Genomic DNA, 57671 nt, shown 5'->3' on the forward strand with positions numbered 1-57671 from the left:
CATTATCGTCAGCATCCGGGCACAACTGCATGGCAGTTTGCAGTAGCGCCGCCCCCAGAGTGTTTGTGAAGTTGAGGTTCAGCCACTCCAACCAACTGTGATCCAGAGGTTGGTACAACAGCTCTACCCAGCCAGCAATTTTTGCCATCACTGGAGCCTGGGACAGCAACTCGCGCAGGCTATGTTGTAGGTCCTGCTCGACTTCTGCGCCGGTCTGCGCATCATACAGAGTCTGAAAAATACGTGCAGGTACATCAGTCAAAGCAATCCCCGCGCTGTTGTTTTGCAGTGCACGAAACGCCTGTTCTGGGGTACATTTTTTCAATACTGCTTCACAGCCGATACCTGCCAGGACGGTTTCTGCTAGCCAGCCTCCGAGGAAAGGATTAACGCTAATAGCTTCGTCGTGGCTTACCTCATATAGGAAGCGTGCAGTACGCATTCCAGCCACCAGTTCACGATTGTTGCTGATGCTTGCGATGTCAAAATTGGGTAGCCGACACTGGAATTTTACCGCATCTACCCAAAGCGAGAACCCAAACGCAGCGGGTTCTCCTTGATGTTCAAATTTGAAATCAATCTGCAAGTCTGCACGCTTATCGCTGAATTTAATATTGGCGCGTGAACCGGTGGCGAAGCGTACAACTTCGATCGGGCAGTGCTGCTGATGGCTGTAAAATTCCACCATTTGGAAAATATTTTCCCAAACATTGCTGGACGGTACTTCCTCCAGGATGCCGCACTGAGGCGGACGGATCTCGCTATGCCAGGTCAGAAACGAGTTTGAAGTTTCACTCAGTTTAAGGTCATCAGGCGGCGTACTGACCTCCACTTCCCAGGCTCGGAAGCACGGGATAGCCCGCGTACCGCTGCGGGTAGTTATATAGCTATCTGGCATAGGCTCGCGTTTGTCTGGCGGGCAGTAGTCGTCAATAGGAAATAGTTGCGTTCCGTCTTTCAGATCGAGTTTTGTCGGCACCACCCAGTGGCGTTCACGAATACTTTTAGTTGCAAAACGCTTGCTGATACGGCCCGGGGCAAAATCTTTCATACCCTGCAAAATCGGCATGCTGCATCGTTCCGACTCCTGACCAGCCTCACTCGGAAACTTAATCTGCACCTCAGGCAGGCAGAGATCGTTAAACAAAGCGGACGGAATAAAGTCCGGCATCGGTGTACTTTTATGGCAGTTATCAGCCAACTCAACACCAAGGCGTGACCAGTTGGATCTTAGTCTTCTAAGCACAGTAGGAAGGAACGCAGTCATAATCGCGCGCGGTGGTTGCCACAGCAATGACAGTAACTGGTTATTGTTCTTAATACCCAAAGCCTCAGTCAGCCATACGTTAAACCCATGCTGAGTTTTCTGGTTATTCAGCAAATCTTCAATCAGGTTAATCAGGGTTAACTGGGCTTCGGATGCCTTACCTTTATCCTGCGGAACTGATAAATCATCCCAAATACCACGATTCTTTTGACTAAGATACTCTTTGCGAGTGGAGAGCCAGTCCATAGTAGCGAAAGCCGCCTGCATTCGTAGTACGTAACTGTTGCCGACCGGTAGTTGTCGTGCCTTTAGCACTGGTTCGAACAGGCTTTCATAGCATTGAAATGCCATACGGTCACGACCATAGTCGGACAATACAACCACAGTCCATGGGCGCATGATGCGCTGTCGTCCAGCCCGCCCTTTACGCTGTAGGAACTGGGCATTATCACGTGGCGCTTTATGCTGGATAACGGCACCGACGTTCGGGTCGTTAAAGCCGACCTCCAGTGATGCTGTTGCGACAATCAGGTCTGCTGAGTGGTCCACACCTGCATCCTGTGAAGACGTTCGCTTAACGTTGCTACGATCAGAGGAGTCAAGCGTATGGCCGATGATTTTAGCCAGTGGCCACTGCTGGCCACTGATAAATTTCTCTTCATTAGGCACATCACCACGCAGCATCGCCAGCGGTTCTTTATTAGCATTGATATTTCCGTTTGAGTAACGCCCCTCAGCATCCAATAGTTGAAAGTAGAGGCGGTTAATAACATCCATATCATCGGTAAAGACAAAACTGCGTGTCCCATACATACCCTTGCTGACTGGCTCAACAATGTGATCAAGCATACGCCTAGTAAGCATGGCTGTCTGAATGGTGGTAGACAGCAGGCTGGAGCGTGATGCCGGGTCGCTACGTAGCGCCAGCATATACTCTGCACCTTCCGCCTCCATATCATCTTCGGCCGGACTGACCTCTAGCACGAGGCGTTCTTCCAACCCTGTCAGCGATGCCATAAAGCGCGTAGCTTGTTCCAGTGTTGCAGATAGCCCTACAAAGTGCGGCGTAGCGCCAGATAGATGTCTCCAGCGGCGAATCAACATACCGTTCTGTGCACCGCTAACACCGGAATAAGTGTGGACCTCATCGAGCAGCATCATTGACGGCGGGGTAATGTTATTGCCAATGCCAAACAGTGGAGCCAAAAACGGGTTACCCATATGCTTATTTAGCATTTCGGTACTGGTGAACAAAATATCAGGAAATTCAATCCTCATACGCTTACGAGTCAGAATTACTTCATCAGGTTCTATAGTCTCATCACAACTATCGCAATGCAGGCGCTCAATGCTGTTTTCAAGATCGACCGTGCGCCAGACCATTTTCCCGTGACAACTATCTGCCGGGCAGGAAATATATTGGCAGGCCATGCCATCACGATGACGACTCCAGGCTGTTATCATGTAGTCACGATAAATCGCATCTTTATCCAGCGGTACCATACCGAATAGCGCGGCTATTCGTACCTTACGTACACCATTCTTTGCCAGTTCACCGTTTAGTTTGCGAGTCTGGCGCAACGTTTCGATAAACTGATCCTTTAATAGTTCGTTACGCGGATATATAGCCAGAGCTTTAACTGAGTCTTTTCTTTTAGCGACTAACTCACTACCGATATAGGTCAGCGCAGGTAGATAAAAGGCAAGCGTTTTACCGGTCCCTGTCCCAGCGCAAACAATGGTGGCGGTCGACCTGTACTGACTCTGATGAACCCCGCGCAGCACATTTTTGCAGGCATTTTGCTGAAAGTGAGCCAAACTATACATTCCGCTCGAATGACTAAGCAGTGCTGACAGTAATTGGCGATGAGTTGGCGTAAAACCAGCGATCTCATCTAGTTGCAACAGAACATCATGGGCCTGACAGTTGCGGCGCGGGTATTTACGCTGGCGGCGCATGAAACGATAGTCTGATACAAGCGGTGGAGCCAAACGCCAGTTATCTCCTTGGCCATGCTTAGGAAACATCTGGCGTAGTTGGCTATAAAGTCTTACAGACTCGGCCATCCGGGTACGGAAAACAGAGACGCCATTCTGCTGGTAGCGTAGCAGCAATCCGCGAGCCACCATGGATTTCATTACATTAAAACTCGTCAGACCACTAACTACATTAGTGTGATTTTGCAGCACCGAAGTGATTATTTCGCTGACCTCGGTCTGAATGAAAAATCCCTGGGTGTTACCCCAGGTCAGCAGCACGGACTCCCGAGTTTCTAGCTCATCAAGCGTGGCTCGAATAATCTGTTCCATTTAACAACAGGTCCTTACAATCGTTTAATACGATAGCGTGTCGGGTCGTCTTCGTTAGCCAACCAGGTGAGCACATTAGGCGTAAGCAGATCGAGCGTGGCACCTTGTCCAGCAACTGCTCTGAGAAAAAGATTGACCTCTTCCGGCAGGTCTAGTTTGAGCAATTCCCGCTGTTCGCAGAGTTGCTCATGCAACTCGACCACCGCTTCAAATTCGTCAGTGGTTTTTGGCAGTCGACGGCTAGTGCTCGTGAACCGAACGACAAGGTCACTGTAGCGCTGTTGTTCTCTTTGCTGTCCTTCCTGATGTGCTAGGTTGCTGAAAAGCTTCTGGTCCACTTCCCACTGAGCTCTTAACATACGGATATAGTTTTGCCACGCAGTGCTGGTGTGCTCATCTAGTTTGCCGGCTAAGTGTTCAATTTCCATGGCAAGAAGAGCAGTCTCTTTGACTTGAGCAACATCGTGTTTATACGTCGCATACTGCTGGCGAAAAGCCGCCAGCAAAGCCTGAGGACAACCGAATGTTACGCGGTCAAACAGACCAACAATAGGTTCACCACTTGCACTATCACGGACCTGCCGCAGCAGCAGGTAGCTAGTGAGGATCTGCGCTAGTTTTTTAGTCGGGCCATCAATTTTTTGAGCAATTTTCAGTAGGCTATCGCGTATATCCTGAGCTTTTTCCAATTGCTGATGACGCTCAAGACGCGCTTTAAAAGAACTGCTTCGTTGCACAAAAACGCTGCTTTCTTCCTGTGCGCTGGAGTCGGAGGTCACAGGGATAACCTCGTCATTAATGACAACTTCACTCATGATAAGTCCTTCTCCAACAGCGTTAATTGTTCAGTCAGGTTTGCTAAGGTGAGTTCAATCTGTGCTTCTGCTTCCTCAATTAGGTCACCTCCCTTGTCACTGATACGCTGCCGCACATACTTATCTGTTGCGTCTTCAAACTTGCTCCATGCCTCCAGTAACTCTTGAAATGCCTCGTACTGCTTACCATTGATCCCGAGGAGTTCTTTCATCAGCAGTTGTGGGTTATCAGCAGGTAACGTCAATTTAGCTAATTGCCTGATCAAGCTTTTCAACTCCTGATCTTTCCAGCAATGCAACAACTTCAACAGTTCAGGTACAGTTTCACCCACCGGGCGGGCTACATCTGCGCTATTAGCCAGTTCAACGATTTCTTTCATCGTGTCGCAGTAGTTCACTGTAGCCAAACTGGTGCTGTTGTCATCGCTTAGACGTTCAGTGATACCAGTCTGGATTTTCAGCAACATGTTGCGGTAACTAGGCAGCCTATTTTTGACTTCATGGATTTTGCTCGGCTGTGCTCCAGAGTTAAGTGACTGTTCTTTGACTGCCTCCAGCAGCATTAATCCGTTAATGGCATATGGTTGGGCACCCAATTTTTTCGCCGCGGTAAGCGTGATCAAGCGCTCACGCAATTTTAGGTGTTCATCAATCACGATGTCTCGCGCTTGGGTTAAGTACCCATCAAGTAGCGGATGACTATTGTCTTCGGCCTGAGGATCCGTTAACAGTGCCTGTACCAGCGTGGTCGAGATTGGGGACGATAATCCAGCCAGCCCAAGGAATGCACCACTCAACTGCAGGTCTTTGACAATATGGGGAAGTTCATCGCGCTCTTCCTGCAACACCTTCCCTTTTACTTCCGGCTCAATGCGATCCATAAAACTGTGGAGGGCGGCGTAGTCGATCTCACTACCATCGAAGTCCCAACCCTTGTAGTGATTGAAGCGTGCCATCGCCAGACATGCGCTGTACAGTTCAGGTGTGGCTTCGAGCGTGACCAATGGATTACTTTGGTTACCCACCAGCACGCCTGGTAAGTGGATCCTTCCCTGAGTTCTTGTGTCAGCCTTAAGTGAGACCTGTATTAGTTCGCTCGACCAGTCAATTCTCGCAATCAATGCTTCAAGAAGCCATTTACGAATCTCACGCGCCTTGTCTTGCTCGAGCTTGTAACCTTGGTTCCATTTTTCCAGCACGGCTTTCCATTCCTGAATCGCAGGCGATTCACTAGATTCCAGCAGTGGTGGTGTTAGCACACCACCTGACTGTGGCTGTGGCGTTGGTACACCACCTGACTGTGGCCGTGGCGTTGGTACACTACCAGTCTGTGGCGACGACAGAGTGCCAAGAAGTTCAGTCGCCTGTGGCAGACCAAACTCCTCACTGATGGCGGGTGCCAGACCAGCCAGGTTGGCACTATTACCACCCCAGACAGCCAACAATGATTTGACCCGTTCGGGCTGGTTAATACCGGCAAGAAGTACCCGCTGCTGCAGTTCCTGACTGCAGATAATCCCTTCATATCCTGGCGGAGGGAACTGCCCGTCTAAATAGCTCTGACGATACGTTTTCAGCGGTTCCCGCAGGATAGCGTTCAAAATATTGCGCGGGACAAAAACTAACCCATGTTCTTTGGTATTACAGTGACGTTCTACCAATTGCCCAATAGATGTCGGGCTAAAGGGAAACAGCGGGTGGCCGGAGGTGCTGTAGCCGAAACTAGCCAACGCAGGCGCGGCAGTCTCGCTTTCCAGCACTTCCTGATCCTGCCATACCGGGATCTTCTGATCGCGTTGCGCGTACTGCTGCCGGTGATAATTTTCCAGCGCAACTGCACCGTGGCGGGCGGCGTTGAGATAGCGGCCGCAGAAGTCGACAATGCGTTTTTTCAGCGCGGCATCGCTTTCACTCGCGTGCTGCTGCGGGATCACCCATTCATAGCGGGCACGTGTACCCAGCGTATTACGGTGACGCTTAAAACTATCGTGCCCCTCGGTCACGGCAATAATAGAGTGCAGGGTACAAAGCACCTTTTGGCCCTCGTAATCCTCCTCTTCCAGCAGGCAGTCGATCAGCACGTCTTCTATTGCCGAGGTGGCGGCTAAATCCTCCACTAACAGGATCAGGCTTCGGCCCTCTAACAGCAATTGTTGGCGGATCATACGCATCAGCTCCTGGAAACTAGCCCGGTTAAAGCTGAACAGTTCGCCGAAAGTGTCTGCCAACGCGGTATTGATAACTTCGTTGACCACTCTAGCCGCCGCTTGCTGATTCTCAATATTGGTAAGCAACTGCTGCTGAACAAGATAGTTGCCCACTACAGGGGCAATCTGCGCTAATTGCAGTCCGTTGAAGGTGAAGTCCCTCGCTGACATCTCATAGCGCAAGTTGGCAATGCTGTCATCGTCAGCCCCATGGCAGAAGCGCAGCGCGATATTGTGCAAACAAGCACCAGGCGCGGTGAAATACGGAGTCATCGCGTGTTCAAAAAAAAGTGCTGGCAGTCGGGTTGGTGCTGCGTGTTTTTGGATCTCTCTCAGTTGCTTTATTCTGCTTTCGTCCAGTTGAATTTGGCCCATCTGCGCCTGCTGCAATTCTTCTCTAGCAACATTGCAAGCTGCGACCAGTGCCTGGCGCAGTTTGAGTGCAATATGTTCGGCCACATTTTGGGGGATTAACTGTTGCCCGACCCCATTTACCTGCTCTCGGATACTCTGGTACTGCTCACCACGGAGGTCTTCCAAAATGGTAGTCAGCACGCGCGGCAGCGACGCATTTTTCGGGATGCGGATGATGTGGTATTGAGCGTGATCCCCGCGGCGTTTGAGTTGCGCATGCACCCAGCGCACCAAATGGGACTTCCCCACGCCGGAGGCACCTATCAGCGGCAGTGGTCGATTGTGCTTAAGTAGAAAGTCCAGCAGATCACCTTCACCTACCTGTGTTGCCTGACCGCTGTGAAACTCTACTCGGTCGAGGCGCATGGGCTCATGCACAGCAAGAAGGTGGCTATCGGCCAGCGATTCGGCTTCGGTTAGGATGCAAGCGTTGACATTTTCTTCGCTGGGCCAGTAACTCTGTAGTTGTGGCATCAGTGAGTTCCCGCATTAGTTAAAGTCAGATGAGTCACGGTACGCAGCACGCTGCCGTTCCTGCCGGTTAACTGCATTGCGCCGCTGGCGTCAGACTCTGCTTTCATGTTGATTATTCCGGAAAGCTGGAGCCGCAAAAGTGCGCGAGATAGGGAAGTGGAAAGGCGGTTAGCGTTGAGCGGTTGCCAACCATACTGGCTGATGCGCTTCTCGATTTGCTGACGATAACTGCCTCCGTCCAACACCGGCAGAGCATGATTCAGGCGATGAAGCGCTTCACGGATAGACAATTGTTCATCGGGATGCATCAAGAACGGTAGTTCTTCACGTATAGCATTGGTGGGGTCGATAGTATAACTGTCACGGGTGATTTGCTGGGCATAACCCAGCCAACTTAGATAGCCGGAAACAATTGGAACTTCGTTAGTTTTATTGAGTCGGAAATCAGGTAGAAACTCATTTACCAGCACTTCCAGATTGCGGGTGCTAATATTGGCATTATTGTAAACATCCAGTGCCAGCAGCAGTGTCGCTAAAAGTGTGAGGTCAACTGCGCGTTCATTGCGTGAACTCAGGTCTCGGTTATTCTCTGCAGCCAGTAAGCAGCGACGGGCTGCTTGGCGCAGCGGCATATTTTGAGTGCTAAAATAGTCCACATTGAGGCGGATTTGAGTTTTATCGTCTACTTTTTCTTCCGTCAATAACCCCAAATCCAGCCACGCTTTTAATTCCTGCTCAGCTTTACCGCGTGCATTCTCTGAATCGCCTGTTTGCAACGTAGTCGGTGCACAGAGCGCCATCAGTTTATCACGCTGAAGCGTATTTTTTGAGCTCCCTTTTAACACCTGATAAAACGCGACCAGTACGGCATACTGGCTACCGCCGTGAGCATTATTGATAATTGACACGCTCTAGTTTCCTTTCAAGTTGTTCGATGGTGATCCAATTGTGATGATCGAGGTGAACATAGTGCGCCCCGCTGGGATGGTAGGGATCGGGCATATCATGCGGGATAATCGTCAGTTGCAGCAGTGCTGTGCTAAACGACGGCAGATAGCCACGGGCGCAAGATTCTTGAGTAGGAAGTACCAATTCAGCCAGTTCTCCCATCACATCGTTATCCAGTGCGTGCTCGTCACGTGCTGACAATTCATCGCTCAAAAGGAGTAGGCGTTCACCACGAGGAATGGCATTGAACACGCTATGCAACAACTCACTTTCCGCCCAGACGCGCTGTACAATCCCGGCTCTATGCAACTGTACCAGCAATGTCGCGACGCGTTGATACCAGTCATCACGAGCCCACTCGTCGTTGTTAACCGGCCGGTAGGTGATAAAGCAACTGGAGTAGGGTAGGCCGCTGAGCGACTGCCAGCGGCCTAACGCATGTTGTGCCACCGACGCTGGCGGGTTCAGCAATAGCGGAGGCGGAATCAGGTAGCCACTACTAAACGACTGATTATTGCGACATGAAGGGCAACCGCCACAGGCGTGACCAGGAATAAATTCAGCCAAAGAGTAGAGTTCTACCAGCGTCTCGCACAGCGGTTTGCACAGCGGTGCGTTCAGCCAGTTGATCAACGCATTATGGTTAGCCCTTGCCGCCTCCAGAGTCTCTTTACGGGAGGGGATAATGCGAGTTTTCCAAAGTTCTTCCCCTGTGTGGTTACCGATCAGTATGCGCACAACCAGTGAGTTCGAGTTCTGTAGGATGATTTGCTCTTTTGCAGCTTCGTATTGGTTAACATCTGCATAATCGTTTTTGTCAGGTGGGTTTTGCAGATCGGCATCCAATTCCAGTACTCCTGCACGCACCATCATCAGTACTGTGCGCAGGTTCCACAGCCTATTTTTTTTACTGCGAAAATTAAGACGGTCATGAATCCTATCAATATCAATACGATACAGGTTACCACCCAAAGGCTCGGCCCGTTCCCACAGCTTTTTCCAGCGTTTCAAACCCAACCCAAGGTTAATGAGACTTTGTGCGGACAACTGTTTTGCCTGGCTAACGTCCTGAGGTTCATAAATCAGCAGTGAGGTGCAGGCATAACCATCGCGCCCACCACGTCCAACTTCCTGGTAAAAGCGGTCCATATTTTCAGGGACGGTGGCGTGGATCACTGTACGTACGTCGTTTTTGTCCATACCCACACCGAATGCAGAGGTGGCAATCATTATATCCAGTTGATTTTCAACCCATTTTTTCAGCAAGCTCTGACGTTCGTTTTCCGGTGTATTGCCGGTAAATGTTGCCAAACGCTGATATCCCTGTGCTCTCAGATCTTGTGCCCACGCCTCTGCTTCTTCCGGCCGTGTCACATAGAGGATCAATGGACGCGGCGCATGGGCCAGCGACTGCAGCACCTTATCACGCTTGTCGCTGAGGTCCGCAGCCCGGTAGCACCAATAGGACGGCTCCGGACGAAGATGATTTGAATAAATCTCAATCAATTGTTGGTCGAAGGTGTCGCGCAGAATTTTACGACTGGCCTCGGTGATGGTGGCGCTCATTAACAGCGTGGAGCACGGTGGGTGACGCGCTGCACTGCTGATGCGTTTCAGACCACGAATCAACCCACCGAGTTGCTGAAAGTGCGGGCGAAAGTCATTTCCCCAACTGGCAACAATATGCGCCTCGTCGACGATTATATGGCGTAATCCCCCCTGCTTCGCTGCTTCAAACAAGGCGAACTGCAATGAACTACAGGCCGCTTCAGGAGAGGTAACGATCAACCGCTGCTCACCCCCTCGGATACGTAGGTACGTATCATATTTGTCCTGCGCAGTTAACCCACTGTACCAAGCGGTAACCGATTCTGCTCTGCCACCAGTTTCAGTCAGCAACTTGCTAAAGCGGTTGGCCAGTTCCATCACCAACGCCGTAGTCGGTGCAATCAATAGGCACAGTGCCCCCTGTGGGGGAGCCTTCATGGTCAGTGCCTGCGCTACCAGAGTTTTTCCTGTGCCTGTGGGCAAACTCACTAATAACGTACTGCCCGGCGGGGCGTATAGAGCCTGGCGTACCGCATCGCGCTGGCCCGGAGTCTGGTAGTAATCAAGTCTGAACAGCGGGCGTAGGATATGATCCATTGGTACTCGCATATCCTGACGGCATAGTCGCTGTTGGTCGCTGGAGAGAAAAGGAGTGCTACTAAGTCCCAACCACTGCGGACACCAGATAGGACCAGCCCTGAGCAAAAAAGTATGGTTCAACCGCCGACAGTGAATACCACTTGCTTCCCACTCCTCTTGGCCTGGCCAACCAAGGTGGCTTTCATCCGGGACGATTAGTTCATATTCTCGGTGGTGGGCATATTTTTCCCGACATAACCAATCACGGATCAGCGCCCGGCGGTCAAGTCTACCTTTGGTAGTTTCAGACAGTAAAAACTCTTTTATTGCCACTGAAAAACCTGGAATATCAACAATTTGATTTACATTCATTCGTGTGACAGAGCCTTGTGCAATATGTCTTCCGACGCAACAATTAACGCGCGTGTCGCTAGGCAGGTCATTTTCGACTGATCTATACCCTGGCGTAAAATCTGCCCGGTCTCCTCCTGGTCTGCTCGGTTCAATGCTGCGCTACTCAAATACTGTTCCAGACGACTCAAACTGAGAGCCTGTTGCGTAGCAAACTGTTCCATCGCAAGTCGCTGGGCAATGCTGTAGCTATCGTTACACCATGTGCGCCACTCTTTGGCGCTGAAACAGTGGGAAATCTGCGCCCAGCGCTGCTCATTCAGGTTAAGGTGACGTCCGCCGTGCTTTTTTGGCGAATAGGGCTCATTCAATATCGCCAACACATCGGCGTCAGTGATCTGCTTACCGGCCTGGTTCAGCCAGAGGGATATGGTTTCAGGCGGCATCAGATGGTCAGCCAGGCGTTGCTGCGCCGGGGTGTTGACGTTGGCCTCAATCAGAAAATCGTAGCGGAAAAATATTTTCTGCTCATCGCCCATGCCGGGAGTGATGCGCAGAACTGCACTGGCAATACCGCGCTCTTCAAATGCCAGCAACCGCAAAATGGCATCATGGAAAGGTTCGCCAAGGCGCGCTGGACGAACTGTTCCCCGAGTTGTATCTGAACGGTTGTAACTCAGTGGCCAAGTCATAGGCGAGGTTCCGCCGGATTTGTTGAGATCAAAGCCCAGCAGACAGTGTTTTAGTAACCGTTGCGAACTGACTAAGGTGCCGGTAGCACGGTCTCCGGGGTTGAAGCGATAGCGGAATGCCTCCGGGATTTCTTCATCGGGGATAAAATCGAAGCGCAACACGTTACGTATAAGATTTCGCGCACAGTGGCGGAATTCCACTTCATGCTCATCAACTTCCGCTACCGCATCGGCGTACTCTCTAGCCTCGATGATATCGCTATCGATTTGCAACAGGATTTCTTGCATTTCGATTCGCTGTTTCTCCACAGCCAAGCGACCATCTTTACCTGCCAGACGCGTGCTGAGTTGCAACATGCTCTCTTCACCCAGCGGGTAAAGATTTGCGCTAAGCCACTGTAACTCCTCATCAACCAAGTATTGCAGGCTGGCTATCGATTCCTCAAAAATGTCGAAAACCTCGTTAAGGATGTTAAGCCACTGGTTTTGCAGATCTTCGGCTTCACTCACCAGTGCCATGCTGAGAATAGGGGTCGCATTCTCATTCGCACAGTAACGATTCAATCGTCCAAGGCGCTGTTCCATACGGTTAGGAGACAGTAACAAGTCGTAATGCAGCGCAATTTTGCGTCCACCGTGAAGATTGACACCTTCTTCAGCCCGACGATCACACACCAGGATCTGGCATTCGCCTCTCCCAAAACGCACTTCTTGATCGGGGTTATGACGCTGGACTTTGCCAATAAACGGCATCATCAAGTCGGTAAATACTTGATCGGCTACCCATGGTTGGTCACAGAACACCACAATATAGGGACGTTCTTTAGCGTTACTTTCCAGAAGTGTTTTCAATACTTCAATTAAGCGCTGGCGCTTACTGTCACGCTCAATTTTGCAGCGGTCTATTAATTCAAGCAGGATATCCTCCTCGCCATCAAAAAGTGGATGCTGCAAAAGCGCGAGTTGTGATTCGCTGTAGAGGAAACCCTGCACAGAACTTAGCGGTTGCTGCTGTAAGCGACAGGTCGCGAGTCGGGCCAGCAGTTCTGGCGTAGCAATAGCGGCGTTAAAAAGTAACTGATAAATTGCGGCCAGCGTCGAATCCTGTGGGTGCATCATTACTGCCGATTCACGCCAAGCGATCATCATGTCGTTGCTGGCATTCACCGTAGTGTATTTTTTTAGCGACAGGCCAGACAAACCAGGCATCAAGACGCGGATACCAGGGTTGCTGCGGCGGTTTCGCAATAGTCGATGGTGTAGACGGTAACGGTTACCAATGTAGTGCCGAATTTTATTGATCAGCAAATCTCGCGTTTCAGTCCGCTCCTGTTGCATTTTGACTAAATGAGGAAGCAACTGCGTAGCCAATCCACTAAGTATCTCATCCTCAGGAAACAACCTGGTCAACGCTTCCAGGTTATCTTCCAGCGTCAGATCGTCGTTATCACAACTGAACGCATAGAACAGTGAGCCTATCTCTTCACGCTGCTGGATACGCAACTGAAATTTCTGCAAGCCAGCGTCAGTCAGCGGGTAATTTTTTGCATCCAACAAATGCAACATGGCGAGAAAATTTTTTTCATTGCCGGTCACGGGCGTCGCCGACAGTAAAAGCAGTTTTTCACTTTGCTGCGCCAGTTGGTTCACGCTGGCGTACTGTGACTCATGCTCTGCATCCCATGCCCAGGCACCGACTTGGTGAGCTTCATCAATCACCAGCATATCGGGGCGGAACTGTAGTGGAGTATCCGCACTGAAGGTAGCAGCATCAATAACATGGATAGACTTATTTAATAGTTCTTTCAGGTGAAAACGCTCTGAAAGCTCCTGCTGCCACTGCCGGTGTAGAGCCTTTGGCGCCACTATTACCACACAGTGGGTGAACTGATTCTCCATGACGTGTTGGCGTAAGATCAATCCCGCTTCGATGGTTTTCCCGAGACCGACTTCATCCGCAAGCAGATAGCGCTGGATAGGATCAGATAATACCCTACGTGCCACAGCCAACTGGTAAGGTTCAAGTTCAATACTTGACGACAGCGCAGAGGAGAGCCCGGCACAGGCGTTACGTTGTTTCAGCATGTGATGCTGAAAAGCTAGGCGGGCATCCTGCCATATTGGGGTATAGGTAATGCGCTCAGCTAATAGGGCGGCTGCATCACTGATGGGACAATCCCAGCGAACAAAGATGTCATTTAAGCTGACGTCCTCCTGTCGGTTATTAGGAAAATGCAGACGTACACCATCAGGGACAGCACCAATAACACGAGCGATCTGCCAATGAGCAAGTCCATAGTCATAGCGGTAAACCAGGCTTTCCGCATAGAGTTTTGCATTTTCAAGATGTTCTTTTTCGACAGTCAGTTCTATACCCGCATAACTTACTGGGGAGTCAAAATACTGAATATGCGCATAATCATGATCAACTCGAATTAGCCTACCAACACCATGAGGCGAGCTAACAAGAGCGCCTACCTCTAAGGGAATACATCTATCCATATATCTTTACCACCAGCGACCAAGACTGCATGTTTATGCGAAAAGAGTGAGTATCTCTCAGCTATTGATTAAGATGATAATGTTTTAGGGCGCATTTGGTCCTGATAACAATCAATAAAATTAATCATTTAATAACTTGTTAGTCAGCATCAAAAAATGGGGGGAATGCCTCCGATTTGTTTAGTGCCGTATAAAATGGCTTCATCAGGTTAACGAAGGCCAACAGAGCATCGACGACCTGTTAGATGCACCTCCGTTGCAGCGCATACTGGTACACCGACCTCCCCTCTTCACCACACTGTGATTAACTCAGTATATGTCGCCTGTATACTCATGCCGATACTGGTTACATACACATGTCGCATTTTGGAGCACATATGACCCCCAAAGAGCTCACTTGGGATCAGACCCTGCGCTTTCGCCTGCTAGAGATCGTGTTGCAATGGGAAGGACGACTGACCACCAATCACCTAATGACAGCCTTCAATATCGGCCGCCAGCAAGCATCACGGGATATCAATCACTACCTGACCTACTACTCACCAGAAGGGTTGATCTATGACCGAAGCCTGAAGGGATACAAGCCCACCGAGCAATTTATGCCGCGATTTAGTGAAGGAAAAGTAGATGAGTACCTGATGCTGTTACATCGTGAAAAACAGCACCAACGCCAACATGAAGCAGGGCTGTTGACCCTGCCGCTGATGGATTTGCGCTACGGCCATATCGAGATCTTGGATGTACCCAACCGTCATATCGACCCCAAGATTGTGCGGGGTCTGGTGCAAGCAGCTCGCGGTCAGTTGCGGGTCGATGTCGATTACGTATCCCTCAGCTCAGAAGAGCAGAGCGGCCGCAATATCGTGCCCCACACCCTGGTCTATGACGGGATCCGCTGGCACGTGCGCGCTTACTGCGAGAAGAAAAGGGTGTATCTGGATTTTGTGATGAGCCGGTTTCGTGGGGAACCTGAGCTACTTGATCCCTCTCCTCACGGCCGAGATCAGGATCTTGAGTGGAACACTCAAGTCACTGCGGTGGTCATACCCAATCCAACCCTCAGCGCAGGACAACAGGCCATCATTGCCAGTGACTATGCCATGCCAGATGGCAAACTGCTGCTCAACCAGCGCATCCCTTTGATGCATTACGCGCTGGAGCGCATGCAAGTGAGCTATAACGGCGATCATGAACAGCATCCGCTGCTCTACCCGCTGGTGCTGGCAAACCGGGACGAGTTGGTAGCCAAGGGCTGCATATTCAAGCTCCGAAGCCCGGATTTGCGCGAGAGTTAAGGGCTTTATGATGTCCAAATAAAAACGTGAATGAATGAGGGAGCCTTGGCTCCCTCCTGCAACAAGGACTTAAAAATAGCCCGCCTCCTGCTTTTTGATGTGACGACCGCAGAAATACTCCGCCTGTGCAGCGTTATCACCGTATAGCCGGTGGCCACTCATTAGCCATTCAAATACAGTTAAGGCAGTGTCCTCTTGGTCGATGCAGTGGTACGCCACACGCCCCAAACCTGGCTCCATAGGAAGCCGTTCTACTTCTTTGCAGAAACGAAAGCGCCGCAAGATACACTCACGCCAGTATTCTGCCACTCGATAGGCAAACCACTCAGGCCTTGTCGCTTGCTTACAGTCACTGAATAAGAAGACCATGCGCACCAACGTCATGTCGTGAGAGCGACTCACACGGCAGACAACACACTCCAAGTCATTAAATAAAACTTGAGTTTTGGAGTCACACACCAACCAAGTGGACATCCACTCTGTCGCAGTGCAAACATCATTAAAATGCCGGGCACCGAAATAGATTTCCAAACTAAAAGCATAACGCGTCGATACTGGGTCAGTTGCCTCCCACCACAATAGCTGCAGAATATCCTTCGTCAGGACTGGCTTTAGATCATAATGCGCTAAACCGCCGCATACAGTAGGCATATGGATATACTGCTCAAACTCTGGCTGTACCTTTTCTCCTACTACTTCACTCTTGTTAATTTCCGTCATCTTACTCTCCTTAGTGTGAAAAAGGTTGACTACTACCAAAATTACGCTGACCGGGAACCTTTGTTCTGGTCTTAGCTAGATACGCTGCTCGCAATAAAAACTCGCGATACGCTGGGGAATGTACCGTCGCAGCACGTCGGTCAAATACGTACGCAGGGTTCTTCGGAAAATGCACTAAAGACGCATAGTCCGGGTAGGCAAGCCCAAGGGCACTACACCAAGCACGCTGTATTCTAAGGGACATGTTGTCGGTAACAGCGTTGCGGTAGGCCCCCAAGTACGCATAGACGTCTTTATTAAAGAGCAGCACCACGTGGTAATGTGGGCTCGCACTAGAGTCCTGCTCACGCACCCAAATATACGCAGGGAAGGCTGTCGGTCCTCGTCTGCCTTTACGGTAGTGGTCCGCCACTAATTGGCTTTTAAGTGCACCAAAGAAACGTGTAATTACCGCTGAGTCCTGCCGAGGAAAACACAGTGGTATATCAGGCTCCTCCGGCCAATTAGCTTGTGGTAAACGCAAGTCCACACGCACGGCAAACACACGGGGATATATATCCAAGCAGTTTGCAATGACCTGTGACAACTTGGTTAAGTAATAGGGTAAAATACTCCCATAACGCTGCTCAGCTGCAGCAAGCAGGTTATGGAGTTCCCCTTGGCTAAGCTGGTAGCCCAACGATGAATTCATTTCGCCTCCTTTCGGCAGGCATGGTTAGTCCCATGCCGATTTAATGCATGTAGATTTTGTGGGTGGTCAGGAGTGGCCGTGCAAGTCCACTCATCCATTAAGTGGATGATGTAATTTATTACAGTAGGACATCAGTGCAGAGGGTATGTAGCCCTAGCGGACATACCCATTGAGTCTGACCTGAATAATGATGCGTAGACTGTACAGCCACTTAGTGTGGCTAATGTTCCCGTGTAGGGCGGCTGGTATAGAAGAACGTATTGATGGGTATGTAACACAGAGTGTTATGTTGATAAGTATATTACATATACCGAATAGAGAGAGGTTCAAAACTCTCAGCATCTTCAGCACTTTTAACTTAAATGCTACGTAAATACCTTCTTTCATAGACGATAACATACTCTTGAGTTATTACATCGACACGAAGCTACTCAAGGACCTTTGTTCAATCCAAGCGACTACATCACTTAACCGCCACGCCACAGCTCTTGGCCCCAAAGAAATTTGAGGAGGGAATGCACCTTGCTTTATCAAGCGATAAATTGTGGCTTTGGATAACGTTGTCATTTCGGTAACGTCTTTCAGTTTAATGAGTCTCATGGCTTGCTCTCCCGCTATTGGTTCATAGCTGGAGCGACACCGTAATAGTTTACGTATGGAGCAGAGTTACAGCGCCAAGTAGCCTGCTTGATGGCCTTGCGCTAACCCCTTCTAGTGCAATCTATTCATACTAGGGCACTAGAAGGCTATGATAGCGATAATGGCTGGAATTAAGAGAGATTGTCACTACCTGAAAACCCGTGAAAACCATCACAAAAACCAACATTAAAGTACACATTGAACACTACATTGTAGTATTCATATTGTTTTTATACTTTGAGGTAATGGCATGGCTGTAAATGGTATAAGTCGCAATATCATCCCCAGAGACGATATATTCATCGATTATCTTTGGTATAGAACCTGCCAGGTTAACAACCACCCTATAATCAAGACACCTGAAAGATATGAATTAAACAAAAAACTTCAATACCTAGCCTTTACAGATCTTGCTAAGAAACACATGCAAGAAACTGATGTAAGGAATAAATCAGATTTAAATATTCAGCGATGGATTGATACTATCACTATCGAATTTAAACGAAACTGTTTTCAGCGAAATGACTTCCAGTGGCTTGAGGAAAATAAAAGACAAGTTTGCTATATATGGCGACTACTAAGCCATCTAACTTGGGAGGAAGATAGGAGTAATAACTCAAACGAACATATTCTGAACCACTCTATCCCAATCAATTTTGATGAAAGGAGTGTAAAATATCATGTTGGCATGCAGCATATTGATAACCACACTGTATCAAAGCTAGATATAATCCATTTCATCAACAGGCTTAACAGCGACAAAAGCGAAAAGAACATATTTGTTGAATATATCAGAAGCACCTCCAATGAGGCATTAAAACATAAAGAGATGACAAGTTGGTTTGCCAATGATAAAAAGCTAAAAACGGAGTGGCTCAGTGAATATCTAACGTCGAATCAATCTGGCTATACCCAGTTAACAATGCCTAGTTCTGTTAGCAGAATGAACGACCTAATATCATTCTTCGATATGCTATACATACTCAATGAGGACAGATATAAGTGGATGGTCATTAATATTAAAAGGGCTTGGAATCAGAGAACGTACAGGGAGAGAAATAAAACAAAAAAACAATACAGCATCAATATGAGCCATGACATCGGCGATATCCTGGACAAGCTTAGCTTGGCTAGAAATGAAAATAAGAATGCGATTGTTGAGGCACTTATCAGAGCTGAGTATAACAAACTACCAAGATGATATATATTACTTAGTAGCATCGCTTAATGCAGCCAGGTTATATTCAACCCTAGCTGCATATAAACCCGAGAGTACATATGGTTACTTTCGACCAAATTTCATTTTTATCACATTGTGAGATACCATATTTGACGCTGGGTCTTGCATAACCTCATCTGCCACTAGCCTCCCCCACTGAATCCATACAAGACGGGTTTTCTCAGTATGGCGTGAACGATGGTAAGTTCTAATCAGTTTATTAATAGGAGTGTGATTCAAGCAAAGCTCAATCACTCTTTCCTCAATATCTAGTCTTTCCGCCCAGTTAGTAGCCGCACTACGCCGTAAATCATGGACAGTAAATGGTTCCATATCAGCTAAACATCTTGCAATGAATCGTCTTAGCGCTCGTGTAATTGAGTCGACTAAAATTGGCTCTATTTCATCATTTTTTGGACGATCAGATTCGAATACGAAATCACCATTGGCATACTGCCCCTGTTCCTCAATTACTGATCTCGCTTGAGGAGAAATAAAGACAGTATGAGCTCTACCATTTTTGGTTTCAGGTATGGTCCATATATCATCCTTGATCTGTGAAAAACGCATATTAGCGACTTCGCCTCTACGACATCCGGTCAATATCAATAGCTTAATCGCATTCGCTGCGGGCAGAGAAATAGTGGCATGGCGAGAAACACCACGCCCTCCAGCCGCTAAGCTACCACCACTTCCAAGATCCTCGTCAATCGCCTTCCATAACCTGCGCAATTCGGGGACTGTCAGCCATCTCTCTCTTGGCGAACCGGCACTGGCACCAAAATCCTTGGGTCGCAACAGTCTCGCAGGGTTGGCTTCGATCAGGCAGTGAACCACCGCATAATCCAACATCTGGTTCAGCGTTCCCAACCCCTTACGGGTTTCGTCTTTTGTTGCTCGTCGGGTTATCTCTAATGCTTGTGCTAGGTGTGCACGAGTCAGATCGATTAAACGAATATTGCCGAGGGTCTTCTTAAGATGACGATTCCAACGCTCCTGATGGCATTGGAGAGTCTTTGGTTTGACGGCCTGGGCAACACGCTGTGCTTCAAGCCATCGCCCAAGTAACTCATCCATCGTCAGGGCGGTTTCATTTTTAGCCTTTTCACTAGCAACATGCTTGCGTGGATCTATCCCTTTCTTTACTAAGGCAGCCAGCTCTGCATGCTCAAGCCTGGCTCGTGCCAATGACAGCGCCGGGTAATTACCCAGAACAACTGTCGCCTGAGTACCAGCAATCCGATAACGATAGACAAATCGCTTGCTCTTCCCAGCCCTAACTTCAATGGCTAATCCACCGCCATGAGGAGATTTCACCGCATAGCGGGTAATCGAGGCCTCCCCTTGCAAAATCAATGAGGGGATCTCTCGATCCTGAGTTACCGGTTTTCTTGCCATAGCATTCTCTCCCCCCTGTTTGGGGTACCACTTGGGGTACCACAGCAAACATGATATAGGGTGAGACTTCATGAAACTAGCTGAAACCCACAACGAGAAAAATAAACATTAAAAACAATACGTTACAATCATTCCATCAACCTTATAAAACCTTCTGAAACACTGCCGACCTTGGCTCCTAAGGGACAGGCCACTGGTTCGACTCCAGTCGGGAGCGCCATACAAAACAAGGGGTTGGCATCATCACGATGCCAACCCCTTGGTCGTTTTTGGCGACAATGAATCCGACCATCCAACCGTAATGACCCTCTCCTTTCTGCGTTCAGAGCATGCGCTCTCTGATAGACTGCTTCTCTTCGGCTTGTCTTTGAGGCCAAGCCCTGTTTCATCTTGCAAAGGAGTGTTGGATGTCCGGATGTTCCTGGTGGGATAGATCCACCGGTTTTGCCTTGCTGACCATTGTGCTGTGGGCTTCACTGGCGGCGCTGACGTCACGGGTCACCAGCGTGTCACCACTGGTGCTGGTCGGGCTGGTGCTGTTTTTCTGCGGGGTCGGGGCCTTGCCGTTCTGGCGCCAGTGGCGTGCTCGCCCCATTACCTGGCTGGTAACGGTTACGGCATTGCTGCTCTACCATCTGCTGCTCTTTATGAGTTTTCGCCATGCCCCGGTGCTGGAGGCTAACCTCATCAACTACCTCTGGCCGCTCTGCATCATTCTGTTCACCCCGCTGTTGTTACCCGGCCATCCACTCCATGCCCGTCATCTGCTGGCTGGCGCCTTTGGTCTGGCGGGCTCCATGCTGGTGATGGTCAACGGCGAGCTGCAACTGCAGCAAGCATATTTGCCCGGCTATATGCTGGCGCTGGGTGCCGCCATCATCTGGGGGGCCTATTCGGTGCTATCACGCCGTCTGCCACCAGCCCCTGCCGTGGTCACTGCGGCAGCCTGCCTGCCCGCAGGTTTGCTGGCGCTGCTGCTTGCCCGTCTGCTGGAGGGGCCCCTGCCGCTCGCACAGATCCCCACCAGTGACTGGAGTCTCATCATCGGGCTGGCGCTGGGCCCTATGGGGGCGGCCTTTGTGACCTGGTATCTGGCGCTGCGCGATGGGGACCCACGCCGGATCGGTGCCCTTGCCTACCTGACACCACTGCTGAGTACCTTGCTGCTGGTGTTGCTCAATGGAGAAACGCTGACCTCGCGCCATCTGCTGGCCGGTGCACTTATTATGGGAGGCGCCCTGCTCGGTATGCTGGGCCAACGCAACAGAGCACTGGCATCCCCAGCCAGTTAAGTCGGTAAAATAGGGCCACCTGACCATGCTGTCATAAAAACGCCATCATCCCTGTTTAGGCTCGGGCCACGCTCCCCCATGGTCTGTGCTGACAGGAATTACCCCGTGAAAATCGCCCATTACGCCACCCTATCCTCCCTTGTTTTGTTACTGGTTGCGGGAGGACAGGCGCTGGCCCTCTACCACGGCTGGCAACAGCTTGCCCATACCAATCAGGCACAGCATCAGCACGAGACGCTGCAACAACTGGTGACAGTGACCCTGCAAAACAGCCTGCGTGACTACCTCAACAGCGGCGATCCGCAACAACTGACAGCTGCGGAGAAGATCCGCAAGCAAGCGCTCTCCTCGCTGGCCACTCAGGATGATGCCGTGGCGGCCCCGCTCAGGCAGCAACTCGAACTGATGGCGCAGCGCATCGCACACGACTATCAGGCCGCAGGCAAGCTCTCGGGCAACAGCCAACTGCTGCTGCAAAATGCGGAGAGTGAGCTGGGCAGCCAGGCCATGGCACTGATCCGCTATGGGGAGCAAGGCGCCAGCACGGAACAATCTGCCGCAGCACAGCAATATCGCCGCGGTGCAACCGAAATCCTGGCGGGCCTGCCGCGCCTCGCCCATTTGCGCCAAAGCTATATGGAACAGGGCAATGAGAAGCTGCTCGAAGGGATCAGCTTCGAGCTGGAGGCTCTACAAAAACAGGCGCAAGCGCTGCAAGCCTTGCCGCTGCTCGGCCTGTATGAAGAGGCGCCCGCCGATGAGTTCACGCTAGGGGAGCCAGTGCGAAAGGAGCTGGGAGATCAACCGCGCAGCGAATTACGCTCGCTGCTGGGCCGCTATCCACAGGAGCTGGCCAACAGCCGTGCGGCGCTGCAACAGCAACAGGCTGGCCGCCAGACCGTGCAGCAAGACATCATGGCGATGTTGCAAGCGACCAGACAGATGGGGGAACAACTTGCCCGCGAACGGCAAGCCGTCAATCAGGAGCTGGCCACCATCCTCGGCACGCTGGCGCTCTGTCTAGTGATAGTCGCCCTGCTGTTTGCGCTGGTGCAACGACGTTGGCTGCTCACCCCCTTGTTGCGACTGCGTGGAGCTTTTATGCAACTCGATCAGACGGGGCAGGCCGAGCCGTTGCCTACCGGGCGCGATCGCAACGAGCTGGCCGATATCGTTGCCAGCTACAACCGGCTGATCGGTCGCTTGCAGCAGGATCAACAACAGAAAGAGGGGCAGCTGTCTGCGGTATCCCTCAGTCTGCAAGGGATGGTCAGTCAGGTTGACGAGATCCACCACAGCACCCGCACCACCGAACAGGTGGTCGACGAGAGCGGTCAGATGATGGATGAGCTGAACCAGCTGGCCGGAGAGGTCCATCAGGTCGCCGCCGACATCGCCCAGCATGCCCACCATAACGAACAGGCGATGAGCCAGAGCGAAGATCTGGTGGGGAGCATGCTACACGCCACTCATCAGACCGGACTGGCGATTGACGAGAGCGATGAGGCGCTGCAAGCCCTCACCCGCTCGGTTGCCGATGTGACGGCCATTGTCGATGTGATCGGTCATATCGCTCAGCAAACCAACTTGCTGGCCCTCAACGCCGCCATCGAAGCGGCCCGCGCAGGGGAACAGGGACGAGGCTTTGCCGTGGTTGCCGATGAAGTGCGTCACCTCTCGGCCAATACCCAGCAATCCCTCAACCAGATCACCGATATTCTGGGACGTCTGACCCAATCCGGTGATCAGCTTGGCACTGTACTGAACCGAATCACCAGCGAATCAAGCCGCCAGCGGGCGCAGGCGGAACAACTGCGCCAGACCACCCAGGCAGTGCGGGAGATCGCCCGCAACACCGCAGTGATCGCCCTGCAGGGGGCCGACAACGCCAAAAGTCAGGAACACAAGCTGGCCAGTTTTGCCGATCTGATCACCCGTATCCATCAGCATGCCCGTCAGGTGAGTCAGCTCTCGGTGCAGGTCTCCTCCCATATCCACCATCAGGCGCAGCAGATCCCCCGCATCCTCGGCCAGCAAGGCTGACCCCTATTCGCCCCGTATCCTCACCAGATCACTTTCCCTCGACCAGAGGGAAAGTTTTTTTGTAGCACAAAATTATCTGTTATCGGCAGGTTAACTGACACCTCTTCCCCCGTACCGGATGAAAACCCGCACTGGCGCTGGCCGCGGCCTCAAGAAAACGCTCTCATCACCGTGATACCTGCCATGAGGCTGTTTACGACCTTGCCCATGATTATTTGCACTCGGTCATACTTTTGAAACGTTGAGGGAACTTTTCATTGATATTTCGCACCGCGAACGTACTCTTGGGGTTGTCCGATAGCCAAGAATCGGAACATAAAAAAACAACATGTGATGATCAGGACTGCCAACTACAGATGTGCCAAGACATCCGGGTTTGCAGGTAGCCAAGACAAGATTTTTTGCCCTTCGGGGTTTTGATTGCAATGCCAATACCGAGCGGTAGGCCCGATGCCAACTGCCGGAAAAAAAAGCTAAGTCCATAAAATCAGGAGCAATAAAAATGGAAAAAGTGATCTTCAAGCGCGCCGCTTTGAGTGCCGCTGTGGTAGCCGCTCTGGTCGCCCCCGGTATGGCGTTGGCAGCTCAGGACATGATGAGCCCGGAATACGGCCAGTCCTATGAAACCTTCGTGAAAGACTCCAAACTGACCGGCGGTCTGTTCTACTTCCAGCGTGATCGTCAGCGCATCGATGGTGACCCGACTGCAGCCAAGAAAGAAGGCAAATACCAGTCCAACCTGAGCCATTCCACCGTTCAAGCCGCTCTTAACTTCAACTCCGGTTATGCCTGGGACACAGTAGGTCTGGATCTGGGCGGCTTCGGTGCCTATGACCTGGCCGTTACCGAAAATCACCCGGTCAACCAGGAAAACGAATTCTCCTTCGCTGGCCGCTCTTGGGGCAACAACGCCAAAGATGGCTCCCCTGAAGGTGGTTTCAGCCTCTCCAACGCAGCGATGAAGCTGAAATTCCTGGACGGCGGCATCACTGCCAAGGGTGGTTATACCCAGCTGTATGTCCCTGGCCAAATCGGTGTTAACTGGTCTTATCAGCCGGGTACCTATCGTGGTGGTCAAGTTGAAGGTAACTTCGGTGGCCTCTACCTGACCTACGCCATCGCTGACGAGTACAAGGCCCCCTGGTACAAAGAGACTCAGGTCTTCTCCCGTGCCAAAGCGTGGATGGATCCGTTCGCTGATGAAAACGTCATCGACTACATCCACGGTATTGCAGCCCGTTACACCTTCGAAAATGGCACTGCTGTGACCGGCTCTTTCGGTCAGTCCGAAGGCTACATGGACAGCTACCACTTCAAACTGGCTCACAAGTTTGACGTACTGGGCGGCCTCTCCACCAGCTACCAGTTCTACGGTTCCGAGACCGAGACCTACACCAAGGGCGCTTCCCAGATCGAGACTTATGACGGTCTGGCATGGCAACAAGCTCTGACAGCTGCCTGGGGCATGGGCCCGTACGGCTTCCGTCTGGAAGGTCTGTGGACCAAGGCTGAAGGTGCGGAAGGCAACTACCTGCCCCGTCTGACCCGTGGCTACGCCAACTCCCAGGGTGCCAACGAAATTTGGTGGGACTCCCGCTCTGACTGGAACGCAAACAACGAGAAAGCACTGTTCTTCGGCGTGACCCGTTCTCTGGATGACCTGGTTGGTGCGCCTGGCTGGTCCGTCGGTGTATCCGGTGCTTACGGTTGGGATATCGAAACCGGTCAAGGCAAGAAAGCGGCCAACGGTGAAGATACCGAATGGGCAGCCAACTTCGATGTCACCTATACCGTGCAGGATGGCAAGCTGAAAGGCACCCTGTTCAAACTGCACTACACCGACTACAACAACGACATCAGCCAGGGCGGCGGTTGGACCGATTACCCCAACATCTTCGCCTCCGAGCACGACGTCAAGTTCCACATCATCATGCCGCTTACCTTCATGTAATCAGGCAATACGATGTCAGCAAACCGGGCCACTTGGCCCGGTTTTCTTTTTGCCGGTTGGCAGGCTAACATGCGAACCGGATAAGGGTTTTATCCGCTCACCAGCCCGCATGCTTCAATCAGCAGTCACAAGGACACCATCATGCCCCGTTTTGTTCTGATCACCGGTTGTTCCAGCGGTATTGGCCTCGCCGCCGCGCAAGCGCTCGGGCAGCACGGTTTTACCGTGATCGCCTCGGCGCGCAAGGCGGAAGATGTGGCCCGTCTGCAGCAACAGGGATTGCTGGCGGTACAGCTGGATCTGGCGGACCCTGCATCCATCGAACTGGGGGCCAGTGCGGCGCTCCATCTGGCAGGCGGGCGCCTCTATGGCCTGTTCAACAATGGCGCTTATGGCCAACCCGGGGCGCTGGAAGATCTGCCCACCGAGGCGCTCAGGGAGCAGTTCAATACCAACCTGTTTGGCTGGCACCATCTGATTCGTCAGGTGCTGCCGCCGATGCTGGAGGCCAAAGAGGGGCGGATAGTGCAGAACAGCTCGGTACTGGGGCTGGTTGCCATGAAGTATCGCGGCGCCTACAACGCCAGCAAATTTGCGCTGGAAGGATATAGCGATACCCTGCGCCTCGAACTGGCAGGCAGCGGGGTACATATCAGCCTGATTGAACCGGGCCCCATCGATACCCGTTTTCGTGCCAATGCCCGCAGCGCCTTCTTGCGCCACATCGATCCGGCCCAGAGCCGTCATCAGTCGGCCTACCGCCAGACCCTGACACGACTGGAAAAAGAGGGGGCCACCAGCAGCTTTACCCTCCCGAGCGAAGCCTGCATCCCTCCGCTGCTCCATGCGCTGACCCACGCCCATCCCAAGGCGCGCTATCCGGTGACCACTCCAACCCGGCTGTTTGCCTTCCTGCGACGGGTATTGCCCACTCGCTGGCTCGATAAACTGCTGGCCAAATCGGCCTGATCCCGTGATGGGCGACAAGCATCCTGCCGCCCAAGTGGCGTTAGCCGGGTAGCGGCGTCACCCGACCCGCCAACCTGGTTTGTCCCCCTCTTCAGTAGTGCTCACCGTTGCTGTAGTAGGCGCTCTTGACCAGAGGGATCACCTGCACCACCACATAGGTCTGCTCCCCCAGCATCCGTTTCAAATGGCGCGTGATAAGGCGCGCGGCGGCGTCCTGCATCTCCTGCGGCCGCTCGAACCAGTGCAGTTCGACAAACGGATAACCCGCCTCTGGCTCGCCATTGCGTATCCAGCAGCTATCAATCCGCTCCATGGTGACAAACTCCGGCTTGCCGCCGGTCAGCTCGCAAAGCTCGGCCAGCAGCGGGCCGCTCAACTGTTGCAGGGTATCGAGCGTCACGGCGCGAAAACGAAGATGGGGCATGGCAAACCTCTTGGTTATCTGAAATGAGGACTTATCATAGGAGTTATTGTCAGCAAGAGAAGTCACCCGGCGCATATTAAGGATCCCCATGAGATTTCATCGCACCCTCTTTGCCTTCCTGCTCTGCCTGCTGCTACCGCTGCACGCCTTTGCCGATCCCGCCTTCTATCGGGTGAGCAAGGGCAACCAGCAACACTGGCTGCTGGGCTCCATCCATGCGGGCAAACCAGCCCTCTATCCTCTGCCCGAGCCAGTGGAGCGTGCCTGGCTGCAGAGTCACGCACTGGTGATGGAGGTGGACATGAACAGCATCACGCCGGATCAGTGGCAACAGACCGGCTCCCTCACCCGACTGGTGGATGGCAAGCCGCTCAAGGATCATCTGCCTGCCCAGCTCTATCAACGCACCCTGATGGCAGGTGCCCGCTATGGCATCGACGAGGCTACCCTCGCCACCCTGCGCCCCTGGTTTGCCGCCATTACCCTGACCCAGGCCGCCATGGCCCGCTCCGACTTCAAGAGTGAACTCGGGATAGACCAGCACTTTGCCACCCGGGCCGCCAAAGAGGGCAAGCCGGTAGTGGGCTTTGAAACCCTGCTGGAGCAGCTCGGTTATCTGGCCAGCGTGGGTGACAACCAGACCCTGATGCTCGCCAGCACCCTGGATGAGCTACCGATGCTGGAGAGTGGTTTCGCCGCCGTGATGAAGGCGTGGCAGCAGGGGGATGAGGCGACGCTGATCAATCTGCTCAAGGAGGAGATGGCCCCGCCCGCACTACAAAGCTGGATGGAGCAGACCCTGCTGGCCGAGCGCAACCACAACTGGCTGAAAAAATGGTACACCCTGCCCAACGAGAGCTTTATCGTGGTAGGCGCCCTGCACCTTTACGGCGAACAGGGGTTGCTGGCGTTGCTGGAGCAGCAAGGGTGGCGCATTACCCCGCTCACCACACTGGGCCCTGTGCAGGCTCGGTCGCAAGGAGTCCAGTGAGAACGATCACAGATCACACTGGTTATTAAACAACCTGCAAGGGAGTTGATCGGGATCATCCCGGACAGGGCAAAGAGGTATTTATCATGCCTGTCATCAACCGGGTGACAGGAGCAATAAAATGGACTTTTGGCTGGACCTGATGTTTGGCAACAGCGTGGGATTGATGTCGATGCTGGTGATTATCGGCACCTTCTTGCTCATCAGCTCTTACGCGGCCTACTTCATCTACAAGGTGATGCACTCGCAACCGCCTCATTCACAGCAACCCCATTCTCAACAACCCAAAGAGGGCAAATAATCCTCTGACCACAGGCGGCAGTTCACACTGACCGCCTGTGCTGTTTTATGGTTCGCGACTGTGATTCCCGGGCCAAGCTGCACTGGTATCCATGCTGGGCCTCCCTTATCCCCTGCCCCTTTCCCCGTTTTCTGTGCCGGTTGCGACCGTTATAATGACCCCCACTTTTTCTTATGGGGAGCCTGCCGTGTCTCATAACGACGAACTCTCGCTATTCATGAATGAAGTGGCCGACGTGCGGCCCATTCGCAGCGACAACATCCATCCCCATGCGGCCAAATCCGCCCCGACCGAGGCGCAGCTCGCTCGCCGCCAGGCTGCCACTGCCGAACAACTCGCCCTCGACCACCTCACCATGGAGGCCATCGAGATGCTAGATCCGCACGAAATCGTCGGCTTCAAGCGTGATGGGGTGCAGGAGGGGGTCTACAAGAAGCTGCGGCTCGGCAAATACGAGCTGCAGGCCAGCCTGGACTTGCACCAGAAAACCCTCAACGAAGCGCGCCAGACGCTGGTGCAGTTCATTGCGGATTGTGAAGTCCGGGATATCCGCTGCCTGCTGATCCTGCACGGCAAGGGGGAGCGCAGCACCCCGCGTGCCCTGCTGAAAAGCTATGTGAGCGCCTGGTTGCCGCAACTGCCCGCCGTCATGGCGATCCACAGCGCCGAGCGTCGCCACGGCGGCAGCGGTGCGCTCTATGTGCTGCTGCGCAAAAGCGAACGCAAAAAAGCGGAAAACCGCGAACGGCACCAGAAGCGGCTCGGCTAATCCGCCTCTCGCCACCACACATTTGGCCCGCCTGCATGATGGTGGTCAACGATGCTGCGGCGGTGTTAGCATCGAACGGCCCCGAGCATGCCAGGTACGGGGCGGCATACCATCAGGGACGATAACAAGGACAATCCCATGTCATATCAAAAGCTTGAACAACATCAGCAGCAGATCCACCGCTTTAGCCACCTCGCCGCCATCTGCGGCTGGGATCAGGCGGCCATGATGCCGGAAGGGGGCAACGATGCCCGCGCCGAAGCGATGGCCGAACTCGGTCTGCTGATCCACCAGAAGCGCACCGCTCCCGAGCTGGGCGACTGGATTGCCAGGGCCGAGAGCGAGCCGCTGGATGAGGTGCAACGGGCCAACCTCGGCGAGATCAAGCGCCAGTGGCAAGATGCCAGCCTGCTGCCCGGTGAGCTGGTCGAAGCGCTGTCTCTGGCCGGCAGCAAGTGCGAGCACGCCTGGCGCAGCCAGCGCAAGAACAACGACTGGGCCGGTTTTGCCCCCAATCTCGAGGAGGTGGTGAAACTCTCCCGTGAAGTGGCGCAGTTGCGGGCCGATGCGCTTGGCGTACGCCCCTACGACGCCATGCTGGCGCTCTATGAGCCGGGCATGACCAGCGCACGGCTCGATCAGATCTTCGGCGATCTCGCCAGCTGGCTGCCGAACCTTATTCAGATGGTGAGCGAACAGCAGAAGGGCGATGCCCTGCTGCTGCCGCAAGGCCCCTTCCCCATCCCGACCCAACAGGCGCTCGGTCAGGAGGTAATGGGGCTGCTCGGCTTTGATTTCGCCCACGGCCGCCTCGATGTGAGCAGTCACCCCTTCTGTGGCGGCGTGCCGACCGACGTGCGGATCACCACCCGCTATAACGAGCAGGAGTTTGTCTCCAGCCTGATGGGCATAGTGCACGAAACCGGTCACGCCCGTTACGAGCAGGGGCTGCCGCGTCATCTGCTGGGTCAGCCCGTAGCCGAAGCGCGCTCCATGGCGATCCACGAGAGCCAGAGCCTGTTTTGCGAGATGCAGCTGGGGCATCATCCGGCCTTCCTCGCGCTGCTGGCACCACGCATTCGTCACCACTTCGGCGAGCAGGCGGCGTTTGCGCCGGACAATCTGGCCAAGCTCTACAGCCGGGTCGAGCCGGGCTTTATCCGGGTCGATGCGGACGAGGTGACCTATCCGGCCCACGTTATTCTGCGCTACGAGCTGGAGCGCGATCTGGTGGAAGGAAAGATCGAGGTGGCCGACATCCCCGAGCTGTGGGATGCCAAGATGCAGCAGTGGCTGGGGCTCTCCACCAAGGGCAACTACCGCAATGGCTGCATGCAGGATATTCACTGGACCGACGGCTCGTTCGGCTACTTCCCGAGTTACACCCTGGGTGCCATGTATGCCGCCCAGCTGCGCTTTGCACTCGAGAAAGAGCTGGGCTGCATGGGTGAGGTGATCGCAGCGGGCCGTCTGCCGGAGATCTTCGGCTGGCTCGGGCGCCACATCTGGTCACAGGGGAGCCTGCACAGCACCGACGAGCTGGTGCGCCGCGCCACCGGTGAAGCGCTCAACCCGCACTGGCTGCGCCGGCATCTGGAACAGCGCTACCTGAAGTAATGAGCGCAGTAAGCTAACAGCAGAACGGGGCCCTTTTTAGTTAACCACTACAGGGCCCCGTTTTTATGGCGGTTCATTTTTATGGCGGTGCATGGCACAGCACGCCGTCACGACAATGCTGTAAAAATAGGGAGTTCAGAGGAGGTCCGGGGAACCCAGCAACTCGCGCAGTTGCAGGATATTGCCCTCCGGGTCGAAGGCGTTGCGCACCACAAAGCCGGGCCCCGTCCACTGTTGTGGCAGCAAACCGCCGCCGAGATCCGCCGCCTTCGCTTCTGCCCAGGCGAGGCTGGAGACGGTGAAGAACAGCTTGATGGCCCCCTCTTCCCGCAATTCCGGCGGCCGCTTGATAACAATTTGCCCGGCATAAGGCTCGGGAATGGCGTGGATCAGCAGCTGGATATCGCTGTTTTCCAGTACCACCAACTGCTCATCCTGACTACAGACCACCATCTGCAGCAATGTACGGTAAAAGTGGGTCAGCAGGCCCGGATCCTTGGCATAGATCAGGGCACCGGCGCGAGCGGGGCCTGGCATGGAGCACTCCTCAATAGTGAACTGCTGGGTGGACAGATCTCCACCTTCTCACAGTTGCGCGCCTCGTTCGATTCTTTTTAGCGGCTCACCAGCCTCACTGCACAAAGTGCCACTGCCGCAGTGCCAACGTCGGAGGCGGCCCCTGATCGTCCCCCAGATCTGCCATGCCCAGCGCCTCGTCGTAGTGCACACCACCCGCGCCACTCTCGGTCAAGTGTTTTGCCCGCACAGCCCCGTACAGACCGCCACTTCCGCTGATCTTCATCTCGGTTAGCGGGGCATAGAGGGCGGCATAGAGCGGGGTATTGCCCGACAGCTTGATCCCATCCTTGCCGCTATACGCGGAATAGATGGATATAGCGGGCGTACCGCCAGCAGTCAACCCCTGCTTGGCTGCCGTCACCTCGGCACCGGCCCCGAGATCAACCTTGCCGCTGACGATCAGGGTCAGGCTGCTCCCCTCGCTCACCGTCAACTTGTTGCTGCCAGTCATGGTGAAATCCTTGTCGATCAGCAGCACCACATCCCCCTTGATGGTGAGTGTGGCATCGGCCCCCATATTGAGACTGTCGAGCTGATAAATGGTCTGATCCTTGCCAAACAGCTCCCCCTTGCCGGGTAGCGGCAGCCCGGGCTTGTGCTGGTTGCTGCTGGTTACCGAGCCAGTGGCGGGATCCGTGGTCAGCACCATCTGCTGGGTGGCGCCCAGCGTCAGCGGCCCATTGATGGGCAGTGTGGCAGGGGGAAACGATTTGGGCAGCGCGGCCACATTGAGCGGGTCACACACCTGCCCGGCAACAGGCGGTAGTTTGGGATGAGTGCGGTATTGGGGATCCAGATACTTCTGGTTCGCCTGATCGTTAAAACTGCCCGCACCGCCATAACTGAGTTTGCCGCTGTCGATGCTAGTGCCCCAATCCATGGAGACATTACCGTTGACCGCAACCTGACCACCGATGCGCCCCCCTTTCAGGGTCAAACTGCCGCCCCCTTTCACATTGCCGGAGACCCGGACAATCTTGTCCGAAGAGGGGGAGATAATGACGTCGCTCCCGGCATTCACGTTGCCGGAGATGGGAGAAGATCCGTTCAGGGTCACTGAGCCGGTCGCCCGTACATCGCCCCAAATTGGCGAATTGCCGTCGAGCACTACATTGGCCTTGTCGCTAACGGTCGCCACCTTGGCATTCTGGTTAATGTTGGTGCCGCCATATTTGCCCTTGCGCGAGTCATAGCTGTCGATAAAACCGCTACCGGAGAGGCTTAGCCCTTCGCATGCCACTACCGAATCCTGAAAGATGAGATTGCCGGGCTCGCGCTTAAGGGCAAACAGCGCGTTGAGACTGGCATTGCCCTCCAGATAACGGCCATGGCTCTGCAACGCCAGCTTGCTGCCGGCGGAGGCATCCAGCTGATCGATACTGAAGCGGCTGCCCGCCATGGCTCCTTCGCCATTGCTTGGCACCTTCTGCACCAGTTGCTCCCACTCTATCCGCGGTTCGGCGCCAAGCGCCTGATGCAGTGCACGATAACTCTCGTTCATCCCCTGCTCGGCACTGAGCTGCGCATTGATCTTCTTGTGAAAATTGCCGCTCAGGCGAGCCTGCAACTGGTTCTCCTGAATGCTGGTAAACACCAGCAGGCTCGACAGCAGGCTCACCACCAGCACCACCAGCAGTACGGCTCCCCGCTGCCCCTGCAATCCTTTGTTCATCCCGCTCCCCCTGCTGTGGCGTTGGCTCCGGATGTGGCCAGCGCTTCCGCCCAGACCGCCTTGCGGCGGGCCACCTGCACCTCTACTCCCGGTGCCAGATAGCTCGGCAGCCCTTCGGGCAAGATGCGGATATTGACCAGTGCACCCTGCTGGCCGAATTCAAGATCCTGAAGATGGGCCAGCAACAGGCGCGGACCATCTCCGTCATCGCAACTGAGCACCGGCGGTGTGAAGCGGTACTGCTCGGTAAAATCGGCGGTTTTCTGGTTGCCAAGGCAGGAGAGCACCTGACTGCCCCCCTCTACCTTGAAGGCCAGCGTCAGGCGATCAGGGGTCACGGCTATCAGCTGATCCGCCTGCTTGATGCTGTTGGTAAAGGTGAGAGTGGCAAAGCGCAGCACTTCGTTCGCCTGCTCCAGCGCCTTGCTCTGCTCGACCGTGCTCTTGATCGGGGCGTAACCGGCAAAAATCGCCAGCATCAGCATCAGACCGAGCACCATGGAGATCATCAGCTCGACAAGACTGACACCTCGTTGCCGGGAGGGGACGCTCAGCATAAAGGCGGAAATCCTGCGTTCAGCTCCACCCGCTTGGCGCCGGAGACCCGCTCATCCTGCCACTCGATAGCGACCACAAAGTTGTCGCTATAACGGTTCGGTAGCACCAGCCGGTGGCCATCCTGCAGGGTGAAGCGGGCAAGAAAATCGGCTTGGGTGAACCGCTCGGGCTTGCGCTGCACTTCACACAGCGAACTCCAGATCTGCTCCACGCTGTTGCTCGCCTCGATCGTGGCCAGCGTGCTCTGCAAGCTGTAATGCGCCTGCTGCAACGAGACCACCTGCCCCTTGGCGAGACCGAGAAACACCATCACCGCCAACACCATGGAGACCATGATCTCCACCAGATTGAAGCCTTGCTGGCGGGCAAGTGCGGCGTATCTCATGAGCAGCTCCCCTGCAGCAGCTGGCCGCTCGGGGCCACGCAGAGCACCCGCTGCTCACCGAGGCGATTGGCCAGAATGATCTCGGCGTGGCTGCTGCTGCCGGTTGGCGCGATCTGGATGGGGTCAAACGGCTTGATCACCACTCCGCCTGCAGGTGCTGCCGCCTGACGCAGCAACTTGCTGTCAGCCATCACCTCCCAGCCACCGTTCTCGGTGCCCTGCAGTACCACCGGCAGGGTCAGCTTGACCGCTTCGCTGCGGGCAAAGCGGTAGGCTGACGCGAGTTCGGTCGCACTGCGATCGAGCCGTTCGGCCGCGAGGCGCTGACTCATGGAGGGCAACCCGACCAATAGCAAGATGGCGGCGATGCCGACCGTGATCATCAACTCAATCAGAGTAAATCCGCGCACATTCATCTTATGATCCCCAGCAGTCATGGCGATTGGCCGCGCGATAACCGGTCTGATCGAGGGTCAGAGTGCCGCACTCATCCTGTTGTCGCGTCGTTGGAATGGCTTTAAGCAGGTAGTCGCCAGCATCTTGCTGGCTGTAGCTGAACTGGTAGAAATCCGTGCTGGAAGGGGTAGCAAACGTATCTGGATAACGGCCCTGTTGGGTATAGATACGTTCGAGGGCGAGCGCCTGCTCCAGCAATTGCTGCTGCGCTTCGTAACGACGTCCCTGTTGCAGATAACCCTGATACGCTGGCAACGCGATGGCCGCGAGAATGCTGACAACCGTCATGGTGATCAACAACTCGATCAGACTAAACCCCCGGCAATGGGGCCATGCCTTACAGTCGTTCACTTATCATCCTTGGCAAGTGTTGTTATTATTGGTCGGCCCTGGGCCGCAAATGCGATGACTTAATAATCATCAAAAATTAACTAACTCGATTGAACAACACAAAATCGCCACACTCAATGTAAAAAAGATAGTTATGTGATCTGTTATTAATTTTTAAGCAATTTTCGCCGCCACTAATCTCGCTAAGCAAATAAAGCTAAGCCAATCGTGCCTCCGACCCGTCCGTTATGCCCCCTTCTGCCGAGCCGCGATACATGAATAACAGCGTGACTAAGAGTGAAACCCGGCCGTGCAATAAAAGAGCAAAAAAACCTTTGGCCAATTTTTGCTATCCCTGTCCGTTTCTGGCTAGTCACGGCCCCCGAGCCCCCTTACTCTCTTGCCATCTATTCCAGCAAAGCCGCCAACACCATGAATGCAAAGCCCAGCCCAGAGTCCTCACCGGATGAGGTGATCAACACCCTCAACCGCGAACAGTGTCACACCGCACGGCTCGCCCGCGACGCTCGCTTTGATGGCCGCTTCTTTACCGGCGTGCTCTCGACCGGCATCTACTGCCGGCCAGTCTGCCCGGCACGGCCACCCCACGAGCATAATGTGCGCTACTTCCAAAGCGCAGCGGCCGCCGAACAGTATGGGCTGCGACCCTGCCTGCGCTGCCGCCCCGAGCTGGCCCCCGCAGCCCGTGGCGATCTGCCGGTTGAACTGGCACGTCTGCTGGCGCGCATCGATCGCGGCGAGCTGGCAGAGGGCACGCTCGCCGAATTAGCCGCTGAGGCCGGGATCAGCGAACGCACCCTGCGCCGCCAGTTCGAGCAGCACCTCGGCGCCTCGCCAAAACAGGTGGAGCAGACGCGCCGCCTGCTGCTCGCAAAAAGGCTGCTGACCGAAACCGGGCTGCCCATTACCGACATCGCGTTTGCCGCCGGATTTGCCAGCATCCGCCGCTTCAATGATGCCTGGCTGAACGCCTACGGACTGGCCCCGCGCTCCCTGCGCCATCAGGAGCAACACGGTGACGTGCCAGAGCACATGAGCGCGCAGCCGCGCGGCGCAACCCTGACACTGCAACTGCCCTACCGCCCCCCATATGATGTGGCGGCCATGCTGGCGTTCTACCGGCTGCGGGCGATCCCCGGGCTGGAGCAGGTGGATGGCGAGGTGTATGAGCGGCGCTACCGGGTCGGTGATCAGGTCGCGCTGGTGCGCATCGCGCAGGGCAAGGGGCATAGCCTGCAGCTTACCGTCCATGATCTGCCGCTCGCGGCGCTGCCCGATCTGCTCTATCGGGTGCGCAGGATGTGGGATCTCGATGCCGATATGCAGCGGATCGGTAACCTGCTCGGTCAGGACCCGCTGCTCGCCCGCTTGCAGGCACGCTGGCCCGGCGTGCGACTGCCGGGTGGCTGGGACGAATACGAGGTGATGCTGCGCGCCATCGTCGGCCAGCAGGTGTCGGTCAAGGGAGCCATCACCATACTCGGGCGACTGGTAGCCCGTACCGAGGCGCAATTCGGGGTGGCGCAACTACCGACCCCCGCCCAGTTGTGCGAACTCGATCTCGACGGTATCGGCATGCCCGGCAGCCGTATTCGCACCCTGCGGGGAGTGGCGAAGGCACTGGCCAGCGGTGAGCTGACCCTCACGACAGCCAGTGATGAACAGTTGTTGGCGCTACCGGGCATAGGTCCCTGGACGGTCGCTTACTGGCGTCTGCGCTGCGGGCTGGATACCGATGCTTTCCCCGCCTCCGATCTGGTGCTGCAAAAGGCTCTCGGAGGTGGTGCCAAGCTGCCGGTGAAGGAGGTGTTGGCGCAAAGCGCAGCATGGCAGCCGTGGCGCAGCTATGCGGCCAGCTGGCTGTGGCACGCCATGTGTGAAGCTCCCGATTTTCTGATCCATGCCACTAGCAACGAAAACCAGCCGGATAACCAACAACAGGAGATAACCCCATGATCCGCTACGATATTCTGCCGACCTGCTGCGGCGATCTGCTGGTTGCCATCAACGAGCATGGTCTGGTACACGTGGACTTTGTGGCGGGCCTGCGGGCGCTGCCCGATATGAGTGGCTGGCAGCAAGACTCCGTAGCACTGGCCCTCTTCCTCGCCGAATTTGACGCCTATTTTGCCGGTCGCTTGCAGCGCTTCTCCCTGCCCCTTGCCGCCCGTGGCACCGCCTTTCAGCAGGCGGTATGGCAAGCGCTGTGCGACATCCCCTACGGCGAGACCCGCAGCTACAGCGATATCGCTCGCACCATCGGCAAACCCGATGCGGTGCGGGCAGTGGGCGCGGCGAACGGCCGCAATCCGCTCTCGATCATCGTCCCCTGCCATCGGGTGATCGGCCAAAACGGCAGCTTGACCGGCTATGCGGGGGGATTGGAGATTAAAAAAGCGCTGCTGGCACTGGAGAGTGGCAATTAAAGGAGGGTAGGCAGAGAGCCTGAGATAAAAAATTGCCCCTTTCCGGATGGAGAAAGGGGCTCATTGATCAGCGTTTCAGGCTGCCCATCACATGCATTTCGCAGCGGTTGCAGTCAAAACGCAGGCGGAAGGTGTCTTTACCCATCTTGAGTTCCAGCGGCTCGGCCTTGAGACCTGGCACCTCGTTCGGGCAGAGGTTCTGGCTATAGCGGATGCAATGCTTGGTGATCATCAGCACCACTTCCCGCTCCTCCTTGTTCGCCTCATAGGCGGGAGCAATCCGCTCCACCCCGTGTTCGCGGAAGAACTGCTCGGCCGCGCTGTTCAGCACATTGCCAAGGTAGGAGAGACGGTGCTGGGGATAGTTGATATCCCGCAGGGCGATGCGTCGCTCGGGGCGCTGGTAGCTCGCCACGCGTGCGGCCTCCAGCGCAGCGATGCCATCCCGGCGCAAGCCGTTGAGCTGTGAGGCGGCGATAAATAGCGGGTGAGTGAATCCCAACTCAATTTTGCGCGCCACAAACAGGGTATTGCCGAGCTTGCCAAGTTGATCCCGCGCCTGTTGCAGCGCCCGCTCCGGATTGTCGGCAGGCTGTTTATCGCAAGACAGCGTCACCATGGCGCTGATGCCCTGCTCGTCGGTGAGCGTGAGGCTCACGCCCTCATCGCACTCTGCCAGCACCATATCGACCCGGATACGGCGATCCGCGCTCGCCTTCTCCAGCATCTTGCTGAACGCCTGATCGTGGTTGCGGTAGATTTCTGTCCCCACCTTCAGCCCCGGCATGCGTTCTGACAGGAGTAACTGCTTACCTTCGACCTTGTTGAGGCGCATACCCACCAGCTCGTTATTCGGCTTGAAGAAGCCTAAACCGTCGCCGTTGTTGAGGGTGACCTGTTTGCCATCGAGCTCTATGCCGTCACGGGTCACCTTGGTGACCCGCCCCAGCGGTTCGCCCACATATTTCGGGCTCTTGGTGGAGTCGATCCCCTGCTGGCGGCCATGGAGGAAGTAATCGGTACTGCCGCGGTTGAAGCTCTTCTTGGGGTCAGGCGTGAAGCTGTAGCTGCAACGGCCGGCCGAAGCGGCCACCAGATCGGAGCGACTATCGAGAATGGCGTCCAGCTTCTGCCGATACCAGGCGGTGACATTCTTGACGTAGTCGAGCCCCTTGAGTCGCCCCTCGATCTTGAAGGAGCGGATCCCCGCCTCGATCAACGCCTCCAGGTTGTCGGTCTGATCCATATCCTTGAGTGACAGCAGGTGGCTGTTGGCCACCAGCACTTCACCGTCCGGCTTTTGCAGCGAACAGGGCAAGCGACAGAGCTGGGCACACTCGCCGCGGTTGGCACTGCGACCGGTACGGGCATGGCTGATGTTGCACTGGCCGCTGTAGGAAACGCAGAGCGCACCATGGATAAAAAACTCCAGCTGCACATTGGTCGCCGCACTGATCTCGCGGATCTGCGCCAGTGACAGTTCGCGCGCCAGCACCACCTGAGAGAAGCCCACATCCTGCAGAAATTTCACCTTCTCCGGCGTGCGGTTGTCAGTCTGGGTACTGGCATGAAGCGCGATGGGTGGCAGATCGAGCGCCAGCAGCCCCATGTCCTGGACGATGAGCGCATCGGCACCGGCTTCATAAATTTGGTGGGTCAGGCGCCGGGCCTGCTCCAGCTCGTGATCGTGCAGCAGGGTGTTGAAGGCGACAAAGACCTGGGCACCGAAGCGATGGGCGTGGCGCGCCAGCGCTTCGATATCTTCGATGGTGTTGCCCGCCGCGCTGCGGGCGCCAAAGGCAGGGCCGCCCATGTAGACGGCATCGGCGCCATGGTTGATGGCTTCGATGCCGTAGGCGAGGTTCTTGGCCGGAGCCAGAAGCTCCAACCGGTTGTTGTGGCTTAACGGGTGCTTGTTCTGGTGCATGGTCTCGGGATCAGGGCGGACAGCAAATGGGCGCTACTCTAGCCCATTCACCACCCACATGCCTTGATCCCGCTTAAGGTATCTGCGAAATACAGGATTACATAACCACCTTGAGTGCCAGCCCGAGCAGCACCAGCCCGCTCACCTTGTCGATGACAAAGGATTTGGCTTTAAGCCACGCCAGCACCGGCCCGCGCGAGAGCACCAGCGCCACCAGCACGTACCAGACGGCATCGATCCCGCCCGCGGTGAGCATCATGATTCCCCCTTCGCTCCAGCCGGTATCGGCCCGCACAAACTGGCTGAACAGGGCAATGAAGAAGACCGCCAGCTGGGGATTGAGGAAGGCCACCATAAAACCTTCAAAGGCCCCTTGCCGACCACGCAGCTGGTGCGCCTCTTCACTCGCTTCACCACTGGCTGGTTTTGCCAGCAGGGCTTTCACCCCGAGCCAGGCAAGAAACGCTGCACCGCCGTAGCGGATCAGATCAAACAGGATAGGGGTCTGGGTGATCAGGATCGAGAGGCCAAGCGCGGTTACCAGCGCATAGATACCAACCCCGAGGCCGTGGCCAAGCGCAGTGGCGACGCCATGCCCCTGCCCGCCCTGCACCGTGTTGCGGATGATCAGCGCCAGACTCGGCCCCGGGCTGATGGCGCCCATCACGCAGATTGCGGCCAGTGCCAGCCAACTCGTCAGTTCCATGCTTTTCCTCTTTATATGCTCGATATGATGCCCTGCATTCAGGGTACGGGCTGAGCCATTATGCCAGTAGTGAAAGTTATGAATAGATTCCATAACCAATGGCTATGGCACCACACAACTGACTGCGGCTAACCGCCGAGCTCGAGCAGCTTGCGACTCTCGCCGACGGTACGTTGCAGGTGATCCCGCAGGAATGGGTAGGCCAGCTCGCGAAACCAGCGGTGAGCCGGATCCTGATGGTGGCGCTGATGCCACAGCAGATGATACTGCTGGTCGCGGGTAGCAAATGGCAGATCGACAAAGGTGAGCTCATGGCCGCAGGAGAGCTGCCAGGCGATATGAGCCGGGGTGGTCATCAGGCAATCGGTGCGCAGCAACACCTCCACCGCGGCCTGAAAGAAGGGGACTCGGGCAAACCAGCGCCGACTCAGTCCCTGCGGTGCCAACACCTGTTCAACCGGGCTGTCCTTGTCCCCTCCCCCGCTCACCTGCAGGTGAGGCCAGGCGAGATAGTCATCGAGACTCAGCGCCTTGCCTGCCAGCGGATGGTGACGTCCCATCAGCACCGCCAGCCGATCTTCCCCCTGATGCAGACCGCGGATCTGATCCGGTACCTGCTCGGTGATGGTAGAGACCAGATCCAGTTCGGACTGCCACAACTGCGGTAGCTGACGTTTGTCCCACAGACTGTACTCCAGCGCCGCCAACGGCGCCTCTTTGGCGAGCGCGGCGCAGATATCGGGCAGGATATGCTGGGCCACATAATCAGAAGAGGCGAGCCGAAATACCCGCTCACAGCGACTCGGGTCAAACCCGGGCGCCTCATAGAGCCGCTCCAGCACACCGAGAGAATCCGCCAGCTGGGCGGACAACAGTTCGGCCCGTGGCGTCAGCAGCCAGCGTTGCCCCTCCCGCACCAGCAACTCGTCGTCAAACTCGCTGCGCAACTGGGCAAGCTGCTTGCTGATGGAGGGCTGGCTCAGGTGCAGCAACTCGGCGGCGCGGCTGATATTGCGGGTCTCCAGCAGCACCTTGAGGGTGGGCAGCAGATTGAGATTGGCTCTGAGCAAAGAGATACCCTCATCAGTGGCGAAACGCCTATCTTAGGGCAGACGAGTCCCGTGTTTTAAGCAAAATTTCCTGCCATGTTCAGCACGTTGCGACCCTTTGCGGCTAGATGGCGCAGCCACTTACCCAGCACATAACCATGACCACAAGATGACAGTGGTTGTCTCGTGCGGCATAATTGCACGATTTTCCGCCCGCGGGGCACTCCACTTTGAGAAGCGGTAACAAGATGAAATACGCCAATATCACCGGCTGGGGCAAATGCCTGCCTCCCTCCGTGCTGACCAACGATGACCTCAGCACCATCATGGATACGTCAGACGAGTGGATCTATCCGCGCACCGGCATCAAGGCCCGCCGGATCTCCCATGTCAGCACCTCGGATCTCGCCACCCTGGCCGGTCGCCGCGCACTGGCCTGCGCCGGTCTGGAAGCGAGCGACCTAGATGGCATCATCCTGGCTACCGCCACTCCGGACAACCTGCTGCCAAGCGCCGCGTCTGCTGTGCAGAAGAAGCTGGGCGCCGTCAACGCTGCCGTGTTCGACCTCAACGCCGCCTGCACCGGTTTCGTCTACTCCCTCTCGGTCGCTACCTCGCTGGTACAGACCGGCATGATGAAGAAGGTGCTGGTGATCGGCGCCGAGCGCCTCACCTATCTGCTGGACTGGGCCCGTCGCGATACCGCGGTACTGTTTGGCGACGGTGCCGGTGCCGTGGTGATCGAGGCAAGTGAGCAGGAGTGTGGCCTGATCGCCAACAAGCTGGGTTGCGACAGCGAAGCGCGGGAGATCCTGCATGTACCGAACTTCGGTACCGATCGGGTGCGTTTTGCCGATATCGATGGGCTGTTCACCTTCAACTTCGAAGGTCCGGAGATCTTCAAACGCGCCGTGCGCGGCATGGGTGAAGCCACCAGCACTGTGCTGGCGCAGGCCGGTATTGCGCCGGAGCAGGTCGACCTGATCGTGCCGCACCAAGCCAATATCCGCATAATCGAGACCCTCGCCAAGCGGATGAATGCGCCGATGGAGAAGGTGATGGTAAACATCGAAAACTACGGCAACACCTCCGCAGCCACTGTGCCCATCGCCCTGTGCGAAGCGCTGGAGCAGGGCCGCGTCAAGCCGAACTCTTATCTGCTGACCGCCGCTTTCGGTGCCGGCCTGACCTGGGGTGCCGCCATCATCAAGTGGGGCGATCGTGTTACCCCTATCAACAAGTGCGAGGCTGAACTGCCACCCTGCGACAAGAGCGCGCTGGAGCTGATTGCTCACGCCGTGGAAGGTTGCCAGAAGGCCCACACCAACGAGGCCTGATCCTCATCAGGAGCCTGAATCCTCAGGCTCCTTCTCTCCTTTTCATCCTCACCTAGCTCTGCCCCCCTACTTCGCAAGCCGCTTGATACGGTAATCGCTGATACAAACAACTCCGATTTGCAGCCAATTAATTTTTTTCCGCTAACCTTATTGTGCCAACTATAAATAAAGAAAAGAGCGTCAAGGGGCACCATGACTGTTTCGGTCCCGCGCCTTCACCTCTTACCAAATAATTGCACAGGGATAAGCTACGTATGGCACAACACAAAAGTGGCGTGAACACACCGCTTTGGGAACCGGTTTGCTGGATTTGCTGCATCGGGCTTGCTCTGCTGAGCTGCCTGTTGCTGCAGCTCGCCGATGCGCTGTCACCTCTCTATCTGCTGCTTAATGTGCTGGTTGCCATTGCCGCTGCTCTCTGGACATCGAGTCACTTCCACCAGCACACACACCGACATCGTGCCGAACAGGAACAAACCGTCGCAACCGATCCTCTCGCCCACTCCATCATCGGGCTCGAACAGGTGTGCGAGAAGGCACTCCCCATCTGGTCCCAGCAAATTGAAAGCTCTCGTCAACAAACCGAAGCCGCGATGATTGAACTGACTCAACGCTTCAGCGGCTTGGCCAACAAGCTGGAAGAAGCAGTCAATGCTTCTCATCTGGCAGCCGGAGAACTGGGTGATGCCAATTCCCGTGGCATGGCTGGAGTCTTGAGCGAGAGCCAGCAGCAACTCAATGAGGTAGTGGCCATCCTGCACTCCGCCCAGGCCAATCGGGACGCCATGCTGGGTGAGATAAAAAGCCTGACCACCTACACCATAGAGCTCAACACCATGGCCATGGATGTGGCCAAAATCGCCTCCCAGACCAACCTGCTGGCCCTCAACGCCGCCATTGAAGCGGCTCGTGCAGGGGAAGCAGGCCGTGGCTTCGCTGTGGTCGCTGATGAAGTGCGCAACCTCTCCCGCCTCTCCAGCGAAACCGCCCAGAAGATGACCGACAAGGTTGATACCATCAATACAGCTATCGGCCGCGCCTTCCAGATTGCCGAAAATGCTGCCGCACGGGATCACGCCTCGGCGCTCAATTCGGAGCAGACAATCGAACAGGTGCTGGCCCGTTTTAGCCATGCCACTGACAGCCTGGCGGAATCCGCCTCCCTGCTGCAAAACGAGAGCACCGATATCCATCGAGAAATCTCCAGCGTCATTGTCTCGCTGCAATTTCAAGACAGGGTCAGCCAGATCCTCAGCCATGTCAGACAAAACATGGAGAGCCTCTCCAGCCATCTGGTTGCTTCGGAGCAGAGCAGCAATGCGACAGGGCCAATCCAGATCGATGCCAATCGCTGGCTGGCAGAGATGGAGCTCTCATACGCCACCGACGAACAGCGCAATATTCACCATGGTCGCACCACCCGTTCTGTCAACGCGCAACCAAGCAGCGCCGACATCACATTTTTCTAGGAGAGAGATATGGGCAAAACGATCCTGATCGTGGATGACTCGGCAACTATTCGCCAAGTCGTGGGTATGACCCTCAAGGGCGCTGGTTATGAGGTCATGGAAGCCTCTGACGGCAAAGATGCGCTCAACAAACTAGATGGCAAGAAGATCAACCTGATCATCAGTGACGTCAACATGCCGAACATGGATGGCATCACCTTCGTCAAAGAGGCCAAAAAGCTGGCCAACTACAAATTTACCCCTGTCATCATGCTGACCACCGAGTCTCAGGACAGCAAGAAGCAGGAGGGACAAGCCGCAGGAGCCAAAGCCTGGGTAGTCAAACCTTTCCAGCCCGAACAGATGCTGGCCGCAGTCGCCAAGCTCATCATGCCGTGATTCAGGAGCTCATCATGCAACTACAGAGTGAGCTACTCGACAACAAGGTAGTGGTGACCATGCCGGACGAGATAACCATTTATACCGTCAGCGAGCTGAAAGATGCTCTCTCACCCTTATTGCATCAGGGGAACGAACTGGAGCTGAATCTGGCGGCGGTATCCGAGATAGACAGCGCCGGGCTGCAATTACTGCTGGCAGCGAAGAAAACCGCTCTGCAGCAAGGCTCCTCCCTGGCGCTGGTCTGGCACAGCCATGTTGTGCTTGAACTGCTGGAGCTGTGCCAGCTCTCGGCCTTTTTTGGCGACCCCACCCTCATCACCCATGGCGAACGGCCCTGAGCCACCATGACAAGGAGTCACCGTGAGCATCGATCTTGATCAGGCTTTACAAACCTATATCGCCGAGGCACGCGAGTTGCTTGAAGAGATGGAGTCAGCCCTTTTATCACTGGAATCTGACCCTGACAATAGCGAGCTGATTGGTGCCATCTTCCGTGCTGCTCATACCATCAAGGGGTCGGCTGGCCTGTTTGGTCTGCAACCAATCGTCGGGTTTACCCATATCGTCGAGGATCTGCTCGACCAGATCCGCAATCAGCAGCTCACCGTCACCTCTCCTCTGATCAAGGATCTGCTGGAGAGCTGTGACCACATCCAGACGCTCATCAGTGTCGTTGCAGAACAGGGCAACACCTTAAGCGATGGCGATGCCAACCAAGATGAACGGCTGAGGCTCACCCTCACCCGACATCAGTGCGTCCCCCATGCCACGCTGCCAGATACTGTGCATACGCCGGAACCCAAGATCGAAAAAGAGGGAGGAATTACCAGCTCCGCCTCCCTGTGGCATATCTCCCTGCGTTTTGGCCCCGATGTGCTGCGCAATGGCCTGGATCCGGCCGCATTTCTGCGCTATCTCGGCACCCTCGGAACCATATGTTCAGTGGAGACCATCCATCAGGCGCTACCGGATTGGGAACAGTTCGATCCGGAGAATTGCTACCTCGGCTACGAGATAGACTTCGACTCGCAGGCAGATAAGGCTGCCATCAGCGATGTTTTTGAATTTGTCAGAGATGACTGCCAGATCACAATCTTGCCACCCCACAGCAAGATCGCCGAGTTCATCAACCTGATCGAGTCGCTGCCGGAAGATAACACCATGCTGGGGCAGTTGCTGGTCAACACCGGCGCCCTGACCGCAGAGGAGTTAGCAAGCGGTCTACAGACACAACAAGCGACCCCGGCAGAACAAGCGCCCAAACTCGGAGAAATCCTGATTGCGCAGGGTGCCGTCAACGAAGCCGTCGTCGATGCAGCCCTGAAAAAACAGAACCAGACCAAGGAGAGCAAGAGCAAAGAGGGCCGTTACGTCAGAGTACATGCCGACAAGCTGGACGATCTAATCAATCTGGTCGGGGAGTTGGTAGTCGCCAGTTCAGGAGCCAATTTACTGGCCCAACGCACCCGCGAAAGCCAGCTACAGGAAGCCACCTCGGTCATTGCCATGCTGGTGGAAGAGATCCGCGACAGTGCACTGCGCCTGCGCATGGTGCCTATCGGAGATACCTTCAACCGCTTCCAGCGGGTGGTGCGCGATGTCAGTCAAGAACTGAACAAGGACATCACTCTGGTGATCTCCGGAGCCGAGACCGAACTGGACAAGTCGGTGGTAGAGAAGATCGGCGATCCGCTGATGCATCTGGTCAGAAACTCGATGGATCACGGCATCGAATCGGCAGAGCAACGGCTACTGGCAGGCAAACCCCCCCGTGGCACCCTGAATCTCAATGCCTATCACGACTCCAACAGTATCGTCATCGAAATTCGGGATGACGGCGCAGGTCTCAACAAAGCCAGGATCCAGCAAAAAGCCATCGAACGCGGTCTGATCAGCCCAACCACCACGCTGACGGATCAGGAGATATACAACCTGATCTTCGAGCCGGGGTTCTCTACCGCCGAGGCGATAACCAACCTCTCCGGTCGCGGGGTGGGCATGGATGTCGTCAAACGCAACATCACTGCCCTGCGCGGCACGGTCGATCTGGACAGCATCCCGGGAAAAGGCACCCGTGTGCAGATCCGCCTGCCGCTTACCCTTGCCATCATCGACGGCTTCCTGGTGCGAGTCTGCGACACCCACTACGTCATTCCCCTCGATATGGTGATCGAGTGCGTTGAATTGACCCAGAGTGCACTGTCCGATACCCAGGGTCGCAATTACATCAATTTGCGTGGCGAGGTGCTGCCCTTTATCCGCCTGCAACACTACTTCGATACCAATGGCAGCAAAGGGAGGCGCGAGAACATTGTCGTGGTCAGCCATGCAGGCAAAAAATCCGGACTGGTGGTGGATGAACTGCTGGGAGAATTCCAGACCGTCATCAAACCGTTGGGGAAATTGTTCCAGCGCCTGCAGGGCATCAGTGGCTCAACCATTCTGGGGGGGGGAGAGGTTGCCCTGATCCTCGACATTCCTTCGCTGATCCAGCACGCAATCACTCAGGAATCCTGTCAGCTCAACAGGTTGACAGTGTCGCGCAACCTGCCTCAATCCAGCATCAACTGAGGGGACCATCATGTTAAAAAATTCCACCATCAAATTGCGCCTTATTGTACTGCTCTGCATGCTCTGCCTGCTGCTGCTGGCCGTTGGCAGCCTTGGGTTATACAACATGCAGAGCAGCAATACCGGGTTGCAGCGCGTTTACAACGACAGGGTGGTTCCTCTCAAGCAGCTGAAGACCATCTCCGACAGCTATGCCGTCTCGATCATCGACAACCTCAACAAGGCCAATGCGGGGCTGATCCCGGCAGAAGAGGCTTTAAAGCAGATACAACAGGCCCAGCAGACCATCAAAAACGAGTGGCATCACTACCAGTCCACCACCCTCACACCGGAAGAACAGCGCTTGTCAGCCGAGGCGACGACCCTGTTCAACGCGGCCGATACCGATATTGGCAAGCTGGAGAAATACCTCGCCACCCAGCACGGCATGATTACTGGCATGCTGAACAATTTTGATGGTTCTCTCTATGGCTCCATCGACCCGATAGGCAACAAAATCACCGAGCTGGTGAACCTGCAGCTCAATGTGGCCAAGTCGGAATATACCGCAGCGCAATCCTGGTATGACGTGATGCTGATAACCATGGCGGTAGTTATCGCGGTCGGCATTGCACTCGCAGCCTGGTTTGGCACCCTGCTGATCAAAAGCATCATCACCCCCATCGAACAAGCTCTGCGCGTGGCCAATAGTCTGGCCGATGGCAATCTGGATGTATCGATCCAGATAGACTCCTACGATGAAGCGGGTCAGCTCTTGATGGCGATGGATAACATGGTCAAGAAACTGGGGGCCTTGATCACGGATATCGAGACGCTGGTCACTGCCGCCGTCGAGCAGGGCGACTTCAGCCACAAGATTGCACTGGAGGATCGTCAGGGATATATCAAGCGGGTATCCGAGCTGTTGAATCGCCTCTCCCATGTGACAGATACCAGCCTGGAAGATGTGATGCGCATCGCCACCGCACTCTCCAAGGGGGATCTGACCCAGCGGATCGATGAACCCTACCCCGGTATTTTTGGCCAGACCAAAGATGGCCTCAACCAGACCATCACAGCGCTGACTAATATCATCGAAGAGGTACGCAACGCCGCCGACAACCTGACCAATGCCTCCAATCAAGTGAGCAATACAGCGCAGGCATTGAGTCAGGCTACCAGCGAGCAAGCAGCCAGCGTTGAACAGACCAGTGCCTCTATCGAGCAGATGAGCGCAAGCATCAATCAGAACACCGAGAACGCCAAGATCACCGACAGCATGGCCAGCAACTCGGTGCTGGAGGCCACAGATGGGGGGCAATCCGTTCAACAGACGGTGACCGCTATGCAGCAAATCGCCAAGAAAGTCAGCATCATCGACGACATTGCCTACCAGACCAACCTGCTTGCCCTCAACGCCGCCATTGAGGCGGCTCGCGCCGGAGAGCATGGCAAAGGCTTCGCGGTGGTTGCTGCCGAGGTGAGAAAGCTGGCAGAGCGCAGCCAGATCGCTGCGCAGGAGATTGGCGAGCTCTCCTCCGACAGCGTCAGCAAGGCAGAGCGGGCTGGCAACCTGCTGGAGAGGATCGTCCCCTCCATTCGCAAGACCTCTGACCTGGTACAAGAGATCAATGCCGCCTCAGGTGAACAGGCCAGCGCAGCCAACCAGATCAGTCTGGCCATGAACCAGCTTAACCAGGTGACGCAGCAAAATGCGGCCAGCAGCGAGGAGCTGGCGGCCACGGCCGAAGAGATGAGCTCACAAGCCAGCGAACTGCAGCAAACCATGGCCTTTTTTGCTCTGGAAAAAAGTGCGCAGCTCAACACCAGGCCCCATGAAACCGGCCACAAGGGCATTCCCCCCAGAGGCAGTTTCATCGCCCCCCCACAACGGGCCAGCCAGCCCAATCAACCATCATCCCATTCCATTGATGACGCGGATTTTGTCCGTTTTTAACCGGAGGCGACCATGCATACATCCACCGATATCACGGTGCCATCAGCGGCCGCTAACGAGAACAGTGGCGATGCCCAGTACCTGACATTTCTGATCAACAACGAGATGTTCGCCATCAATATTCTGGGGGTCAAAGAGATCATCGAATACGGCAATATCACTCCGGTTCCGATGATGCCGGGTTTTATTCGTGGCGTAATCAACCTCAGAGGAGCGGTAGTGTCAGTCGTAGACTTGAATGCCCGCTTTGGCAATGCACCTTCGGTCATCACTCGCCGCAGTTGCATCGTCATTATTGAGGGGATGGCCCCGCAGGGCGATGAACCTGTAGGTCAGGATATTGGCGTTGTGGTGGATTCCGTATCGGAAGTACTGGGTATCCCACAAGCAGATATCGAGCCCCCACCCAGTTTTGGTGCCCGCATCCGGGCCGATTTCATCAGCGGCATGGGCAAGGTCAACGGCAAATTCGTCATCCTCATCGATACCGGGAAAGTGTTGTCACTCGATGAGATGGCTCAACTCAACGAACTGGCCCAGCCACAGGCAAGATTGCCACAAGGCAACCTGCAACCCTCCTGAACAGGCCTCCATACTCCACGACATGCAGCATAAGGAAACGCTCATGACCCAATCACTCTTAGGAAAACTCTTCGGAGACAATGCCACCGAAGTGAGGCAGCGGACCCTGTTACTCGACGCAATCGGCCAACTGCAACACGCAGTCCTGGCAGAGCAGGTTCCAGCACCACTCGATCTTTCCGGTATGGATAGCCCCTTGCGTGAAGTAGGACATGCCATCAACGAGGTGGTCACCTTGCTCAGTGACAAGCTGGAACAGAGCCGCAACGACATTAAAAAGAACCAGATGTTGCTCCATGAGAACCAGCTGGTTCGCAAAGCCCTCGACTGCGCCAGCACCAACGTGATGATTGCCGATACCAACCTCGACATTATCTATATGAACGAGGCTGTGACCGGCATGCTCAATCAGGCTGAGACCGACATCAAGAAAGAGCTCTACAGCTTCAACGCCAATCAGCTGATGGGCGCCAACATCGACAGCTTTCATAAAAATCCCGGCCATCAGCGCGCCATGCTGGCCAAACTCAACAGCACCTACCGCACCCAGATCCAGCTGGGGGGGCGCACCTTCTCCCTGATCGCCAATCCGGTCTTCAACGATACCGGTGAACGGTTGGGATCCGTGGTCGAATGGGCCGACAGAACCAAGGAGGTAATGATAGAGAAAGAGATGTCCGACATTGTGCAGGCCGTGATTAATGGCGAGCTGCACCGCAGGATGGAACTTGCTGGCAAGAGCGGCTTCTTTCAGGCGATGGGAGAAGGGATCAACCAGATTGCCGAAGTGATCGACAGCACCCTCAACGACGTCATCCGGGTCGTGCAATGTCTGGCAAAAGGTGATCTGACTCAACAGATTGAGGCGGACTACCCCGGTGTGTTTGGCACCACCAAGGATGCGCTCAACAAGACCATCGCTTCGCTCACCAACATCGTCACCGAAGTACGCGGCGCCTCTGACAACCTCTCCAGTGCCGCCGAGCAGGTAAGCGCGACCGCCCAGTCGATCAGCCAATCCAGCAGTGAACAGGCCTCCAGCATGGAGGAGACCAGCGCCTCCATCGAGCAGATGAGCGCCAGCATCAACCAGAATACCGACAATGCCCAGGTCACCGATGGCATGGCCAGCAAGGCAGCCAAAGAGGCCGTAGAGGGAGGAGAAGCGGTCAAACTGACTGTGGATGCCATGAAACAGATCGCCAGACGGATTGGCATCATCGATGACATAGCCTACCAGACCAATCTGCTGGCACTCAACGCAGCCATCGAAGCGGCGCGGGCAGGCGATCACGGCAAAGGCTTTGCCGTAGTGGCGGCGGAGGTGCGCAAACTGGCTGAACGCAGCCAGGTGGCAGCACAGGAGATTGGCGAGCTGGCCTCCAGCAGTGTCGAGATGGCGGAAAAAGCAGGTCGTTTGCTCGATCAAATGGTGCCCTCCATCAACAAGACCTCGGATCTGGTTCAGGAGATCAGTGCCGCTTCGGTTGAGCAATCCACCGGTGTCAGCCAGATCAATCAGGCCATGAACCAGCTGAGTCAGGTTACCCAGCAGAACGCTTCTTGCAGCGAAGAGCTGGCTGCCACAGCAGAAGAGATGAGCAGCCAGGCTGAACAGCTGCAACTGGCCATGGAGTTCTTTACCCTGGAGGTCCACGCCAAAGAAGGTAAAGCAGCCACCTCGCATCTTCACCCCAATACCCGAGGTCGCTTCATGAACGAGAGCAATGCCAACAGTCGGGAACGAGCCGCCACAGTCCAACGCCCCACGGGCGATGGCGATTTTGTCCGGTTCTAGTCATGGGAGAGGCGTTGCCTCTCCCATCTCCGACAACACAGGTAGAGGGACAGTTTTTTGTATCAAACCCAGCTGCATGATGATGAGTTCTCCCGTTTCCAACGCTGGCTTCATCAAACGGCGGGGATAGAGCTGTCTCCGGCCAAGAAGGCGCTGGTGGCCAGCCGCTTGGCGAAGCGACTCTGCCACTATGAGCTCGATAGTTATGACGACTACTTCCAGCTCATCATGAACGATCGCAGCAGCGAACTGCAGTTGGCGCTCGATCTGCTGACCACCAACGAAACCTACTTTTTCAGGGAGCCCAAACACTTCGAGTTTCTGACGCGGGAGATAGTCTCAGCGCTCCCGCCCGAGCAATCGCTGCGGGTCTGGAGCGCTGCCAGCTCATCCGGCGAGGAGCCCTACAGTCTGGCCATGACCCTCGCGGAAAAACGCAGCACCTTCAATTGGGAGATCCTGGCCTCCGATATCTCGTCCCGGGTGCTGGAACAGGCGATGAGCGGTCGCTACCCCATCGAGCGGGCGCAAAATATTCCACTGCCCTTTTTGATGAAATATTGCCTCAAGGGTGTGGGCCTGCAGGAGGGCATCTTCATCATCGATCGCAAGTTGCGGGACAAGGTGCAGTTCATGCAGATCAACCTCAATCAGGATCTGCCGGACATCGGCATGTTTGATGTCATCTTCATCAGAAACGTGATGATCTACTTCAACAAGGAGACCAAAGGGCAAGTATTGCAGCGGCTGGTACCCAGACTCAAACCCGGTGGCTACCTGCTGGTGAGCCACGCCGAGAGCCTGCATGGCCTGCACCACGGCCTGCAGCTTGTCTCTCCTTCCATCTATCAGAAGAGATAAGTCATGACTCGGGAGGTGATCCTGCAACCGGGAGAGCTCTTTTTTGGCAAGGAGGATGTGGTGGTCAGAACCGTACTGGGCTCCTGTATTGCCATTACCTTGTGGCATCCGGAGCAAAAGCAGGGGGGAATGTGTCACTACATGCTGCCAAGTCGGCGCAATCCCTCTGCCAAGCTGGATGGGCGCTATGCCGATGAAGCCCTCGCCTTGCTGCTGCAAGCGGCCAGTCGCTATCCCGCCCCCATCCATGAATATGAGGCCAAGTTGTTCGGGGGTGGCAACATGTTTACCGAGCCTCAATACGCACAGAGCGACAACAATGTCGCCACCAAAAATATTCAGGCAGCCTGGCAGCTGACCCGACACCTTGGCCTTGATATCAAGGCTCATCATCTTGGCCATAGCGGCCACCGAAGCTTGCTCTTTGAGCTCAGCAACGGCAGTGTCTGGCTCCGCCATCATCGTCTGCCACATCAACGGGAGTCGCGAGAATGAAGCAGATCCGGGTCATGCTGGTGGATGATTCCGCCGTGGTCAGACAGGTATTGCAAGCGGTGCTGGAGCAGGAACCCGATATCCGGGTGATAGCCACAGCATCGGACCCCCTGTTTGCACAGGAAAAACTGAAGAAAGAGTGGCCTGACGTCATCGTGCTCGATGTGGAGATGCCCCGTATGGATGGCATCACCTTTCTCACCAAGATCATGGCAGAGCATCCAACCCCGGTGGTGATCTGCTCCTCCCTCACCGAAAAAGGGGCCGAGACAACCTTGCAGGCAATGGCTGCCGGCGCGGTGGACATCATCACCAAACCGACCATGGGGATAAAAAGCTTTCTGCAAGAATCTGCCCACGACCTAGCCATGGCGGTACGTGCTGCGGCCCAGGCCAATCTCAAGCGCGTGGGCAAGCCCTCTTCTGTGCCGGTCAGCACCAAACTCAACGCAGATGCCATGCTGGCGCCCAACCAGCACGCCATGGCACAAACCACCGAGCGGCTCATCGCCATCGGCACCTCGACCGGCGGCACACAAGCACTGGAAGCCGTGCTGACAGCCTTGCCCCGGGTCAGCCCCGGCATTGTCATCGTGCAGCACATGCCAGAGAAATTTACCGCCATGTTTGCCGAGCGGCTGAACGGGGTCTGCCAGATAGAAGTGCGGGAGGCGAGGAACAATGACCGGGTGATCCCGGGGCTGGCGCTGATAGCCCCCGGAGGCAAGCATATGCTGCTCAAACGCAGCGGTGCCTACTATCATGTCGAGGTAGTCGACGGGCCGCTTATCAACCGCCATCGCCCCTCGGTGGATGTGCTGTTTCGCTCCGTCGCCAAATATGCCGGCAAGAATGCCACCGGCATCATCATGACCGGCATGGGGGATGATGGTGCCCGGGGATTGCGCGAGATGCTGGATGCGGGTGCCAATACCTATGCCCAGGATGAGGCCTCCTGCGTGGTCTTCGGCATGCCCAAGGAGGCGATCAAGCTGGGAGCTGCCCGTCATGTGCTCCCCTTGCAAGAGATGCAATACGCCATCCTCGGCAAGTAATCCCTTATCGCGCGTTTTGACCATAAAAAAGTCCGGCTCCCATTGGGGAGCCGGACTTTTTACATCAACCGGAACCAATCCGGTATCAGGCGAGCAGATTACTCTGCAGCAGGCGCTTCTTCAGCGGCCGGAGCGGCGTCAGCAGCAGGTGCAGCTGCTTCGGTCGGGGCGTTCGCTTCCTTGATGGAGAGACGTACGCGGCCCTGACGGTCCACTTCCAGTACCTTCACCTTGACCACGTCACCGATGGTCAGGTGGTCAGCCACGTTCTGCACGCGAGCGTCGGTGATCTGGGAGATGTGTACCAGACCATCTTTGCCCGGCAGAATGTTGACGAATGCACCGAAATCGGCCAGACGAACAACTTTACCTTCATAGATGCGGTTCACTTCGATCTCGGCGGTGATGGCCTCGATGCGACGGATCGCTTCCATGGCGGCTTCGTTGGCCACGGCGGAGATACGTACAGTACCGTCATCATCCAGCTCGATGTTGGTGCCGGTCTCTTCGGTCAGCGCACGGATCACGGAACCACCCTTACCGATCACGTCCTTGATCTTCTCAGGATTGATCTTGATGGTGTGGATACGCGGTGCGAAATCGGAAATCTGGGCACGCGGAGCCTGGATAGCTTCATCCATCACTTTCAGGATGTGCAGACGAGCACCACGAGCTTGCTTCAGCGCAATCTCCATGATCTCTTTGGTGATGCCTTCGATCTTGATGTCCATCTGCAGCGCGGTCACACCTTCGGTGGTACCGGCTACTTTGAAGTCCATGTCACCCAGGTGATCTTCGTCACCCAGAATGTCGGACAGCACGACGAAACCTTCTTCTTCCTTCACCAGACCCATGGCGATACCGGCAACGGAGGCCTTGATCGGCACACCGGCATCCATCAGCGCCAGAGAGGAACCACAGACAGAGGCCATGGAGGAGGAACCGTTGGATTCGGTAATTTCAGAGACCACGCGCACCACGTACGGGAACTCGGCGGCGCTCGGCATCACGGCAGCAACGCCGCGCTTGGCCAGACGGCCGTGACCGATTTCACGACGCTTCGGGCTACCCATCATGCCGGTCTCACCGACGCAGTATGGCGGGAAGTTGTAGTGCAGCATGAAGCGATCGGCACGGTTGCCGGTCAGCTCGTCGATGTTCTGGGCGTCACGCTCGGTACCCAGAGTGGCGACCACGATGGCCTGAGTTTCACCACGGGTGAACAGGGCAGAACCGTGGGCACGGGGCAGAATACCGGTACCTACGCTCAGGGCGCGGATCATTTCCGGATCGCGACCATCGATACGCGGCTCACCACGTACTACGCGGCCACGAACAATGCGGCTTTCCAGGCTGTGGAACTCTTCGCCGATCTTCTTGGCATCTTCTTCCACGCCGGAAGCGATAACTTGCTCAACCACACGGCCCTTGATGGCAGCGATGGTTTCGTAACGAACAGCCTTCTCGGTGATGCGGTAGGCTTCACCCAGCTCGGCGCTCGCCAGCTCGGCAACCTTGGCTTTCAGCGCTTCGTTGACGGCAGGCGGAGTCCAGTCCCACGGCTTGGTGCCGACGGCAGCGGCAAACTCATTGATCGCATTGATCACGGTCTGCATCTGCTCGTGACCATATACCACGGCGCCCAGCATGACTTCTTCGGAGAGGATGGCCGCTTCGGACTCAACCATCAGTACCGCGTTGGCAGTACCGGCAACCACCAGATCCAGGTCGCTCTGCGGCAGTTCGGTGGTGGTTGGGTTCAGCACATACTGACCGTTCATGTAACCCACGCGAGCAGCACCGATCGGGCCGCCAAACGGGATACCGGAGATGGCCAGTGCAGCAGAGGCACCGATCATGGCAACGATGTCGGGGGATACGGCCGGATTCACAGACATTACGGTCGCAACGACCTGAACCTCATTGAGGAAGCCTTCCGGGAACAGCGGACGAATAGGACGGTCGATCAGACGGGAGATGAGGGTCTCGCCTTCGCTCGGACGGCCTTCACGACGGAAGAAACCACCCGGGATACGACCAGCAGCATAGGTACGCTCCTGGTAGTTGACGGTCAGCGGGAAGAAATCACGGCCGTGATCGGCCTCTTTCTTGCCGACTACGGTCACAAATACGCAGGTATCGTCCATGCTGACCATAACGGCCGCAGTGGCTTGACGGGCCATAACACCGGTTTCCAGAGTGACGGTGTGTTGACCGTACTGGAATGACTTTACAATAGGATTCACGTGAATTTCCTTTTTACAATTTGGCTCTTTAAATTCGCGCACAAGTATACTTGATTCGATGCAAAAGGTAAGCGGCGACGCGAATTCTGTGAGGCAGGCAACGGCTTGAAGAGCAATAAAAAAGGGGAACCTGACGGTTCCCCTTTTTCGCGAAATCTGATGGTCGATTAACGACGCAGACCCAGCTTGGCGATCAGAGCAGCATAACGCTCGGAATCTTTACGCTTCAGGTAGTCCAGCAGCTTACGACGCTGGGAAACCATGCGCAGCAGACCGCGACGACCGTGGTGGTCCTTGGAGTGCTCTTTGAAGTGACCTTGCAGATGGTTGATCTGGGCAGTCAGCAGGGCAACTTGCACTTCGGGGGAACCGGTGTCGTTGGCGCAACGAGCGTTGTCAGCAACGATTTGAGCTTTGATCTCAGCATTTAGAGACATGGTAATACTCCAGTAGAGTGTTTAAAGGTTCACAGCCAATCTCTAATTCAGCCGTGAAATGAGGGCGGTATCATAATCGTCCCCGCCCCTTTTCGCAACGATAAAGAGGCGAAACAGGAAAGACGCGCTAATACCGCCTGAGGATCACTCCTCGTCGTGATAACGCACCAGTCGCTTGGGAGCGACGCGGCCATCATCATCAATCTCGCCAACCCCGATGAACTCGCGCTCCGGGCCGACCGTCATGCGAACCTGACCGCTTTGCGGCGCACCTGCCACCTGCACGGCCTGGCCCTGATTCACATAGGCAGCCACAACAGCCAGCATGTTCACCTCGGGCAAGCTTGCTACGGCGGTGTCCATCGGCAGCAACAGCGGATCCAGCTGCTCGCGCGGCGGGATACTCTCGGCCTTGGCCTGCTCGAAGATGCACTCGAGCTGCTCCAGAGTCAGCATCCGCTCGTACGGATAGCTGGCCACTTGGGTACGGCGCAACTGGGTCACGTGGGCGCCACAGCCCAGCACTTCACCCAGATCATCCACCAGAGAGCGGATGTAGGTGCCTTTGCTGCAGTGCACTTCAAGGCGCACTTCATCACCTTCAAAGCTCAGCAGTTTGAGCTCGAATACGGTGATGGGACGGGCTTCACGCTCGATCTCGATGCCTTCGCGGGCATATTCGTAGAGCGGACGGCCGTTGTGCTTGAGCGCGGAGTACATGGACGGCACCTGCATGATGGGGCCGCGGAACTGGTCCAGCGCCTCGATCAGGGTACCGACAGCCACGTTCACCGGACGGGTGGAGACCACCTCACCATCGGAGTCGCTGGTGTTGGTGCGCTCGCCCAGTTTGGCGGTCACCTCATAGCGTTTGTCCGCTTCCAGCAGATACTGGGAGAACTTGGTGGCCTCGCCGAGGCAGATCGGCAGCATGCCGGTCGCCAGCGGATCCAGTGCGCCGGTGTGACCGGCCTTGGCGGCGTTGTAGATACGCTTGACCTTCTGCAACACATCGTTGGAGGTCAGGCCGGTCGGCTTGTCCAGCAGCAGAATGCCGTGCACATCACGGCCCTTGAAACGACGTCTTCGGGTCATCTCAGGCTTTATCCTCAGTCGTGTCATCCGGTGCAGATTCAGCTTCTTCGTCACGGCCGGATTCGGCCATGCGACGCTTGTCTTCACGCACAGTGTTGGTCACCAGGTTGGAGAGACGCATCCCCTCGACCAGGGTCTGGTCGTAGTAGAAACGCAGCTCGGGCACCACGCGCAGACGCATGGCACTGCCCAGCAGACTACGGATATATCCGGCTGCTTCGGTCAGACCCTGCAAGCCTTCCTTGATGCGCTCGGCATCATTTTCCAGCTGCAAGAAGGTGACATAAATCTTGGCATAGTTGAGGTCACGGGACACTTCCACATCGGAAACGGTCACCATGCCGATGCGCGGGTCTTTCACCTCGCGCTGCAGGATCAGCGCGATTTCACGCTGGATCTGCTGTCCGACCCGACGGGTCCGGCTGAATTCTCTGGCCATATTCTATCCTGCGATAAAAGGGGGCCGCGGCCCCCTATTTTGTCTAACTCTCGGCTTACAGAGTCCGTTGGATTTCAACAGTCTCGTAAACTTCGATCTGGTCGCCTTCGCGCACGTCGTTGTAGTTCTTGACCGCGATACCACACTCGTAGCCGTTGCGAACTTCGTTGACGTCATCCTTGAAGCGGCGCAGGGATTCCAGCTCGCCTTCATAGATAACCACGTTGTCACGCAGAACACGGATACGGTTGGAACGCTTGACCACACCTTCGGTAACCATACAGCCGGCAACTGCGCCGAACTTCGGAGACTTGAAGACGCTACGCACTTCAGCCAGACCGATGATCTCCTGACGATACTCAGGGGCCAGCTTGCCGCTCATGGCCTGCTTCACTTCGTCGATCAGGTCATAGATGACGGAGTAGTAACGCAGA

Annotated in this window: 48 protein-coding genes (2 of these 48 cut by a window edge); 23 read left to right on the forward strand and 25 right to left on the reverse strand. The window is 55.4% G+C overall.

Annotated elements, in window-relative coordinates; all coding sequences use genetic code 11:
• The 6 genes in view from dpdJ to dpdE are tightly spaced (at most 14 nt apart) and all read right to left on the reverse strand, a layout consistent with a single transcriptional unit that may run on beyond the window.
• On the reverse strand, window positions 1-3577 hold the 5' portion of the coding sequence (dpdJ, locus tag A9G06_RS03870; RefSeq protein ID WP_069554332.1) for a protein DpdJ. It extends 953 nt beyond the left edge of the window; 3577 of the gene's 4530 nt are visible here — the first part of the coding sequence; the start codon lies at window positions 3575-3577; the stop codon falls past the left edge of the window.
• 14 nt (window positions 3578-3591) lie between these two features.
• Window positions 3592-4392: a hypothetical protein gene (locus A9G06_RS03875; RefSeq protein ID WP_069554333.1), complete on the reverse strand. Its 801-nt coding sequence runs from the start codon at window positions 4390-4392 to the stop codon at window positions 3592-3594.
• Entirely contained in the window at window positions 4389-7487 is a 3099-nt protein-coding gene (dpdH, locus tag A9G06_RS03880; RefSeq protein WP_069554334.1) for a protein DpdH, read from the reverse strand. The genes A9G06_RS03875 and dpdH overlap by 4 nt, the downstream gene beginning before the upstream one ends.
• A complete protein-coding gene (dpdG, locus tag A9G06_RS03885) occupies window positions 7487-8395 on the reverse strand; it encodes a protein DpdG (RefSeq protein ID WP_069554335.1) in 909 nt (302 codons plus the stop codon). The genes dpdH and dpdG overlap by 1 nt, the downstream gene beginning before the upstream one ends.
• Window positions 8379-10934, reverse strand: a complete 2556-nt coding sequence (gene dpdF / locus A9G06_RS03890; RefSeq protein WP_069554336.1) for a protein DpdF — start codon at window positions 10932-10934, stop codon at window positions 8379-8381. Before dpdF ends, dpdG begins: the two co-directional genes overlap by 17 nt.
• A complete protein-coding gene (gene dpdE, locus A9G06_RS03895) occupies window positions 10931-14107 on the reverse strand; it encodes a protein DpdE (protein ID WP_069554337.1) in 3177 nt (1058 codons plus the stop codon). The genes dpdF and dpdE overlap by 4 nt, the downstream gene beginning before the upstream one ends.
• Window positions 14108-14484: 377 nt before the next feature.
• Between dpdE and A9G06_RS03900 the strand changes: the two genes are divergently transcribed.
• Window positions 14485-15402, forward strand: a complete 918-nt coding sequence (locus A9G06_RS03900) for a WYL domain-containing protein (RefSeq protein ID WP_069554338.1) — start codon at window positions 14485-14487, stop codon at window positions 15400-15402.
• A 69-nt stretch (window positions 15403-15471) separates the two neighbouring features.
• Here the strand turns inward: A9G06_RS03900 and A9G06_RS03905 are convergent, their stop codons facing one another.
• The 3 genes from A9G06_RS03905 to A9G06_RS21340 form a co-directional block, all read right to left on the reverse strand.
• On the reverse strand, window positions 15472-16122 hold the full coding sequence (locus tag A9G06_RS03905) for a hypothetical protein (RefSeq protein WP_069554339.1): 651 nt from the start codon (window positions 16120-16122) through the stop codon (window positions 15472-15474).
• 10 nt (window positions 16123-16132) lie between these two features.
• The gene (locus A9G06_RS21335) at window positions 16133-16813 is read right to left on the reverse strand and encodes an inovirus Gp2 family protein (RefSeq protein ID WP_083243725.1); all 681 of its coding nucleotides are present in this window, start codon (window positions 16811-16813) and stop codon (window positions 16133-16135) included.
• A gap of 411 nt (window positions 16814-17224) precedes the next feature.
• On the reverse strand, window positions 17225-17413 hold the full coding sequence (locus tag A9G06_RS21340; protein ID WP_083243726.1) for an AlpA family transcriptional regulator: 189 nt from the start codon (window positions 17411-17413) through the stop codon (window positions 17225-17227).
• 289 nt (window positions 17414-17702) lie between these two features.
• Between A9G06_RS21340 and A9G06_RS03910 the strand changes: the two genes are divergently transcribed.
• Window positions 17703-18653, forward strand: a complete 951-nt coding sequence (locus A9G06_RS03910) for a hypothetical protein (protein ID WP_069554340.1) — start codon at window positions 17703-17705, stop codon at window positions 18651-18653.
• A gap of 81 nt (window positions 18654-18734) precedes the next feature.
• Here A9G06_RS03910 and A9G06_RS03915 read toward each other — a convergent pair whose 3' ends face one another.
• Window positions 18735-20069 carry a site-specific integrase gene (locus A9G06_RS03915; RefSeq protein ID WP_069554341.1) on the reverse strand — a complete coding sequence of 445 codons (1335 nt, stop codon included), beginning with the start codon at window positions 20067-20069 and terminating at the stop codon, window positions 18735-18737.
• 407 nt (window positions 20070-20476) lie between these two features.
• On the opposite strand from A9G06_RS03915, the gene A9G06_RS03920 reads away from it, so the two are divergent.
• The 4 genes from A9G06_RS03920 (at window position 20477) to A9G06_RS03935 (ending at window position 26324) form a co-directional block, all read left to right on the forward strand.
• Window positions 20477-21361 carry a DMT family transporter gene (locus A9G06_RS03920; RefSeq protein ID WP_069554342.1) on the forward strand — a complete coding sequence of 295 codons (885 nt, stop codon included), beginning with the start codon at window positions 20477-20479 and terminating at the stop codon, window positions 21359-21361.
• Between the two features lie 105 nt (window positions 21362-21466).
• Entirely contained in the window at window positions 21467-23404 is a 1938-nt protein-coding gene (locus A9G06_RS03925) for a methyl-accepting chemotaxis protein (protein ID WP_069554343.1), read from the forward strand.
• A gap of 502 nt (window positions 23405-23906) precedes the next feature.
• Complete coding sequence (locus tag A9G06_RS03930; RefSeq protein WP_005338723.1) at window positions 23907-25355, forward strand: OprD family outer membrane porin; 1449 nt, start codon at window positions 23907-23909, stop codon at window positions 25353-25355.
• A 141-nt stretch (window positions 25356-25496) separates the two neighbouring features.
• The gene (locus A9G06_RS03935) at window positions 25497-26324 is read left to right on the forward strand and encodes an SDR family oxidoreductase (protein ID WP_069554344.1); all 828 of its coding nucleotides are present in this window, start codon (window positions 25497-25499) and stop codon (window positions 26322-26324) included.
• 91 nt (window positions 26325-26415) lie between these two features.
• On the opposite strand, the gene A9G06_RS03940 is transcribed toward A9G06_RS03935, so the two are convergent.
• Window positions 26416-26748, reverse strand: coding sequence for a DUF1904 family protein (locus A9G06_RS03940; protein WP_069554345.1), 333 nt, complete (start codon window positions 26746-26748; stop codon window positions 26416-26418).
• 88 nt (window positions 26749-26836) lie between these two features.
• On the opposite strand from A9G06_RS03940, the gene A9G06_RS03945 reads away from it, so the two are divergent.
• From A9G06_RS03945 to A9G06_RS03960, 4 genes are all read left to right on the forward strand, one after another.
• The gene (locus A9G06_RS03945; protein WP_069554346.1) at window positions 26837-27739 is read left to right on the forward strand and encodes a TraB/GumN family protein; all 903 of its coding nucleotides are present in this window, start codon (window positions 26837-26839) and stop codon (window positions 27737-27739) included.
• A 121-nt stretch (window positions 27740-27860) separates the two neighbouring features.
• Window positions 27861-28040: a DUF3149 domain-containing protein gene (locus A9G06_RS03950; protein ID WP_005338733.1), complete on the forward strand. Its 180-nt coding sequence runs from the start codon at window positions 27861-27863 to the stop codon at window positions 28038-28040.
• A gap of 187 nt (window positions 28041-28227) precedes the next feature.
• Window positions 28228-28809, forward strand: coding sequence for a DNA endonuclease SmrA (smrA, locus tag A9G06_RS03955; RefSeq protein ID WP_042080672.1), 582 nt, complete (start codon window positions 28228-28230; stop codon window positions 28807-28809).
• A gap of 138 nt (window positions 28810-28947) precedes the next feature.
• The gene (locus tag A9G06_RS03960; protein ID WP_069554347.1) at window positions 28948-30426 is read left to right on the forward strand and encodes a carboxypeptidase M32; all 1479 of its coding nucleotides are present in this window, start codon (window positions 28948-28950) and stop codon (window positions 30424-30426) included.
• 135 nt (window positions 30427-30561) lie between these two features.
• On the opposite strand, the gene A9G06_RS03965 is transcribed toward A9G06_RS03960, so the two are convergent.
• The 6 genes from A9G06_RS03965 to A9G06_RS03990 all read right to left on the reverse strand — a co-directional run bounded on the left by A9G06_RS03965 (window position 30562) and on the right by A9G06_RS03990 (window position 34427).
• Entirely contained in the window at window positions 30562-30963 is a 402-nt protein-coding gene (locus A9G06_RS03965; protein ID WP_069554348.1) for a VOC family protein, read from the reverse strand.
• A 94-nt stretch (window positions 30964-31057) separates the two neighbouring features.
• Window positions 31058-32677 (reverse strand): hypothetical protein, encoded by a 1620-nt coding sequence (locus A9G06_RS03970; RefSeq protein WP_069554349.1) that lies wholly within the window; start codon window positions 32675-32677, stop codon window positions 31058-31060.
• Window positions 32674-33234 (reverse strand): PilW family protein, encoded by a 561-nt coding sequence (locus tag A9G06_RS03975; protein ID WP_069554350.1) that lies wholly within the window; start codon window positions 33232-33234, stop codon window positions 32674-32676. Before A9G06_RS03975 ends, A9G06_RS03970 begins: the two co-directional genes overlap by 4 nt.
• Window positions 33228-33620, reverse strand: a complete 393-nt coding sequence (locus A9G06_RS03980; protein WP_005338749.1) for a prepilin-type N-terminal cleavage/methylation domain-containing protein — start codon at window positions 33618-33620, stop codon at window positions 33228-33230. The genes A9G06_RS03975 and A9G06_RS03980 overlap by 7 nt, the downstream gene beginning before the upstream one ends.
• Window positions 33617-34036 carry a GspH/FimT family pseudopilin gene (locus tag A9G06_RS03985; RefSeq protein WP_005338751.1) on the reverse strand — a complete coding sequence of 140 codons (420 nt, stop codon included), beginning with the start codon at window positions 34034-34036 and terminating at the stop codon, window positions 33617-33619. Before A9G06_RS03985 ends, A9G06_RS03980 begins: the two co-directional genes overlap by 4 nt.
• Window position 34037: 1 nt before the next feature.
• A complete protein-coding gene (locus A9G06_RS03990) occupies window positions 34038-34427 on the reverse strand; it encodes a type IV pilin protein (protein WP_069554351.1) in 390 nt (129 codons plus the stop codon).
• 411 nt (window positions 34428-34838) lie between these two features.
• On the opposite strand from A9G06_RS03990, the gene A9G06_RS03995 reads away from it, so the two are divergent.
• Window positions 34839-36383, forward strand: coding sequence for an AlkA N-terminal domain-containing protein (locus A9G06_RS03995; RefSeq protein ID WP_069554352.1), 1545 nt, complete (start codon window positions 34839-34841; stop codon window positions 36381-36383).
• Complete coding sequence (locus A9G06_RS04000) at window positions 36380-36853, forward strand: methylated-DNA--[protein]-cysteine S-methyltransferase (protein WP_069554353.1); 474 nt, start codon at window positions 36380-36382, stop codon at window positions 36851-36853. The genes A9G06_RS03995 and A9G06_RS04000 overlap by 4 nt, the downstream gene beginning before the upstream one ends.
• A 67-nt stretch (window positions 36854-36920) precedes the next feature.
• Here A9G06_RS04000 and A9G06_RS04005 read toward each other — a convergent pair whose 3' ends face one another.
• The 3 genes from A9G06_RS04005 to A9G06_RS04015 all read right to left on the reverse strand — a co-directional run bounded on the left by A9G06_RS04005 (window position 36921) and on the right by A9G06_RS04015 (window position 40556).
• Entirely contained in the window at window positions 36921-38780 is a 1860-nt protein-coding gene (locus A9G06_RS04005; RefSeq protein ID WP_069554354.1) for a U32 family peptidase, read from the reverse strand.
• A gap of 97 nt (window positions 38781-38877) precedes the next feature.
• Window positions 38878-39486 carry a LysE family translocator gene (locus A9G06_RS04010; protein WP_021230360.1) on the reverse strand — a complete coding sequence of 203 codons (609 nt, stop codon included), beginning with the start codon at window positions 39484-39486 and terminating at the stop codon, window positions 38878-38880.
• 128 nt (window positions 39487-39614) lie between these two features.
• Complete coding sequence (locus tag A9G06_RS04015) at window positions 39615-40556, reverse strand: LysR family transcriptional regulator (protein WP_069554355.1); 942 nt, start codon at window positions 40554-40556, stop codon at window positions 39615-39617.
• A 227-nt stretch (window positions 40557-40783) separates the two neighbouring features.
• On the opposite strand from A9G06_RS04015, the gene A9G06_RS04020 reads away from it, so the two are divergent.
• From A9G06_RS04020 to A9G06_RS04070, 11 genes are all read left to right on the forward strand, one after another.
• Window positions 40784-41872, forward strand: a complete 1089-nt coding sequence (locus A9G06_RS04020) for a ketoacyl-ACP synthase III (protein ID WP_069554356.1) — start codon at window positions 40784-40786, stop codon at window positions 41870-41872.
• Window positions 41873-42657: 785 nt separating this feature from the next.
• Complete coding sequence (locus A9G06_RS22405) at window positions 42658-43341, forward strand: methyl-accepting chemotaxis protein (protein ID WP_253182305.1); 684 nt, start codon at window positions 42658-42660, stop codon at window positions 43339-43341.
• Window positions 43342-43350: 9 nt separating this feature from the next.
• On the forward strand, window positions 43351-43719 hold the full coding sequence (locus A9G06_RS04030) for a response regulator (protein WP_005338778.1): 369 nt from the start codon (window positions 43351-43353) through the stop codon (window positions 43717-43719).
• Window positions 43720-43733: 14 nt separating this feature from the next.
• A complete protein-coding gene (locus tag A9G06_RS04035; RefSeq protein ID WP_005358513.1) occupies window positions 43734-44060 on the forward strand; it encodes an STAS domain-containing protein in 327 nt (108 codons plus the stop codon).
• A 22-nt stretch (window positions 44061-44082) separates the two neighbouring features.
• Entirely contained in the window at window positions 44083-46293 is a 2211-nt protein-coding gene (locus tag A9G06_RS04040; protein WP_069554358.1) for a chemotaxis protein CheA, read from the forward strand.
• A 10-nt stretch (window positions 46294-46303) separates the two neighbouring features.
• Window positions 46304-48229: a methyl-accepting chemotaxis protein gene (locus tag A9G06_RS04045; RefSeq protein WP_069554359.1), complete on the forward strand. Its 1926-nt coding sequence runs from the start codon at window positions 46304-46306 to the stop codon at window positions 48227-48229.
• A 12-nt stretch (window positions 48230-48241) separates the two neighbouring features.
• Window positions 48242-48811: a chemotaxis protein CheW gene (locus A9G06_RS04050; protein WP_069554360.1), complete on the forward strand. Its 570-nt coding sequence runs from the start codon at window positions 48242-48244 to the stop codon at window positions 48809-48811.
• 43 nt (window positions 48812-48854) lie between these two features.
• Window positions 48855-50609, forward strand: a complete 1755-nt coding sequence (locus tag A9G06_RS04055) for a methyl-accepting chemotaxis protein (RefSeq protein ID WP_069554361.1) — start codon at window positions 48855-48857, stop codon at window positions 50607-50609.
• 57 nt (window positions 50610-50666) lie between these two features.
• A complete protein-coding gene (locus tag A9G06_RS04060) occupies window positions 50667-51470 on the forward strand; it encodes a protein-glutamate O-methyltransferase CheR (RefSeq protein ID WP_005349557.1) in 804 nt (267 codons plus the stop codon).
• A gap of 3 nt (window positions 51471-51473) precedes the next feature.
• Complete coding sequence (gene cheD / locus A9G06_RS04065) at window positions 51474-51965, forward strand: chemoreceptor glutamine deamidase CheD (protein ID WP_069554362.1); 492 nt, start codon at window positions 51474-51476, stop codon at window positions 51963-51965.
• A complete protein-coding gene (locus A9G06_RS04070; protein WP_005338795.1) occupies window positions 51962-53020 on the forward strand; it encodes a chemotaxis response regulator protein-glutamate methylesterase in 1059 nt (352 codons plus the stop codon). The genes cheD and A9G06_RS04070 overlap by 4 nt, the downstream gene beginning before the upstream one ends.
• 98 nt (window positions 53021-53118) lie before the next feature.
• On the opposite strand, the gene pnp is transcribed toward A9G06_RS04070, so the two are convergent.
• The 5 genes from pnp to infB form a co-directional block, all read right to left on the reverse strand.
• Window positions 53119-55266, reverse strand: a complete 2148-nt coding sequence (gene pnp, locus A9G06_RS04075) for a polyribonucleotide nucleotidyltransferase (protein ID WP_005338796.1) — start codon at window positions 55264-55266, stop codon at window positions 53119-53121.
• 167 nt (window positions 55267-55433) lie between these two features.
• Window positions 55434-55703, reverse strand: a complete 270-nt coding sequence (gene rpsO / locus A9G06_RS04080) for a 30S ribosomal protein S15 (protein WP_005338797.1) — start codon at window positions 55701-55703, stop codon at window positions 55434-55436.
• Between the two features lie 144 nt (window positions 55704-55847).
• Entirely contained in the window at window positions 55848-56798 is a 951-nt protein-coding gene (truB, locus tag A9G06_RS04085) for a tRNA pseudouridine(55) synthase TruB (RefSeq protein WP_005338798.1), read from the reverse strand.
• A gap of 1 nt (window position 56799) precedes the next feature.
• Window positions 56800-57237, reverse strand: a complete 438-nt coding sequence (gene rbfA, locus A9G06_RS04090; protein WP_005338799.1) for a 30S ribosome-binding factor RbfA — start codon at window positions 57235-57237, stop codon at window positions 56800-56802.
• 55 nt (window positions 57238-57292) lie between these two features.
• Window positions 57293-57671, reverse strand: partial view of a translation initiation factor IF-2 gene (infB, locus tag A9G06_RS04095; RefSeq protein ID WP_005338806.1) — the final stretch only. It continues 2315 nt past the right edge of the window; the window shows 379 of its 2694 coding nt (coding positions 2316-2694); the start codon falls outside the window, past its right edge — the gene reads right to left on this strand; its stop codon occupies window positions 57293-57295.

Origin of the sequence: Aeromonas sp. DNP9 (assembly GCF_001728955.1) — a bacterium.
Lineage (GTDB): Bacteria > Pseudomonadota > Gammaproteobacteria > Enterobacterales > Aeromonadaceae > Aeromonas > Aeromonas veronii.

Bases quoted from the DNA above. Each gene is read 5' to 3' on its own strand.
- A9G06_RS03875 (WP_069554333.1), bottom strand. From the start codon at position 4,392: ATGAGTGAAGTTGTCATTAATGACGAGGTTATCCCTGTGACCTCCGAC.
- dpdH (WP_069554334.1), bottom strand. From the start codon at position 7,487: ATGCCACAACTACAGAGTTACTGGCCCAGCGAAGAAAATGTCAACGCT.
- dpdF (WP_069554336.1), bottom strand. From the start codon at position 10,934: ATGAATGTAAATCAAATTGTTGATATTCCAGGTTTTTCAGTGGCAATA.
- dpdE (WP_069554337.1), bottom strand. From the start codon at position 14,107: ATGGATAGATGTATTCCCTTAGAGGTAGGCGCTCTTGTTAGCTCGCCT.
- A9G06_RS03900 (WP_069554338.1), top strand. From the start codon at position 14,485: ATGACCCCCAAAGAGCTCACTTGGGATCAGACCCTGCGCTTTCGCCTG.
- A9G06_RS03905 (WP_069554339.1), bottom strand. From the start codon at position 16,122: ATGACGGAAATTAACAAGAGTGAAGTAGTAGGAGAAAAGGTACAGCCA.
- A9G06_RS21335 (WP_083243725.1), bottom strand. From the start codon at position 16,813: ATGAATTCATCGTTGGGCTACCAGCTTAGCCAAGGGGAACTCCATAAC.
- A9G06_RS21340 (WP_083243726.1), bottom strand. From the start codon at position 17,413: ATGAGACTCATTAAACTGAAAGACGTTACCGAAATGACAACGTTATCC.
- A9G06_RS03910 (WP_069554340.1), top strand. From the start codon at position 17,703: ATGGCTGTAAATGGTATAAGTCGCAATATCATCCCCAGAGACGATATA.
- A9G06_RS03915 (WP_069554341.1), bottom strand. From the start codon at position 20,069: ATGGCAAGAAAACCGGTAACTCAGGATCGAGAGATCCCCTCATTGATT.
- A9G06_RS03920 (WP_069554342.1), top strand. From the start codon at position 20,477: ATGTCCGGATGTTCCTGGTGGGATAGATCCACCGGTTTTGCCTTGCTG.
- A9G06_RS03930 (WP_005338723.1), top strand. From the start codon at position 23,907: ATGGAAAAAGTGATCTTCAAGCGCGCCGCTTTGAGTGCCGCTGTGGTA.
- A9G06_RS03935 (WP_069554344.1), top strand. From the start codon at position 25,497: ATGCCCCGTTTTGTTCTGATCACCGGTTGTTCCAGCGGTATTGGCCTC.
- A9G06_RS03940 (WP_069554345.1), bottom strand. From the start codon at position 26,748: ATGCCCCATCTTCGTTTTCGCGCCGTGACGCTCGATACCCTGCAACAG.
- A9G06_RS03945 (WP_069554346.1), top strand. From the start codon at position 26,837: ATGAGATTTCATCGCACCCTCTTTGCCTTCCTGCTCTGCCTGCTGCTA.
- A9G06_RS03950 (WP_005338733.1), top strand. From the start codon at position 27,861: ATGGACTTTTGGCTGGACCTGATGTTTGGCAACAGCGTGGGATTGATG.
- A9G06_RS03960 (WP_069554347.1), top strand. From the start codon at position 28,948: ATGTCATATCAAAAGCTTGAACAACATCAGCAGCAGATCCACCGCTTT.
- A9G06_RS03965 (WP_069554348.1), bottom strand. From the start codon at position 30,963: ATGCCAGGCCCCGCTCGCGCCGGTGCCCTGATCTATGCCAAGGATCCG.
- A9G06_RS03970 (WP_069554349.1), bottom strand. From the start codon at position 32,677: ATGAACAAAGGATTGCAGGGGCAGCGGGGAGCCGTACTGCTGGTGGTG.
- A9G06_RS03975 (WP_069554350.1), bottom strand. From the start codon at position 33,234: ATGCTGAGCGTCCCCTCCCGGCAACGAGGTGTCAGTCTTGTCGAGCTG.
- A9G06_RS03980 (WP_005338749.1), bottom strand. From the start codon at position 33,620: ATGAGATACGCCGCACTTGCCCGCCAGCAAGGCTTCAATCTGGTGGAG.
- A9G06_RS03985 (WP_005338751.1), bottom strand. From the start codon at position 34,036: ATGAATGTGCGCGGATTTACTCTGATTGAGTTGATGATCACGGTCGGC.
- A9G06_RS03995 (WP_069554352.1), top strand. From the start codon at position 34,839: ATGAATGCAAAGCCCAGCCCAGAGTCCTCACCGGATGAGGTGATCAAC.
- A9G06_RS04000 (WP_069554353.1), top strand. From the start codon at position 36,380: ATGATCCGCTACGATATTCTGCCGACCTGCTGCGGCGATCTGCTGGTT.
- A9G06_RS04005 (WP_069554354.1), bottom strand. From the start codon at position 38,780: ATGCACCAGAACAAGCACCCGTTAAGCCACAACAACCGGTTGGAGCTT.
- A9G06_RS04010 (WP_021230360.1), bottom strand. From the start codon at position 39,486: ATGGAACTGACGAGTTGGCTGGCACTGGCCGCAATCTGCGTGATGGGC.
- A9G06_RS04020 (WP_069554356.1), top strand. From the start codon at position 40,784: ATGAAATACGCCAATATCACCGGCTGGGGCAAATGCCTGCCTCCCTCC.
- A9G06_RS22405 (WP_253182305.1), top strand. From the start codon at position 42,658: ATGCTGGGTGAGATAAAAAGCCTGACCACCTACACCATAGAGCTCAAC.
- A9G06_RS04030 (WP_005338778.1), top strand. From the start codon at position 43,351: ATGGGCAAAACGATCCTGATCGTGGATGACTCGGCAACTATTCGCCAA.
- A9G06_RS04035 (WP_005358513.1), top strand. From the start codon at position 43,734: ATGCAACTACAGAGTGAGCTACTCGACAACAAGGTAGTGGTGACCATG.
- A9G06_RS04045 (WP_069554359.1), top strand. From the start codon at position 46,304: ATGTTAAAAAATTCCACCATCAAATTGCGCCTTATTGTACTGCTCTGC.
- A9G06_RS04050 (WP_069554360.1), top strand. From the start codon at position 48,242: ATGCATACATCCACCGATATCACGGTGCCATCAGCGGCCGCTAACGAG.
- A9G06_RS04055 (WP_069554361.1), top strand. From the start codon at position 48,855: ATGACCCAATCACTCTTAGGAAAACTCTTCGGAGACAATGCCACCGAA.
- cheD (WP_069554362.1), top strand. From the start codon at position 51,474: ATGACTCGGGAGGTGATCCTGCAACCGGGAGAGCTCTTTTTTGGCAAG.
- A9G06_RS04070 (WP_005338795.1), top strand. From the start codon at position 51,962: ATGAAGCAGATCCGGGTCATGCTGGTGGATGATTCCGCCGTGGTCAGA.
- rpsO (WP_005338797.1), bottom strand. From the start codon at position 55,703: ATGTCTCTAAATGCTGAGATCAAAGCTCAAATCGTTGCTGACAACGCT.
- truB (WP_005338798.1), bottom strand. From the start codon at position 56,798: ATGACCCGAAGACGTCGTTTCAAGGGCCGTGATGTGCACGGCATTCTG.
- rbfA (WP_005338799.1), bottom strand. From the start codon at position 57,237: ATGGCCAGAGAATTCAGCCGGACCCGTCGGGTCGGACAGCAGATCCAG.